The 57671-nt window shown below is 55.9% G+C and carries 41 protein-coding genes, 3 pseudogenes, 1 riboswitch and 1 other annotated feature (1 of these 46 running past the window's edge); of the genes and pseudogenes, 34 read left to right on the forward strand and 10 right to left on the reverse strand.

Annotated features, from left to right (window positions below; genetic code table 11):
• Nucleotides 1-212: pseudogene (locus BN1189_RS06860) on the forward strand (M20/M25/M40 family metallo-hydrolase); the annotation flags it as partial.
• A gap of 636 nt (nt 213-848) precedes the next feature.
• Nucleotides 849-1835 (forward strand): nuclease-related domain-containing protein, encoded by a 987-nt coding sequence (locus BN1189_RS06865; protein ID WP_040226802.1) that lies wholly within the window; start codon nt 849-851, stop codon nt 1833-1835.
• Nucleotides 1836-2189: 354 nt separating this feature from the next.
• Here BN1189_RS06865 and BN1189_RS06870 read toward each other — a convergent pair whose 3' ends face one another.
• A complete protein-coding gene (locus BN1189_RS06870) occupies nt 2190-3074 on the reverse strand; it encodes an S-layer homology domain-containing protein (RefSeq protein ID WP_040226804.1) in 885 nt (294 codons plus the stop codon).
• 165 nt (nt 3075-3239) lie between these two features.
• Nucleotides 3240-3349, forward strand: a riboswitch (SAM riboswitch).
• A 93-nt stretch (nt 3350-3442) separates the two neighbouring features.
• On the opposite strand from BN1189_RS06870, the gene BN1189_RS06875 reads away from it, so the two are divergent.
• The 6 genes and pseudogenes from BN1189_RS06875 to BN1189_RS06900 form a co-directional block, all read left to right on the forward strand.
• Nucleotides 3443-4468, forward strand: coding sequence for a methionine ABC transporter ATP-binding protein (locus BN1189_RS06875; RefSeq protein ID WP_040226806.1), 1026 nt, complete (start codon nt 3443-3445; stop codon nt 4466-4468).
• Nucleotides 4469-4565: 97 nt separating this feature from the next.
• A complete protein-coding gene (locus BN1189_RS16650) occupies nt 4566-5711 on the forward strand; it encodes an NIL domain-containing protein (RefSeq protein ID WP_441296266.1) in 1146 nt (381 codons plus the stop codon).
• Nucleotides 5701-6363 (forward strand): methionine ABC transporter permease, encoded by a 663-nt coding sequence (locus tag BN1189_RS06885; protein WP_040226808.1) that lies wholly within the window; start codon nt 5701-5703, stop codon nt 6361-6363. The genes BN1189_RS16650 and BN1189_RS06885 overlap by 11 nt, the downstream gene beginning before the upstream one ends.
• A gap of 202 nt (nt 6364-6565) precedes the next feature.
• The gene (locus BN1189_RS06890; protein WP_040226809.1) at nt 6566-7426 is read left to right on the forward strand and encodes a MetQ/NlpA family ABC transporter substrate-binding protein; all 861 of its coding nucleotides are present in this window, start codon (nt 6566-6568) and stop codon (nt 7424-7426) included.
• Between the two features lie 21 nt (nt 7427-7447).
• The gene (locus BN1189_RS06895; protein ID WP_040226810.1) at nt 7448-8644 is read left to right on the forward strand and encodes a M20 family metallopeptidase; all 1197 of its coding nucleotides are present in this window, start codon (nt 7448-7450) and stop codon (nt 8642-8644) included.
• A pseudogene (locus BN1189_RS06900) lies at nt 8616-9698 on the forward strand (M20 family metallopeptidase); the annotation flags it as partial. The gene BN1189_RS06895 and the pseudogene BN1189_RS06900, both read left to right, overlap by 29 nt.
• A 206-nt stretch (nt 9699-9904) precedes the next feature.
• On the opposite strand, the gene BN1189_RS06905 reads toward BN1189_RS06900, so the two are convergent.
• Nucleotides 9905-10645 (reverse strand): IclR family transcriptional regulator, encoded by a 741-nt coding sequence (locus tag BN1189_RS06905; RefSeq protein WP_040226812.1) that lies wholly within the window; start codon nt 10643-10645, stop codon nt 9905-9907.
• 223 nt (nt 10646-10868) lie between these two features.
• On the opposite strand from BN1189_RS06905, the gene BN1189_RS06910 reads away from it, so the two are divergent.
• The 5 genes from BN1189_RS06910 (at nt 10869) to BN1189_RS06930 (ending at nt 16881) form a co-directional block, all read left to right on the forward strand.
• The gene (locus BN1189_RS06910; protein WP_052455702.1) at nt 10869-12296 is read left to right on the forward strand and encodes an alanine/glycine:cation symporter family protein; all 1428 of its coding nucleotides are present in this window, start codon (nt 10869-10871) and stop codon (nt 12294-12296) included.
• On the forward strand, nt 12253-13938 hold the full coding sequence (locus BN1189_RS06915) for a M20/M25/M40 family metallo-hydrolase (protein WP_040226814.1): 1686 nt from the start codon (nt 12253-12255) through the stop codon (nt 13936-13938). Before BN1189_RS06910 ends, BN1189_RS06915 begins: the two co-directional genes overlap by 44 nt.
• Before the next feature lie 426 nt (nt 13939-14364).
• On the forward strand, nt 14365-14805 hold the full coding sequence (locus BN1189_RS06920; protein ID WP_040226815.1) for a hypothetical protein: 441 nt from the start codon (nt 14365-14367) through the stop codon (nt 14803-14805).
• Between the two features lie 241 nt (nt 14806-15046).
• On the forward strand, nt 15047-15853 hold the full coding sequence (locus BN1189_RS06925) for a transposase (RefSeq protein WP_179860904.1): 807 nt from the start codon (nt 15047-15049) through the stop codon (nt 15851-15853).
• Nucleotides 15850-16881, forward strand: a complete 1032-nt coding sequence (locus tag BN1189_RS06930; RefSeq protein ID WP_052455704.1) for a transposase — start codon at nt 15850-15852, stop codon at nt 16879-16881. Before BN1189_RS06925 ends, BN1189_RS06930 begins: the two co-directional genes overlap by 4 nt.
• A 237-nt stretch (nt 16882-17118) precedes the next feature.
• On the opposite strand, the gene BN1189_RS06935 is transcribed toward BN1189_RS06930, so the two are convergent.
• Nucleotides 17119-17814: a GDSL-type esterase/lipase family protein gene (locus tag BN1189_RS06935; RefSeq protein ID WP_040226817.1), complete on the reverse strand. Its 696-nt coding sequence runs from the start codon at nt 17812-17814 to the stop codon at nt 17119-17121.
• 1601 nt (nt 17815-19415) lie between these two features.
• On the opposite strand from BN1189_RS06935, the pseudogene BN1189_RS16870 reads away from it, so the two are divergent.
• The 8 genes and pseudogenes from BN1189_RS16870 to BN1189_RS06975 form a co-directional block, all read left to right on the forward strand.
• Nucleotides 19416-19895 (forward strand): annotated as a pseudogene (locus BN1189_RS16870) (Cna B-type domain-containing protein); the annotation flags it as partial.
• 361 nt (nt 19896-20256) lie between these two features.
• On the forward strand, nt 20257-21642 hold the full coding sequence (locus tag BN1189_RS16455; protein WP_441296253.1) for a Cna B-type domain-containing protein: 1386 nt from the start codon (nt 20257-20259) through the stop codon (nt 21640-21642).
• A gap of 14 nt (nt 21643-21656) precedes the next feature.
• Nucleotides 21657-23396 (forward strand): SpaA isopeptide-forming pilin-related protein, encoded by a 1740-nt coding sequence (locus tag BN1189_RS06950; protein WP_052455710.1) that lies wholly within the window; start codon nt 21657-21659, stop codon nt 23394-23396.
• 64 nt (nt 23397-23460) lie between these two features.
• Nucleotides 23461-24297 carry a class C sortase gene (locus BN1189_RS06955; RefSeq protein ID WP_040226823.1) on the forward strand — a complete coding sequence of 279 codons (837 nt, stop codon included), beginning with the start codon at nt 23461-23463 and terminating at the stop codon, nt 24295-24297.
• Nucleotides 24287-24964: a class C sortase gene (locus BN1189_RS06960; protein WP_040227042.1), complete on the forward strand. Its 678-nt coding sequence runs from the start codon at nt 24287-24289 to the stop codon at nt 24962-24964. Before BN1189_RS06955 ends, BN1189_RS06960 begins: the two co-directional genes overlap by 11 nt.
• A gap of 475 nt (nt 24965-25439) precedes the next feature.
• Complete coding sequence (locus BN1189_RS06965; RefSeq protein ID WP_040226824.1) at nt 25440-26999, forward strand: spore germination protein; 1560 nt, start codon at nt 25440-25442, stop codon at nt 26997-26999.
• Entirely contained in the window at nt 26996-28087 is a 1092-nt protein-coding gene (locus BN1189_RS06970) for a GerAB/ArcD/ProY family transporter (RefSeq protein WP_040226825.1), read from the forward strand. Before BN1189_RS06965 ends, BN1189_RS06970 begins: the two co-directional genes overlap by 4 nt.
• On the forward strand, nt 28084-29322 hold the full coding sequence (locus tag BN1189_RS06975) for a Ger(x)C family spore germination protein (protein ID WP_052455711.1): 1239 nt from the start codon (nt 28084-28086) through the stop codon (nt 29320-29322). The genes BN1189_RS06970 and BN1189_RS06975 overlap by 4 nt, the downstream gene beginning before the upstream one ends.
• 685 nt (nt 29323-30007) lie before the next feature.
• Here BN1189_RS06975 and BN1189_RS06980 read toward each other — a convergent pair.
• Together BN1189_RS06980 and BN1189_RS06985 are read right to left on the reverse strand one after the other, a co-directional pair.
• On the reverse strand, nt 30008-30910 hold the full coding sequence (locus tag BN1189_RS06980) for an S-layer homology domain-containing protein (RefSeq protein ID WP_040226826.1): 903 nt from the start codon (nt 30908-30910) through the stop codon (nt 30008-30010).
• A 342-nt stretch (nt 30911-31252) separates the two neighbouring features.
• The gene (locus tag BN1189_RS06985; RefSeq protein ID WP_040226827.1) at nt 31253-32404 is read right to left on the reverse strand and encodes a VanZ family protein; all 1152 of its coding nucleotides are present in this window, start codon (nt 32402-32404) and stop codon (nt 31253-31255) included.
• A gap of 205 nt (nt 32405-32609) precedes the next feature.
• Here BN1189_RS06985 and BN1189_RS06990 point away from each other — a divergent pair, with 205 nt between their 5' ends.
• Nucleotides 32610-33749, forward strand: coding sequence for a glycerate kinase family protein (locus BN1189_RS06990; protein ID WP_040226828.1), 1140 nt, complete (start codon nt 32610-32612; stop codon nt 33747-33749).
• 197 nt (nt 33750-33946) lie between these two features.
• On the opposite strand, the gene nhaC is transcribed toward BN1189_RS06990, so the two are convergent.
• The 5 genes from nhaC to BN1189_RS07015 form a co-directional block, all read right to left on the reverse strand.
• Nucleotides 33947-35320, reverse strand: coding sequence for a Na+/H+ antiporter NhaC (nhaC, locus tag BN1189_RS06995; protein ID WP_052455714.1), 1374 nt, complete (start codon nt 35318-35320; stop codon nt 33947-33949).
• Between the two features lie 464 nt (nt 35321-35784).
• Nucleotides 35785-36687: a fumarylacetoacetate hydrolase family protein gene (locus tag BN1189_RS07000; protein WP_040226829.1), complete on the reverse strand. Its 903-nt coding sequence runs from the start codon at nt 36685-36687 to the stop codon at nt 35785-35787.
• A 20-nt stretch (nt 36688-36707) separates the two neighbouring features.
• The gene (locus tag BN1189_RS07005) at nt 36708-38699 is read right to left on the reverse strand and encodes a sodium:solute symporter family protein (protein ID WP_052455715.1); all 1992 of its coding nucleotides are present in this window, start codon (nt 38697-38699) and stop codon (nt 36708-36710) included.
• Between the two features lie 12 nt (nt 38700-38711).
• On the reverse strand, nt 38712-39482 hold the full coding sequence (locus tag BN1189_RS07010; RefSeq protein ID WP_040226831.1) for a cyclase family protein: 771 nt from the start codon (nt 39480-39482) through the stop codon (nt 38712-38714).
• A gap of 90 nt (nt 39483-39572) precedes the next feature.
• A complete protein-coding gene (locus tag BN1189_RS07015; RefSeq protein WP_040226833.1) occupies nt 39573-40379 on the reverse strand; it encodes a TrmB family transcriptional regulator in 807 nt (268 codons plus the stop codon).
• A gap of 747 nt (nt 40380-41126) precedes the next feature.
• Between BN1189_RS07015 and BN1189_RS07020 the strand changes: the two genes are divergently transcribed.
• From BN1189_RS07020 to BN1189_RS07080, 12 genes are all read left to right on the forward strand, one after another.
• A complete protein-coding gene (locus BN1189_RS07020; RefSeq protein ID WP_257125439.1) occupies nt 41127-42143 on the forward strand; it encodes a nuclease-related domain-containing protein in 1017 nt (338 codons plus the stop codon).
• Between the two features lie 41 nt (nt 42144-42184).
• Nucleotides 42185-42448 (forward strand): hypothetical protein, encoded by a 264-nt coding sequence (locus BN1189_RS07025; RefSeq protein WP_040226836.1) that lies wholly within the window; start codon nt 42185-42187, stop codon nt 42446-42448.
• Nucleotides 42449-43180: 732 nt separating this feature from the next.
• Entirely contained in the window at nt 43181-45148 is a 1968-nt protein-coding gene (locus BN1189_RS07030) for an alpha/beta hydrolase family protein (RefSeq protein WP_257125440.1), read from the forward strand.
• A 413-nt stretch (nt 45149-45561) separates the two neighbouring features.
• A complete protein-coding gene (locus tag BN1189_RS07035) occupies nt 45562-45783 on the forward strand; it encodes a hypothetical protein (RefSeq protein ID WP_040226839.1) in 222 nt (73 codons plus the stop codon).
• A gap of 136 nt (nt 45784-45919) precedes the next feature.
• Nucleotides 45920-46474, forward strand: coding sequence for a GGDEF domain-containing protein (locus BN1189_RS07040; RefSeq protein WP_082194175.1), 555 nt, complete (start codon nt 45920-45922; stop codon nt 46472-46474).
• A gap of 120 nt (nt 46475-46594) precedes the next feature.
• The gene (locus BN1189_RS07045) at nt 46595-47080 is read left to right on the forward strand and encodes a hypothetical protein (RefSeq protein WP_040226842.1); all 486 of its coding nucleotides are present in this window, start codon (nt 46595-46597) and stop codon (nt 47078-47080) included.
• Between the two features lie 359 nt (nt 47081-47439).
• Nucleotides 47440-48603, forward strand: a complete 1164-nt coding sequence (locus tag BN1189_RS07050; protein ID WP_052455717.1) for a PDDEXK-like family protein — start codon at nt 47440-47442, stop codon at nt 48601-48603.
• A gap of 303 nt (nt 48604-48906) precedes the next feature.
• Entirely contained in the window at nt 48907-50835 is a 1929-nt protein-coding gene (locus BN1189_RS07055) for an ATP-dependent nuclease (protein WP_040226843.1), read from the forward strand.
• Between the two features lie 230 nt (nt 50836-51065).
• Nucleotides 51066-51115: a sequence feature (23S ribosomal RNA rRNA prediction is too short), on the forward strand.
• An 818-nt stretch (nt 51116-51933) separates the two neighbouring features.
• Complete coding sequence (xylA, locus tag BN1189_RS07065; protein ID WP_040226846.1) at nt 51934-53259, forward strand: xylose isomerase; 1326 nt, start codon at nt 51934-51936, stop codon at nt 53257-53259.
• Nucleotides 53260-53269: 10 nt separating this feature from the next.
• Entirely contained in the window at nt 53270-54769 is a 1500-nt protein-coding gene (gene xylB / locus BN1189_RS07070; protein ID WP_040226848.1) for a xylulokinase, read from the forward strand.
• 149 nt (nt 54770-54918) lie between these two features.
• Nucleotides 54919-56358 (forward strand): D-xylose transporter XylE, encoded by a 1440-nt coding sequence (gene xylE / locus BN1189_RS07075; protein WP_040226851.1) that lies wholly within the window; start codon nt 54919-54921, stop codon nt 56356-56358.
• Between the two features lie 101 nt (nt 56359-56459).
• Nucleotides 56460-57671 carry the 5' portion of an ROK family transcriptional regulator gene (locus tag BN1189_RS07080; protein ID WP_040226852.1) on the forward strand. It continues 30 nt past the right edge of the window, so only the first 1212 of its 1242 coding nucleotides appear in the window; its start codon is at nt 56460-56462; the stop codon falls past the right edge of the window.

Below are 57671 nucleotides of genomic sequence, written 5' to 3' on the forward strand. Positions count from 1 at the left end.
CCGACTCCAACGTCCCGATCCACCTCGGCATCCCCGCGGTGACTTTGGGCGGAGGCGGCGACTTCGGCGGCTGTCATACTTTGGGGGAATGGTTCGACCCCGAAGGCGCATTCGTCGGCGTACAGAAAGTGCTGCTCACCGTGCTCGCGCTCGTCGGCGTGCCCGGCGTGGCGGAGGCGGTTCTGAAGGTAAGGGAAAAAGCGGTGAAATAAGGGGAAAGAAAGGAGCTCCCGGCCATGGCGGTCGGGAGCTCTTTTTGGATGAAGGGGATGTTCGGCCGTGGCCGAACAGTTCGATTGGAAGGAGTGGTCCCTTCCTGAAAGGTACCGACTCGGCGGACAGGCTTGCGTAAAAAGAGCCGCCGGCCATCCGGAGGCTCCCAGGTTATGTAAGTGCGGCACTACCGGGCACTCAGACCCCGGCCGGAGATGCGCGTCATTCCGTTTTCCACTTCCCGTCGGAGGTGCCCATTCGCGCGGGACAGGGCGGTGCCGCGGCCCTGTGATGAGACCAGTATATCCGGTGGGGAGGGGAGATATACATGATTTTTGAGAAAGGATCAGTGAAGTGGAAGAGTTGGGCTGCGAGATGGAAGAGTTTCGCCTCGAAGTGGAAGAGTTGGGTCCCGAGATGGAAGAGTTTCTCCTTCAGCCGGAGGAGCCGCGGGCAAATCGGGGGGAGGGCTCCGAGAATCACTGTTTTTCCTGTGGATAAGTCGCTGTCAAACACGTCAAAATTGAAATATGAAAAGTTAACCCCGCTTCAATTTGCAATCTTGGATAGTTATGTCTTTTTTCTGTCTATTTGTGCTATCGTATTGCCCAGGGAGGTGGGGCACGGTGGAACGAATGTATCCGCTGGAGTTGTTGAAGCTGGACGCCGCATTGGGGCGGATGGGGTTGAAGCACCCGGAACGTGAAACGGTGGACAAGAAACGGTACCGGACGGAGGCGGGATACAAGGGAGAGGTCCTGGTCGATCAGCACCTGCGCGGCCTCGGATTGCCGGGCCGGTGGTTCATCATGCGGGACATCCGCCTTCAGATCCACCAAAATTATATCGCGCAGTTTGATACACTCATTCTGTCGGAGCGCGGCATCTGGATCCTCGAATCAAAAATGGTGCGCGGCCGGCTTCGATGGCTCGAAAATCCGCGGCGGCTCGAGCGGATCGACGAAGACGGATCGATCCTCGCGATGACCTGTCCGATCACCCAATTGGAGAATCAAAAAAGCGCGCTGGCCGGCTGGCTGAGCGAGCGTGGAATCCATTTCCCGGTCGCCGGCGTGGTCGTGTTCGGACGGCAGAACGTCTGGGACAACCAGCCAAAAAACGCCCCGTTCATCTCAGTGAAGGAACTTCAGAATTACTTGAGACGGGAGGTCGGAGGTGCACTGCCGGATCGGGGAAGTGTTTCGGTGGAGCAGATCTTGCCATTAATCCGGGCGAATCAAGTCAGGCCGGACACCACACCCGCCGTGACCCTGCTCAACCTCCGACCGGAATCGTTGAAAACCGGCGTGCTCTGTGAATGCTGTTTTAGTAAGTTGACTAAGGTCACCCAGCGAACCCATGTCTGCCACTTCTGTAAGTCACCGGTCAGCGGAGACCCCTATGGCCGGGCGTTGCTGGATTTTGTATTGGTGTTCAAAGACTCATTCACGAACCGGGAGTTTTGTGAGTTTGCGGAGATTGCCTCGATTGCAACCGGCCAACGCTATCTGGACAAGTATCTGTTAAACATCACCGGAAACACCAATCAGCGCAGATATAATTTTATTCCTGAACAGCATCTGGATGAATCAGGAAAACGTCTTAAGCGGAAAAATGAGTGAGGAGAGATCTGGCTCAAGTGAGGAGAGTTTCGCCGCGAGTGAGGAGAGATCTGGCTCGAGTGAGGAGAGTTTTACCTCGAGTGAGGAGAGTTTCCGGAACCCCTGCCGCCCCTCCATACAAAAAGCTTCCCGCCCCCGGGAAGCTCTCCGCAATACCACTTGGATGAATCAGGGAAACAACTTAGGCGGAAAGGCGAGTGAGGAGAGTTTGAGCCCGAGTGAGGAGAGTTTCGCCGCGAGTGAGGAGAGTTTGAGCCCGAGTGAGGAGAGTTTCACCTCGAGTGAGGAGAGTTTCCGGAACACCCGCCCCCCAATCAAAAAAAGCTTCCCGCCCGCGGGAAGCTTTCCGCTCACTCATTCCGCAACGCCCATCGGATCTTCCACGATCACCTGGATGTCCGCGGTGCGTCCGGTGTCTCCGAGGGTGCCGGTGACCACGTAGTCGCCGGGCTGCATCATGTCCATCGTTCCGAGGTTCCAGAAGACGGGAGTGTCCACGACCACTCCGTTCGCCAGGGTGATGGCTAGTCTGTCGGGGAATTCTGGCATGGCGCCGACCGCCGTGGTGACCGGTTCGGGCTGCTCGATGTCCGCGATCGCGTATTTCACGGTCCGCGTGTCGTGGGCCCTTACGAGGAAGCTGGCGAATTGGCCGCGGCTGACGGGTTCTTTCGGGCGGTATTCTTCCACACGCGTTACATTATTTTTCCGCAGCACGTAGATTGGTTCGCGGAAGTAGGGCGCCGCTTCGCCGATGTCCCGCACCGTTGCGATTTGATTTGGCAAGTCTTTCAGTCCGAATGCGTTCACCAGCACTTTCGCCATCTGCTCGCGGGACATGAGCTGGGCGGGGTTGGCGTTGTTGTTCGGGTCGCCGTCGAAGATCCCCGCGTTGCGCACGATCAGTGAAAACTGATACAGCTCGTGATCCGGGTGCGAGGCCGGGATGTCGGCGAACGCCGGCACGCCCGCGTAGTCATATGTTTCCAGTGTCTCGCCGGTCTTGCTGAGCTCCATTTTCCCGAGCGCCTTGATCGCCGTCGCGCGGGGGACCGCCTTGGCCGGCTTGAATGTGCCGTCGCCGTAGCCGGTCATGATGCCGAGTTCCCGGGCGAGCAGAATATTGGTCGTGTGCTCGCCCGTGTCCGGCACATCCGAGTAGACCGCCGCCGAGGCAGCGGGCAGGAAGGCCGAAACGGCGAGCGCGGCCGCAAGGAACGGACCGAATAATCGTTTCATGTAATTGACCCCTCTCTGTATTGGACTCTCTTACTCTTCCCATACCCTTCCAGTCCCCGCGGAAATCAGCCGGATTAAAAACCTTTCAGAATACCCTTGACTTTCCCCGCGCCCCTCTGTAAAGTTAGGGTCAATTGATTCAGCCAATCAAATACATACATCATTTTCTTATCAAGAGAGATCGAGGGACAGGCCCTATGACATCTCGGCAGCGGACTCCACAGAGAGCACCGTGCCAATTCCTGCAGACGCGCACCAAGTCTGGAAGATGAGAAAAAGGATGGCCGAACAGGCCCTCTTTTTCTTGTCGTCACCAAGAAAAAGAGGGCTTTTTCGTTGCCCACGCATACAAGGAGGTTCACACAAACATGATCGAATTCAAGGAAGTGTCCAAGACATTCAAGCTCGGCCCGCGCGAAGTCCACGCGGTGAAAGACGTGACCCTCACGGTCGAACAAGGCGACATATTCGGGATCATCGGGTTCAGCGGCGCCGGGAAAAGCACGCTGCTGCGGCTCGTCAACCTGCTCGAGCGACCGACGTCCGGCCGGATCGAGATCGGCGGCGTCGACGTCACGTCGCTCAAGCCGAAGGAACTCCGAAAGCAGCGGCAGAACATCGGGATGATCTTCCAGAACTTCAACTTGTTCAACTCGCGCACCGTCGCCGGCAACGTCGCTTATCCGCTCAAGCTCGCCGGCACGCCGAAATCCGAAATCAGCCGCCGGGTCACCGAACTTCTGCAATTCGTCGGGCTCGCCGACAAGGCCGCGAACTATCCGGATCAGCTGTCGGGCGGGCAGAAGCAGCGCGTCGGCATCGCCCGGGCGCTTGCGAGCAATCCGGACATCCTCATCTGCGACGAAGCGACGTCCGCGCTCGACCCCGACACGACCGCCGACATCCTCCGGCTCTTAAAAAAGGTCAACCGGGAATTCGGCATCACGATCCTGCTGATCACCCACGAAATGGAAGTCATCCAGTCGATCTGCTCGAAAGTCGCGGTCATGGAAGACGGGGAAGTGATCGAATCGGGCGGCGTGTTCGATGTCTTCACCGACCCGCAGCACGGAACGACGGAGCGGTTCATCCGCTCCGTCCAGCAGGACCTCCCGTCGCCCGGCATCCTCAAAGAGTGGCGCGACGCGGGCGGAGGCAAGCTGTACCGGCTTTTATTCAAAGGGGCGATCGCGAACGAGCCGGTGCTGTCGCGGGTGACCGCCAGTCACGGCGTCACGTTCAACATCGTGTACGGCTCGGTCCGGGAACTGCAGGAGCGGCTGTTCGGCAACCTGATCGTCTCGTTTTCGGGCGACCCGGACGCCGTCAGCCGTGCCATCTCGGAAATCGCGACGCTCACGGACATCGAGGAGGTGATTGAAATTGAACGTTGACTGGACCACATTCTGGCCGCGGATCGTCGAGGCGACCGGCGAAACGCTCATCATGGTCATCGCGACCCTCATCTTCGGCTCGATCCTCGGCGTCATCATGGGCCTCCTGCTGTTCGTCACCCGGCAAAACAACATCCTGGAAAATAAAGTCGTCTTCAACCTGCTGAATCTGATCATCAACATCGTCCGGCCGGTGCCGTTCATCATCTTCCTCGTCGCGATTTCGCAGCTCACCCGGCTCGTCGTCGGCACGACAATCGGCACGGCGGCCGCGATCTTCCCGATGACGATCGTCGCGAGCTTCACGATCGCGCGGGTCGTCGAGAACAACCTCGTCTCGATCGATCCGGGCGTCATCGAAGCGGCACAGGCGATGGGGGCGAGCCCGATGCGCATCATCTTCACGGTGCTCATCCCCGAAGCGCTCGGCCCGCTCGTCCTCGGCCTCACATTCGTCTCCGTCACGCTCATCGACTTCTCGGCGGTCGCCGGGACGGTCGGCGGCGGCGGCCTCGGCCACGTCGCGATGACGTACGGCTACCAGCGGNGCACGCCGAAATCCGAAATCAGCCGCCGGGTCACCGAACTTCTGCAATTCGTCGGGCTCGCCGACAAGGCCGCGAACTATCCGGATCAGCTGTCGGGCGGGCAGAAGCAGCGCGTCGGCATCGCCCGGGCGCTTGCGAGCAATCCGGACATCCTCATCTGCGACGAAGCGACGTCCGCGCTCGACCCCGACACGACCGCCGACATCCTCCGGCTCTTAAAAAAGGTCAACCGGGAATTCGGCATCACGATCCTGCTGATCACCCACGAAATGGAAGTCATCCAGTCGATCTGCTCGAAAGTCGCGGTCATGGAAGACGGGGAAGTGATCGAATCGGGCGGCGTGTTCGATGTCTTCACCGACCCGCAGCACGGAACGACGGAGCGGTTCATCCGCTCCGTCCAGCAGGACCTCCCGTCGCCCGGCATCCTCAAAGAGTGGCGCGACGCGGGCGGAGGCAAGCTGTACCGGCTTTTATTCAAAGGGGCGATCGCGAACGAGCCGGTGCTGTCGCGGGTGACCGCCAGTCACGGCGTCACGTTCAACATCGTGTACGGCTCGGTCCGGGAACTGCAGGAGCGGCTGTTCGGCAACCTGATCGTCTCGTTTTCGGGCGACCCGGACGCCGTCAGCCGTGCCATCTCGGAAATCGCGACGCTCACGGACATCGAGGAGGTGATTGAAATTGAACGTTGACTGGACCACATTCTGGCCGCGGATCGTCGAGGCGACCGGCGAAACGCTCATCATGGTCATCGCGACCCTCATCTTCGGCTCGATCCTCGGCGTCATCATGGGCCTCCTGCTGTTCGTCACCCGGCAAAACAACATCCTGGAAAATAAAGTCGTCTTCAACCTGCTGAATCTGATCATCAACATCGTCCGGCCGGTGCCGTTCATCATCTTCCTCGTCGCGATTTCGCAGCTCACCCGGCTCGTCGTCGGCACGACAATCGGCACGGCGGCCGCGATCTTCCCGATGACGATCGTCGCGAGCTTCACGATCGCGCGGGTCGTCGAGAACAACCTCGTCTCGATCGATCCGGGCGTCATCGAAGCGGCACAGGCGATGGGGGCGAGCCCGATGCGCATCATCTTCACGGTGCTCATCCCCGAAGCGCTCGGCCCGCTCGTCCTCGGCCTCACATTCGTCTCCGTCACGCTCATCGACTTCTCGGCGGTCGCCGGGACGGTCGGCGGCGGCGGCCTCGGCCACGTCGCGATGACGTACGGCTACCAGCGGTTCGACGGCAGCGTCATGATCGTCACCGTGCTGATCCTCATCGTGCTCGTGCAGATCGCGCAGTGGATCGGCAACACGCTCTCGCGGAAGATCATGCGGCGATGAAACTCGACAGTCAGTCGAAGAAATTCGCTCGCTTACCGCGGGCGTTGCTTTAGTCTCCTCGACGCTGTCGCGTCTGCGGGGTCTGCAGCTAACGCTTTTCCCGCAGGTGTCTCGCGAATTTCTTCTCCTTCTGAGTGAAGGACGCACATCGAATCACTTGAACCAGAAAATATAAATTCAAACCAAAAGGAGAGATGATTTTATGAAGAAGTTCTGGCTACTTGCACTCGCACTGGTCACCGCGCTGGCGTTGGCGGCCTGCGGGAATGCGAACGCAGTCGGTGAAAAGACGGTCAAGGTGAAAATCGGGGTCAACGGGGCGGACGGCGCCCAGTGGCCGATCCTCAAAGAAAAGGCGAAAAAGGAAGGCATCGACATCGAGCTCGTGGAATTCGCCGACTACACACTGCCGAACAACGCGCTCGCCCAAGGGGACATCGACCTGAACGCGTTCCAGACGATTGCGTTTTTCGCCCAATATGTAGAGGAAAGCGGCAATGACCTCATCCCGATCGGTTCCACCGTGTTCGCGCCGATGGGCATTTATTCCGAGAAGATCAAAGACATCTCCGAGCTGAAGAAGGGCGATAAAGTCGCCATCCCGGACGACCCGGCGAACCAGGCACGTGCGCTCGTGCTGCTTGAAAGTGCCGGGCTCATCAAACTCGCAGACGATTTCGGACTGTTTGACGATCCGTCCAAAATCTCGGAAAACCCGATCGGTCTCGACATCCTCCCGATGACCGCCCAGCAGACGCCGCGCGTGCTGCCGGACGTCGCTGTCTCCGTCATCAATAACGGCATCGCCGGCCAGGCGGGCTTCTCCCCGGCGGAAGACTCGATCTTCAAGGAAGACGAAGCCGATGAACGCATCCAGCCGTACATCAACATCATCGCGGCGAGCGCCGAGGAAAAAGACAATGAAACGTACAAGCGCATCGTCGAGCTGTACCAGGAAGACGATATCGCCGAAGCGATCAAGGAAGACACGAACGGCGGCTCGATTCTCATCAAGCTCAGCCAGGACCAGCTCGACAAGACGTTCAACGAACTCAAAAAATAAACCAAACCGGAGGGATTCCCCATGACCGTAGCCCAAGATGCAAAAACGAAGATTTTGGAATCAATCGAAGCGAACCGCCACCGGTATATCAACGTGAGCCACTACATCCACTCCCATCCTGAAATCGGGAACGAGGAACGCATTGCGAGCGCCCGGCTCGCGGCACTTCTTGAAGAAGCGGGGTTTGACGTCGAGACGGGCGTGGCCGGGCACGAGACGTCGTTCTATGCGGTGAAGGATTCGGGGCAAGAGGGGCCGACTGTGGCGTATCTGGCGGAGTACGACGCGCTGCCGGGGATCGGCCACGCGTGCGGGCATAATATCATTGGCACGACGAGCGTCGCGGCGGCGATTGCGCTCGCCGATGGCCTCGGTGAAACCGGCGGACGCGTCGTCGTGCTCGGGACGCCGGCTGAAGAAGGCGGCCCGAATGGCAGCGCGAAGGGGAGCTTCGTGCGACACGGGTTCCTCGAGGGGGTGGACGTTGCGCTCATGATCCATCCGGGCGCAAAAACCGGTCCGACGGGCGAAACGCTCGCCGTCGACCCGCTCGACTTCCACTTTTACGGCCGTCCGGCTCATGCGTCGGGCGCGCCGGAGCAGGGGATCAACGCGCTGGACGCGGTGATCGGGCTGTTCAACGGCATCAACGCCCTCCGCCAGCAGCTGCCGACGGACGTCCGGATCCACGGCATCATCACGCACGGCGGCCACGCCCCGAACATCATCCCCGAGTACGCCTCCGCCCGCTTCTTCATCCGCGCCGAGACGTGGTCGCGGACGGAAGAGACGGCGAAGAAGGTCCGTGCAATCGCGGACGGCGCGGCCCTCGCGACCGGTGCGACCGTCAAAGTCGAGCGCTTCCAGAATGAAGTCCGCGATTTCGTCCTGAACAAGGTGCTCGACGACGTGATTGGCGAAGAGCTTGAAGCGGTCGGCGAAACGATCGTCCGGGAAAAGCGCAAAGGGAAGGGCTCGACCGACGCCGGCAACATCAGCTACGCCGTCCCGACCGCCCATCCGCACATCAAGATCGGGCCGGATGACCTCATCGGCCACACTGTGGAATTCCGCGAAGCCGCCAAATCACCGGCCGGCGATGAAGCCCTCATTCGCGGCGCCAAAGCCCTCGCCGCGACCGGCCACCGCCTGCTGACGGATGCCCCGCTATTGCACCGGGNAACGCATTGCGAGCGCCCGGCTCGCGGCACTTCTTGAAGAAGCGGGGTTTGACGTCGAGACGGGCGTGGCCGGGCACGAGACGTCGTTCTATGCGGTGAAGGATTCGGGGCAAGAGGGGCCGACTGTGGCGTATCTGGCGGAGTACGACGCGCTGCCGGGGATCGGCCACGCGTGCGGGCATAATATCATTGGCACGACGAGCGTCGCGGCGGCGATTGCGCTCGCCGATGGCCTCGGTGAAACCGGCGGACGCGTCGTCGTGCTCGGGACGCCGGCTGAAGAAGGCGGCCCGAATGGCAGCGCGAAGGGGAGCTTCGTGCGACACGGGTTCCTCGAGGGGGTGGACGTTGCGCTCATGATCCATCCGGGCGCAAAAACCGGTCCGACGGGCGAAACGCTCGCCGTCGACCCGCTCGACTTCCACTTTTACGGCCGTCCGGCTCATGCGTCGGGCGCGCCGGAGCAGGGGATCAACGCGCTGGACGCGGTGATCGGGCTGTTCAACGGCATCAACGCCCTCCGCCAGCAGCTGCCGACGGACGTCCGGATCCACGGCATCATCACGCACGGCGGCCACGCCCCGAACATCATCCCCGAGTACGCCTCCGCCCGCTTCTTCATCCGCGCCGAGACGTGGTCGCGGACGGAAGAGACGGCGAAGAAGGTCCGTGCAATCGCGGACGGCGCGGCCCTCGCGACCGGTGCGACCGTCAAAGTCGAGCGCTTCCAGAATGAAGTCCGCGATTTCGTCCTGAACAAGGTGCTCGACGACGTGATTGGCGAAGAGCTTGAAGCGGTCGGCGAAACGATCGTCCGGGAAAAGCGCAAAGGGAAGGGCTCGACCGACGCCGGCAACATCAGCTACGCCGTCCCGACCGCCCATCCGCACATCAAGATCGGGCCGGATGACCTCATCGGCCACACTGTGGAATTCCGCGAAGCCGCCAAATCACCGGCCGGCGATGAAGCCCTCATTCGCGGCGCCAAAGCCCTCGCCGCGACCGGCCACCGCCTGCTGACGGATGCCCCGCTATTGCACCGGGTGCGGACGGAATTTGAAGAAGCATTGAAGAGGAAGGAAGAGGAATAAGAGAGAAGCCTCCGGCGGGTGCCGGAGGCTTCTATTTAATAGAAGGAAGTTCTTCTGGCCGAAGCTGGAAGTGGGTGAGAACGTTCCGGTCGCGCCGGAAGTTGACACTCAGTCTGCCAAAGATAACATTCGAGGGGATGAAGTTAACATTCGGAGTGCTAAAGTTAACACTCAGCGTATCAAAGTTGACACTCGCCATCCTCCAATCACCCACGCTGTCCCATCTCACCGGAAATCCGCTCCGCGGCTTCCATCACCCGCTCGATAAACCGGTCGATCTGCTCGTCGGTCACTTGGCTTTCGATCGCTTCGACGCTCAGGGCGGCGAGGACTCGGCCTTCGTAGTCGAAGACGGGCGCGGCGACGGCGAGGGTTCCCGGTGTTTTTTCTCCGCGGCTGATGGCAAAGTCTTTTCGCCGGATCGTCCGCAGCTGTTTCTCCAGCCGCGTCCGCTCCTCTTCACCGGGCACGAGCCGGTCCAGCAACCCTTCAGCTTTCCCGCGCTCCATATTCGCGAGCATCACTTTGTTCGCCGCGCCGATGTGCATCGGAATCCGTTCGCCGATTGCGTCGATGATGCGCACACTCCGAGGGGAGTCGATCCGGTCGATGATGATCGACATGTCATCGTCGGGCGCATTCAGATAAACGGTTTCCCGCACGTCCGCGGCGAGTTCTTCCATCACCGGACGGGCGACCACCCGGACGTCGAGCTTCTCATATTTTCTTAACCCGAGTTCGACCCATTTGTAGCCGAGTTCGTATTGTTTCGTCCCGGCGTCCTGGGAGACGAGGTCGTGCGATTCGAGTGACTGGAGCAGCCGGTACACGGTGCTGATCGGCAGGCCGGTCGCGTCGGCGAGCTCGGCGGGGAGCCATTTCGCCCGTTCCGCGTCCGCCGACATCGCCCCGATGATCGCCATCGCCCGGTCGATTGATTGGATCATGCCCCATCGCCTCCTGTCTTTCCTTCCATTGTATCAAACCCGGCCCCTATATTCAGAACTCTCCAAAGAAAATAAAACCGATTGACAACCCCGCACCCCAGGAATAGAATAAAAGAAAGATTTCGCATTACAGAATTTATTCCACGATGCGGAATTATTTATTCACTATCCATGTAAACGCTTTCCATTAGCAGGCAATTTGCATAGAAGGGTTTGAGGGGAAATGGACGGTTTCACGAAGGCAATTGCTTCACTCACTGATTTCATCTGGGGGATCCCGCTGATTGCGCTGCTCATCGGCGGAGGGATTTTCTTGACGGTCCGGCTCGGGTTCTTCCAGTTCCGGTACTTCCCGCACATCATCAAGCAGACGTTCGGCAAGATCTTTGCGAAGGCGGAAGGGGACGGGACGCTCACGCCGTTCCAGGCGACGACGAGCGCGCTCGCATCCACGATGGGTGCGGCGAACATCGTCGGCGTTCCGGTCGCCATCGCGCTCGGCGGGCCGGGTGCCATCTTCTGGATGTGGCTCGTCGCGCTGATCGGGATCGGCACGAAATACTCGGAAGTCGTCCTCGGCATCCATTACCGCGAGAAAAATAAAGAAGGCGAATTCGTCGGCGGTCCGATGTACTACATCAAGAAAGGCCTCGGCTGGAAAAAAGTCGCCACGTTCTTCGCTTTCGCTCTCATGATCGAAATCATCGCGAGCACGATGGTCCAGTCCAACTCGATCGCCGCCACGATGAGCGGATCGTTCGGCCTGTCGCCGGTCATCACCGGCCTCATCGTCGCCGCGCTCGTCATCGCCGTCACATACGGCGGCATCAAAACGATCGGGAAAGTGACCGAAAAGCTCATCCCGTTCATGGTCATCATCTACCTGATTGCGGCGCTCATCGTCGTCTTTGCGAACATCAAAGAACTGCCGCACGCATTCGGCCTTATCTTCGGGTATGCGTTCCGCCCGATGTCCGCAGCCGGCGGATTTGCCGGCGCCGGCGTGGCGATGGCCATCCGGTGGGGGCTCGCCCGCGGACTTTATTCCAACGAAGCGGGTATGGGGACCGCGCCGATCGCGCACTCCGCCGCAGTCAATTCGCACCCGGCGAAGCAGGGCTTCTGGGGCGTCTTTGAAGTCATCGTCGACACGCTCATCGTCTGCACGATCACCGCGATGGTCGTCCTCACGTCCGGCGTCTGGGAAACGATGGCACCGGACGACGCCTCGCTCATGGTGACCGAAGCATTCGCCCTCGTGCTCGGCGACTCGGTCGCGGGCGCCATCGTCTCGGCAACCTTGTTCCTGTTCGTCATCACGACCGTCGTCGTCATCATCTTCTACGGGGAAAAGCAGGCGGAATTCCTGTTCGGCACCGGCTTCTCGAAAGTGATGCGATTCGTCTATATCATCGCCATCGTCGTCGGCGCGCTCGGCGGTCTCCGCTTCATCTGGCAATTCCTTGACTTGCTGCTCGCAGCCATCGTCATCCCGAACGTCATCGCCGTCCTGTTCCTGAGCGGCAAAGTGAAAGACATCACGAACGACTACTTCACGAACTTGTATCCGGTTGAAAAGAAAAAAAGGGCCAAAGGAGGCAACCATCATGTACGAACAACTGAAAGAGATGGAAATGCAGGCGCAGATTGAATTCATCACCCGTCACCTCGTCGGACTGAACAGCATCAACGGAACGCTCGGGGAAGTCCGGATCGTCCAGGAAATCCACGACATCCTCGCATCTTTCCCGTATTTCCGGGAACACCCGGAAAACCTGTGGCTCCAGAAGATCGAAGGCGACCCGATCGGCCGCCAAAACGTCTTCGCATTCGTCGAAGGCGCCCATAAATCGCCGCAGACGGTGCTTTACCACTCGCACATCGACACGGTTGCCGTCGAAGACTTCGGCCCGCTGAAAGAACACGCATTCAACCCGGACGCAATGGAAGCCTTCTTCCGCGACTACGGCAACGATGCCGAGCTGCAGGCGGAAGCCCGCTCCGGCGACTGGATGTTCGGCCGCGGCTCCGTCGACATGAAAAGCGGCGCCGCCGTCCACATTGCGAACGTTCTTTACTTCTCCGAACATCCGGAAGAACTGAGCGGCAACGTGCTCCTGCTGTGCAACGGCGACGAGGAAAGCGAACACCGCGGCATGGTCGGCGCGCTTGGCGAACTGAACCGGCTGCAGCACGAAATCGGCCTCCACTTCGTCACCGCGATCAACACCGACTTCATCACACCGCTTTATGACGGAGACCCGAACCGCTACATCTACACCGGCGCCGCCGGCAAGATCCTCCCGAGCTTCCACATCTACGGCCGGGAAGTCCACGTCGGCGACACGCTGTCCGGCATCGACCCGAATTTCATCGCGGCAAAACTCACCGAGCGGCTCCACAACCGCTACGAACTCGCCGAACAGATCGAAGGAGAAATGGTCCTGCCGCCGACCGTGCTCAAACAGCGCGACACGAAAGAACTGTACACCGTCCAGACCGCCATCTCGAGCCACCTGTACTTCAACTGCTTCGTCTACGAAGAAACGCCCGAACAGATCCTGGCGAAGTTTATGCACGAAGCCCGCGAAGCGGCCCTCGAAACGGAAGCTTATATGAAGGAACAGTTCGACCAGTTCATCCACGTCACCGGCCTTCCGAGCCGCAACCTGAGCTGGGCGATCGAGGTCACGACGTACGAAGACTACGTGAACTACCTGGCAGCGCGCGGCGTCGACGTCCGCAGCGTCATCGACGGCGTGCTTGCGGGTGAACGAACAGGCGACCTGCGTGACCTCAGCTTTGAAATTGTTGCGGCCCTCCAGGCAGCCGATCCGGAGAAAAAAGCCCGCATTATCCTGTTCTTCGCACCGCCGTTCCTCCCGCACAACTACCTGAAAGCGGAAGACGGCCGCGACGCCCACATCCAGGCGACTGTCGCACGCGTGCTCGAGGAAGTCGGCGCCGAAACCGGTGAAAGCTTCCAGCTGAAAAAATTCTTCCCATACCTCGCCGACGGCAGCTTCCTGTCGCTCCACGAAACGGAAGACGAGCTCGCTCCGCTCACCCGAAACCTGCCCGAATGGAACAACATCTACGGCATCCCGTTCGGCACGATCAAAAAACTCAACATCCCGAGCGTCAACATGGGCGTCTACGGCAAAGACGGCCACAAATGGACCGAACGCGTATACAAACCGTACTCGTTCGGCGTGCTCCCGGGCCTGATCCGCAAGGCGACGGTGAGCTTGCTGGAGCAGGAATCCACGCAACCGGTGCTTGAAATGGCATAAGACAGTTAGGATAAGAAAAGAAGCGGCCGGCATGTCCTTAAAGGGACGCGCCGGCTTTTTTGCGTTGCGGGAGAGCGGGTGAGGGGAGGGAGAAGGGGCGAGTGAGACGCAAAACACGGCGAGTGAGACGCTTTTGGGTCCGAGTGAGTCGCTTTCTCTCTTGAGTGAGACGCAATCCAGCCCGAGTGAGTCGCTTTTGTCCGCGAGTGAGACGCTTTCTGCGACGGCTGCAAGATTCTCCGCTTGCGGAGAATCAATCAAACCTAAAAGGAAACCTTCCGGCTCGCCGGAAGGCTCATTCAATAGGCTTGGATCATTTAGGGAAACTGTTCGTTATCGGAGAAAAGAAAGAAGCGGACGGCAAGTCGGGTAAAACTCCTGTCTTGGCACAAACTAACCGTAGCCGGGTAGGGAGGAAACGCAACGATGAAAAAGATGGTTCTCGCTTTGTCATGGACCGTGCTGCTTGCCGCCTTTCACGTACAGGCAGAGGCAGACAAGCTCATTGAAATAGAAGAAATTCCGCAAAACCGGCCGCCGACCGTCATGGAGCGGGCATTCCTGCGCGAACTCGGTCCCGTGATTTTCAATGTGATGAATCAACACGGCGACCGGCAATTGTTCATCTCGGAACGGATTGAAACGATTGTACGGGATAAACAGGATGATCACTATGATGTCTCACTGCGGGTCGTCGGATACGAAGGCCCGCTCAACCCGCCCTTCAAGCTGATCCGGATGACCCTCCGCTTTCCGGGAATCAACGGTGCCGACTACCGCGTGATTCACTATGAACACCGGCGAATCACACCTGACGAAGCTGTTGAGTTTAGCAAGTTCACGAGGTCTTCTCAGAGCGGCGAGTGAGACGCAATCAGGTCCGAGTGAGTCGCTATTGGACCCGAGTGAGACGCTTTCCGCGGCTGCTGCTTTCTAGGGACAACTCTTCTCTCCTAAAAACATAGGGGCTGTCCAGAAAGTCGATAAAAACGACTTTCTGTAACAGCCCCTTTCTTGTTTTTTATCTCTCTCAAAAAAATAGAAAAAGACCGCTGCCTTTTGTAGAATGGAGTCACCACAACAACACACACAAAGGAGCGATCTTTTTATGTGCAATCCGAAGACTGCTACAACAGAGTATATCACAGAAATGGAGATCTTGGCAGAGGTGAACAAGCCTGAGGAAAAACGTCCAAAACGCCGGTTGGCGCCTGTCTTCAAGCCCTATGATAACCGCCAGTCCTTCGCCATCTTCGATGTCGAATCGCTGGTTCCCGATGACCATGTGGCACGTGTCATTGATGAAATGATCGAGACGATTCCGGATGATCAGCTCATTGCGCATTATTCCGGAGGCGGCCGCAGTTCTTACCACCCGAAGATGATGCTTAAGATCATTCTTTACGCCTACTCCCAAAAGGAATATTCCTGCCGGCGCATTGAAAAGCTGACAAGGGAAAGCATTCCTGCTATGTGGCTGGCCGCCGGCCAGCTTCCCGACTACCGGACCATCAATGAGTTCCGCGGGGTCCGAATGCCCAAGATGATCGATGATTTATTCGAAGCGATGGTGATGGAATTGCATCATCGCGGCTTCATTGACTTTGAAAATTACTTCCTCGATGGGACGAAAATCGAGGCGGATGCCAATAAATATTCCTTTGTATTCAAGAAAGCGGTGTTGGGATACGAGGAAAAGCTGAAAAAGAAAATCAGCGAGACCCTGCAGGAGATCCATGAGATTGCAGAGGCAGAGGGATTCGAAATGGGAAGTCTGCCTGAAGGTGATCCTTCGGTGGAGGAACTGATGGAGACCGTCTCCCGTTTGGAAGGACAGGAAGAGATCCTGACGGACAAAATTGAGAAAGAGACAGATACAGCGGTCCGCAAGGGAATCCGTAGAAAAGCTCGGTGATCCGCAGGAAGCTCAAGTCGGTCCGGGATGACTTCATTCCGAGGAAAGAGAAATATGCTGCCCAGCTTGAGGTTTGCGGAGAAGACCGGAATAGTTACTCGAAGACAGACCCGGATGCCACATTCATGCGAATGAAAGAAGATCATATGAAAAACGGCCAGCTCAAGCCCGGCTACAATATCCAGATGGCCACCGAGAACCAATTTGTTCTTTTCTATTCTGTTCACCAGCGGCCCACAGACACCCGGTGTCTGATCCCACACATGGAAGCCTACCGGGAAACTGCGCTGCCGATGCCAAAGCGCATTGTCGCGGATGCGGGATACGGAAGTGAGGAGAATTACCTGTATCTTCTCGGAGAGGAAGACGGAGAAGCGGTTGCCGATTTTCTAATCCCGTATAACACCTACCTGAAGGAACAATCGCGCAGTTATAAGAAAAACGCATACAACGCCAAGAACTGGGCGTATCACGAAGAGGATGATCTGTTCGTCTGTCCGAACGGACGGAAAGTCCGCTTCAAGAAATACATGAAAAAGAAAAATGCGTCTGGCTTCGTCCAGGATTTCAAAATCTATGAGTGCGAGGATTGCAGTGACTGCCCGTTGAAAGCACTGTGCACCAAGGCAAAAGGGAACCGGCAGGTTCACTGGAATCCGATTTATGAGGAATTGAAGGCCAAGGCAAGAAAAGCCCTTGATGATGAAACCCTAAAACAGATCTACGCCCTTCGGAAAATCGAAGTGGAGACAGTTTTTGGGAATCTCAAGGGCAATTTGGCGTTCCGTCGATTCCATCTTCGAGGGCTGGATAAGGTTCACTTGGAGTTTGGAATCCTGGCACTCGCCCACAATTTCCTGAAAGTGGCGGGCATCCTGCGGATGCCTTCTGCCAAACATATTCAAAATAAAAGGAAGGAGGCGAAAAACGATTTGTTTTTCGCCTACTTCATCATTTTAGGGACTTATCGGACAGCCCCCTCCAAACCCAAAAGGAAAACCTTCCGGCGCGCCGGAAGGTTCATTTAAATGGGCTTGGATCGCTTGGGGAAACGATTCACTTATCGAGAAAAGGGGGGAGGGGAGGATGGCCATTTGGGCGAGTGAGTCGCTTTTCCTTTTGAGTGAGACGCAAACAGGCCCGAGTGAGTCGCTTTCTCTCCCGAGTGGGACGCAATCTCCCTCAAGTGAGTCGCTTTTGCCCGCGAGTGAGACGCTTTTCACCTTTTCTCCCTTATCCTTCCCCAAATCAGCACCTTCTCTCCCTCAATCCTTTTCCTTCACTTTCTCCACCCACTCGTCGTAGCCGTTGCCTTTCAGGTGGATTCCGTCGACGGTGTATTTCGGGTCCATCCGGCCTTCTCCGTGGGTGATCAGCAGGTCCAGGTTCAGGTACTCCGCGCCGCTTTCCTTGGCAATTTTCTTCACAATCCGGTTGTACTTCACGACTTCCTTATTATCAATCTTCCGGTGGGAAATCTCGGTGTTCACCGGAAGGATCGACTGGAGCGTCACTTGCGTCCCGGCCGGGTCGAACGCATCGACGATTTTCCTCAGATTTTCCTCGTACTCTTTCCGGTCCGCGCCCTGCAGGATGTCGTTCGTGCCGATCATGATGTATGCCTTTTTCGGTGCGCGGTCGGCCACTTCGCCGATTCGCTTTAGCAGTCCCGCCGATGTGTCGTCGCGGATGCCGCGGTTGATTACGGTCTCCCCCGGAAAATACTCCGCAAACTCCCCGTGGTCCGTCAGGCTGTCCCCGATGAACGCCCGGTCCACCGGCTTATCCGGCAACGCCTTGAAAATGGAAACTTTATTGATGTAATACGGATTTTTATAATTTGGGGAACCCTCCCCCTCGGCTTTGACACTTCCGCTTTGGCTCCAGTAAAACCCGCCAAACCCGAGCAGCACCACATTCGCCAACAGGGACACCGCCAACACTGACTTCAGCTTCTTCATCAACTCTCATCTCCGTCTCTATCTCTGTCTCTTCCACTATCTCACTTTACCCGCTGTGCAAAACGGACAATCAGGAAGATTCCGGATGGGCAAGCGCACCAAGACCAAAAGACCCATAAGAACCTCCTAATCTTTAAAAATAAAATCTCTCATATAGGTCATTTATCCTCTATCGCTCGCATATAAATAGATATGCACCAACTTGGCCGGTATGTGCGCTTTGGCCGGTGCATAGATTGTGTGGTTGGAGAGGAGGAGGGGTTATGCCGAAGCTGAGGGGGCTTTCGGCTTTGTTTTGTGCGCTGCTGATCCTGCAGCTGGCCGTGCCGATTTTCGCCGGGGCCTCCCCCGGGGGCGGGACGGCGGACAACAGCGGACGAACGATCATCACCAAACTGAGCCAGACCCCCGAAACTATTACATGGCGAGTGACGATCAACGCGGCCGGCGCCGGGCATGAAGGCTTGAGCGTCGCAATCACGTTCGGTCCGGGACTCGCACACGGCTCTGTCAGCGGAGGGGAAGGCGTTGAAATCGCGAAAACCCCCGCCGGATGGGACGTGCAGATCCCGCCGGGCGACACCCCCGTCAAGCTGGACGCGACCGCGGCCGTCACGGACCCGGACCAAAACCGGCTCACCCTGCAGGCCACCGCGACTTTCCCGGACGGCGTGTACAAAGCGGCCCATGAAACCGCCGCTCTGAAACCGGTTCTGGAAGAAGAGCCGCCTGCCGCCGAACCGGAGGAAGACGCGCCGGCGGTGGGATCTCCGGAAGCACCTTCCATAGAGCCCGAGGCACCCGAAGAGCCCCCGGCCACCGGCAAACCGGCACCGCCTGCTTCTCCGGAAAAGGAAGAGGCGGCACCGCCGATTGATCAAGGAGACCGGCCGGAGACATCCGCGCCGCCCGCCGGGGGAGAATCGCCACAATCTGGTCCTCCGGTGACGCCGAAGCCGGAACAGCCGGGTGCGGATCCGGTCCCGCCGTCGGCAGAACCTTCGCCGCCGGCACCAAAACCGGAGCGGCCGCCGCTGGCTGAACCGATCCCGCCGGAGAGCGAGCCGCCGACCGGGAATCCGATCCCGCCGGAAAGCCGTCCGCCGCTTGCGGACCCGATTCCGCCGGCAGAACCGGCCGCACCGGAAAGCCAGGTTGCAGAACCGGCCCCACTGCCACCGGAAGCCGCCGGGGAACTCAACAATCTCCCGGCCGCTGCACCTTCCCGGGAATACTGGCCGGACACCGACGGGGTTGTCGTGCCGACCGCTCTGCAGGGGTCGTCGACGAACGATCATACGAGGCCGTTCCTCTTGTGGGCGAACGGCAACGCGATCCATGCGGCCATGAAGTCGACGCACGCCCTGGAATTCATGAATCTGAACGGCGTACGGAATTCCGGTGCGGATGTGCATGCGACCGGTGTGCTCATCAAAGTGGGCGGGACGGAGCACAGGCCGGCGGACGGACTGAAGGGGAACACGAAAGACGCCCGGTGGACGGTGTTCAAGTTCGACGCTTCCACGATTCACCTGGAGGACAATGCGCCGATTCCTTTCTTCGTGAAAGGAATCGGCGGCGGCCATGATGTCGGCGGCGATATGATCGCAAACGTGCCGAAGTTCACTGTCACCGGGCATAAAGCCTGGGTCGGCGGAACGGAGCGGCCGGCGGTCGAACTGCAACTGAAGGCGCAGGCTGCGGGTGAAGGGGTGCGCACGCTCGGCACCGCCACCGTCAATGCCCCGTCCTGGTCGCACACGTGGGCCAACGTTCCGAAGTACAACCCGGCCGGCAAGCTGTATGTGTTCACGGCAGATGAAAAAACGATTCCGCCGAATTACAAAAAGTCGATTTCCGGGATGACCGTCACGAACGAGTATGCACCGGATCAGCGCACAATCGAGGTTGAAAAAAGGTGGATCGGGCCGGCTGCGGACTCCGTCACAATCCGGCTCCTGGCGGCCGGGCAAGACACCGGCAAGACACTTGTCCTGAACGAGGCCAATCAATGGGCCGGCACGTTTGAAGTGAATCAGTTCGACGACAAAACCGGAGATCTGATCACCTACACAATCGATGAAGCGGCGGNGGAATCCGATCCCGCCGGAAAGCCGTCCGCCGCTTGCGGACCCGATTCCGCCGGCAGAACCGGCCGCACCGGAAAGCCAGGTTGCAGAACCGGCCCCACTGCCACCGGAAGCCGCCGGGGAACTCAACAATCTCCCGGCCGCTGCACCTTCCCGGGAATACTGGCCGGACACCGACGGGGTTGTCGTGCCGACCGCTCTGCAGGGGTCGTCGACGAACGATCATACGAGGCCGTTCCTCTTGTGGGCGAACGGCAACGCGATCCATGCGGCCATGAAGTCGACGCACGCCCTGGAATTCATGAATCTGAACGGCGTACGGAATTCCGGTGCGGATGTGCATGCGACCGGTGTGCTCATCAAAGTGGGCGGGACGGAGCACAGGCCGGCGGACGGACTGAAGGGGAACACGAAAGACGCCCGGTGGACGGTGTTCAAGTTCGACGCTTCCACGATTCACCTGGAGGACAATGCGCCGATTCCTTTCTTCGTGAAAGGAATCGGCGGCGGCCATGATGTCGGCGGCGATATGATCGCAAACGTGCCGAAGTTCACTGTCACCGGGCATAAAGCCTGGGTCGGCGGAACGGAGCGGCCGGCGGTCGAACTGCAACTGAAGGCGCAGGCTGCGGGTGAAGGGGTGCGCACGCTCGGCACCGCCACCGTCAATGCCCCGTCCTGGTCGCACACGTGGGCCAACGTTCCGAAGTACAACCCGGCCGGCAAGCTGTATGTGTTCACGGCAGATGAAAAAACGATTCCGCCGAATTACAAAAAGTCGATTTCCGGGATGACCGTCACGAACGAGTATGCACCGGATCAGCGCACAATCGAGGTTGAAAAAAGGTGGATCGGGCCGGCTGCGGACTCCGTCACAATCCGGCTCCTGGCGGCCGGGCAAGACACCGGCAAGACACTTGTCCTGAACGAGGCCAATCAATGGGCCGGCACGTTTGAAGTGAATCAGTTCGACGACAAAACCGGAGATCTGATCACCTACACAATCGATGAAGCGGCGGTTCCGGGTTATTCAACCACGATCACCGGAACGATGGACAGCGGATTCACAGTCACCAACTCAAGCACTTCGACAATCGATGTCCAGGTCGCCAAGCAGTGGGTCGGCCCAAAAGCCGGCCCGGTGACGATCCGGCTGCTCGCGGACGGACGTCCGGCGGGCAAGACCGTCACGCTCGATGAAAACAACGAATGGAAAGGCGCGTTCACCGGTCTGCCCGCGCACGATCCGGCCACCGGCAAGCCGGTCACCTACTCTATAGAAGAAACTCAGATTCCCGCCGGCTACGAAGCGACTTACTCGACCGGCGAAAACGGGGAACTCATCGTCACGAACACGGCGCAGACCGCGTCAATCACCGTGCTGAAAGTGGATGAAACCGACAAGCCGCTCGCCGGCGCCGTGTTTGAACTGCGGGGCCCGGACGGACAAGTCCGCACACTCACGTCCGGCGAAGACGGAACCGCCGTCTTCACGGATCTTCCGCTCGGAGACTACACACTCACGGAAACGAAGGCGCCGGCCGGATACCGGCTGTCCGCCGAGCCGGTCGGGCTCACGTTAAAAGCCGGCTCGCAGAACGTCTTCCAGAAAGTCGTGAATTCAACACTCGGCTGGGCGCTGCCTGACACCGGCGGGCTCGGCACGGGGCTGTTTTACGGAGGGGGCGCGCTCCTCATGGCAGCGGGGCTCCTGTTGTTCAGAAAAAGGGAAAATTGAGAGGAGAATGGGATATGGCGTTGGCCAAAAATAAGTGGGGCAGTTTACTGCTCGCATTCGCGCTGATCGCGGCGATGTTCGTGCCGCAGATGGCGTTTGCGGAAGAGGCGGAAGAGGCGGAGACGGCGGGCTTTGGCCCGGTTTACAGCCTGACAATCCAAAAGCATGAAGTCGAGCCCGGTGAATCAGGCGGCGAGGAAGGGACCGGCGGCCCGGGACAGAATGCGCCCGGCAAGCCGGTCGCGGGCGTGAAGTACACGCTGAAGCAGACGCATTCGTACAATCCCGCAGACGATAAGTGGGAAGAGCTCAAGCGCCCAGTGAAAGACCTCACAGCCGTCACCGGCAAAGACGGGAAAGTCACCCTCACAAGCTGGAACGGTCTCAAACTCGGGCGTTATGAAGTGACGGAAACGGACGGCCCGAACCATATTCTCCTGAACCCGGAACCGTTCTACGTCGATATTCCAATGACGAACAAGGAAGGAACGGCACTGAACTACAAAGTTCACGTGTATCCGAAGAACGAAACAATCCGCGGAAGTGCGGAGCTGCTGAAGGTCGGAGAAGACGGCCAGCCGCTTGCGGGCGTCACGTTCTCGCTTTTCAAGTCAGACGGCACGGAACTCCAGACCGGCCTCGTGACCGGTACGGAAGGGAAAGTCAGTCTGACAGGCCTCAATGCGGGCAAATACTATTTCAAGGAAACTGCCGTGCCTGCGGGTATCGCGCTGAACGAAACGAAAATCGAGTTTGAGGTGAAAAGGTCAGGAACCGGCAAAACCGTCGCGGTGGATTGGACGCCGGTCGACGGGTTCGTGAGCGACGGCACCGTGACCAACTACAATAGCCCAGAAATCACCAAGGACGTGGAAGGCGAGTCAAACCTGATCATCGACCGCGACAAGCTGTTCAACTACAACTTGACGATCAAGGCGCCGAAGGATCTCGACAAATATGCTTCCATTTCCGTGACTGATGAGCTGGACGGACGGCTTGAGTACGGCGGAACATGGGACGCGCAGGGCACCGGCAAGTCGAACATTGAGTTTTCAAAAACCGGGCAAGAGCTCAAGTGGACCGTCAAAGATCCGTCCAAGCTGACGCCGGGACAGAACATCAAAATCACCTTCTCGGCGAAGATCAAGCCGGATGCCGTGCTGATCGGGGAGGAAACGGGCATCCCGAACACCGCGGATCTGACGTTTGACAACAAGCGAGGCTGGAAAGGAACCGTGAAGCCGGCCGACCCGCCGACCGTCACCCCGGCCGATGGCGGACTGCAGGTCATCAAAGTCGATGCGGCCGATCAGAAACGCCTGGCGGGCGCGGTGTTCAAGCTGACCGACACGAAAGGCAAAGTCATCAACTCGGCTGCGATGGGCGGCGGCGTGAAGGTGAACGATCAGCCGTTCACCGGTCCGCTTGAAAACCTCACGACCAATGAGGACGGCGAGATCATCATCACCGGCCTCAAACCGGGCGAATACCGCCTCCATGAAACAAAGGCACCGACGTATACCGACCAGGACGGCAACCTGAAACCATACCGCCTCCTGACAAAGCCGGAAAAGGTCATCATCAAACACGGCGAGACGGCGGAAATCACCGTCGAAAACTCCAAATCCGGCTGGCTGCTGCCGACAACCGGCGGCATCGGCACAATCCTCTTCACTTCGGGAGGCCTCGCGCTGATGGGGCTGGCGACGGGCATGTACGTCCGCCGGCGCAAGACGGATTCCGGCACTGCCTGATTGATTTGAACGGGGGAGCAGCGGCTCTCCCGTTTTACATAAGACCCGAAAGGACGATCGCGCCGTGAAAAAATATGTGTTCCTCCTCATCTTCATCATCGGCCTGGCCGTCTTTTCCTACCCGATGATCAGCAACTTCTTCGCGACGAAAGCCCACCAGTCGGTCATCCACGACTACGACGAAGCCGTCCGGCAAATGGATTCCGTCAAAATCCGCGAAGAACGCAAAAAGGCCGAACGCTACAACGACAGTCTTGCCGGCCTGCCCGTCGGCTTCACCGATCCGTTCGCAGAAGGCGGCAGCACACAGGAAAACCGCAGCTACTATGACGCGCTCAACATCGGCCCCGCGATCGGCAGCCTCGACATCCCGAAAATCGGCGTCGAGCTCCCGATTTATCACGGCACGAGCGAAGAAGTCCTGTCGCAGGGCGCCGGCCATCTCGAGCAATCGTCGCTCCCGACCGGACGGCCCGGCACCCACGCCGTCCTCACCGCCCACCGGGGCCTCCCGTCCGCAAAAATGTTCCGCAACCTGAACGAACTTACGACCGGAGACCAATTTCTCGTCAAGGTCCTTGGCGAAACGATGGCCTACGAAGTCGACCGCATCGACGTCGTGCTCCCCGATCAGACCGAATGGCTCCAGATGCCCGAAGGCGAAGACCTCGTCACGCTGCTCACCTGCGACCCGTACATGATCAACACCCACCGGCTGCTCGTCACCGGCAAACGCGTCCCGTACGAACCGGAAATCCTGGAGGCGAGCGCCGAACCGAAGGAAGAAAAGCCGGCAACCGGGAACCGCAGTTGGATCGCACTCGCCGCCGCGCTTGCAGCAGCGGCCGGGGGGCTGTACGTATGGAGGAGGAAAAGGACGGCGGAACGCGATGAAGCATAAATGGAGCATTTTATTGTTCGCCGCCGGTCTCATTATCCTTGCTTATCCTCACATCGCCCAACTGGTGAATAACCGGATCCAGCACAACCAGGTCGATGAATTCCGCACCGCGCTTGACGACTTGCCGGATGAAGAAGTCGTCCGGCTCATCGACCGCGCACGCGAGTACAATGAAGACATCGCCGAAGAAAGCACCGGTTTCCGCGACCCATGGGGCGACCAGGAAGAATGGATCACCGCCTACCGGGATCTCGGATTCGACGATAACGAAATGTTTGGCGCCCTGGAAATCCCGAAACTGAACGTGCGCACCCCGATTTATCTCGGGTCATCGGAAGCGGTGCTGAGCAAAGGAGTCGGCCAGGTAGAGGGAAGTTCCCTTCCGCTGGGAGGACCGGGCACCCATACCGTACTGGCCGGCCACCGCGGCATGCCGACGATCCCGATGTTCCGCGACCTGGACCGGCTGCAGGCGGGGGATGTGTTCTTCATCCATACCGTGGAAGAAACCTTGGAATACCGCGTCATCGAACAAGAAGTGATTTACCCGGACGACACCGACTCCCTGGAAATCCAGGATGGAAGGGATCTGGCGACATTATTGACCTGCCATCCGTACCGGCATAATTATCAGAGGCTGCTGGTGCACGGAGAGCGGGTGGAGTGAGGGGAAACGCATAGTGAATGGGCGAGTGAGACGCTAAGTGCCGCGAGTGAGACGCAATTGAGTCCGAGTGAGACGCTAATGTCCACGAGTGAGACGCAATCGGGCCCGAGTGAGTCGCTTTTCAAGACCGCTGCTCCCCCAGGCAGCCCTCCTCACCTTGGAATAACCGCTCACCCCAAAAACCGCGGAGAATCTACCAATCAACCCCTTAAGGAAAACCTTCCGGCCCGCCGGAAGGTTTATTTAATTGGCTTGGATCATTTGGAGAGGCTATTTCGACCGGGGAGAAAGGGGAGAGAGGGTCTGATCGGACATGCGGGTGAGACGCAAAGGGACGGGAGTGAATCGCTTCTCACGACATCCGCACCCCAGGGCACTGCCACTCACTGTTCTCTCCGATGCCACTGATTAACCCCCCGGTTTTTGGACCATCCTGTCACTATATAAGTCAATCGGCTTAAGGGAGGTGCGGGGAATGGGCGGGTTTCTGAACAGATTGTTCGGCGGAGATGAAGGCGGGGAGGACAACACGGGGACAGAAGGCTTGCCGACTTCGTTTTCCGATAGCCTTGATTGCAATGCGGATCAGTTTAAAGCGGAGTTTCGCTATCCCCAGAACAGTGCCCTGAAATTTCGGGAGCTGCTGATTCCGTCGGTGAATCGCCGGGCGATGGTGCTGTTTGTCGACGGGGCGGCGGACACCGTCCAGATCAACGACTATGTGATCAGGCCTCTTTTGGAGACGGACCGGAAGATGGAAGGCCTGCAGAGCCTCCCGGATGGGATCAAGAACAATATTCTCACCGGGTCGGGCAGTGAACTCCTGGAGGGATTTCCGCAAGCCATCGAAAAACTGATGAACGGAAGCACGATCATCCTGCTCGACGGCGAAGAGCAGGCCATTGCCGTAGCGACTGAAGGCTTTGAGAATCGCTCCGTTGCCGAACCGACACGGGAAGTCGTGATCAAAGGACCGAGAAGCGCCTTCATTGAATCGGCGGCGATCAACCGCTCGCTCCTCCGCAGGCAAGTGAAGGATCACCGGCTCGTGTCGGAGACGATGACAGTCGGCAAGGAATCTCCGCAAGAAGTGTCCATCTTATATATGGCTCACATTGCCGACCCGGCACTCGTTCAAAATGTGAAAGAGTCGCTGTCCAAGGTGGAGAAAGACGCCATCCTGACGCTTTCCGCAATGGAAGAACTGATTGAATCCCGCCCGTATTCTCTATTTCCGTCCACGATGACGACGGAGCGGCCGGACAGGGCGGGGTCGTTCCTGCTGGAAGGGCATGTCGTGATGCTCATGGATAACTCCCCGGATGCGCTCATCGCACCGATCACTTTCTGGTCGATGTTCCATACGGCGGAGGATCAGTTCCTTCGTTGGGCGTTCGGCAACTTCGCGCGGATCGTCCGCCTGATCGCCCTTTTTCTCTCCCTGCTGATGCCGGCCCTGTACCTGGCCGTGGTGACATTCCATCCGGAAATGATTCCGACCGACCTGATGCTGGCGATTGCGGCATCGAGGGAGCGGGTGCCGTTTCCGACGTTGCTCGAACTGCTGCTCATGGAAATCACATTTGAAATTCTAAGAGAAGCCGGCATCCGGGTTCCGACGCCGCTCGGTACGACAATCGGAATCGTCGGAGCGCTCATCCTCGGGCAGGCGGCCGTCCAGGCGAACCTGGTCAGCCCCCTGCTCGTCGTCGTCATCGCGATCACCGGCCTTTCGTCGTTTGCCATTCCGGATGTCGGACTCAGTGTCATGACGCGGATCCTCCGTTTTATATTCGTGATTGCAGCCCATCTTCTCGGATTTGTCGGGCTGGCTCTTGTGCTCGCAGCCATGCTGGCCTACGCCACTTCGATCAAATCATTCGGTGTGCCGTTCTTCTCGCCGCTTGCACCTCACTTTCCCTCGTCCCGCGATCTGTTTTTGAGGCCGATTCTCAAAAAACAGTGGCTGCGTCCTTTATCCATGAGCCCGAAGGATCAGATCAGAGACGAGCCCGAGGGAGGGGACGGCCCATGATCCGGGTTTCAGACGGTAAGATCGGGCCGAGGGAATTCTTCGCCATTCTTTACGGGATGATGGCCATCCGCGTGACCGACTCGACGCCCAGCCTCATGCTGGAAGACGGCCTCACTGCAGCCTGGATGCTGCCGCTGATCTCGGCGATCGTCTTGTTCGGATCGCTGATGTTTTTGCTGGCAATCCTTAAAAAGTACAACATGGGCCTGATCGATATCGTGTTCGAACTGGCAGGAAACGGTTTTGGACGATTGATCATCCTATTTATGTTCGTCACGGTCTTTTCATCGATGTCACTCAACGGCCGGAGCTATTCGGACATCGTCATCACGATGTATTATCCGAAAAGCCCGCTGCTTCTCATTATGGTGGCGCTTATTCTGGGCGCGGCGCTTTTCATCGCGCACAGGGGCCTGGAGGCGATCGGACGCACAGCGTTGCTGGTTGTGCCGATTTTCATGCTGACGTCCGTTCTTTTGATCATCGGCGTTGCCAATCAGCTAGATCCTCTGTTCATCTTTCCGATCGCCGGGCCGGGCGAACTGGAAGTCATCAAAGGAGGACTCGAATTCAGTGCGTTCTTCGCCGACATCATCATCGTCGGCGTGCTGGCTGACCAACTGCGGACGTTTAACGCATACCGGACGGCTTCCATCTGGGGGCTTTGGGTCCCGGCAGCCAAGATGGCTTTGTTTTTGGCGGTCTACGTCATGATGTTCGACTATCCCGCAGTGCGGAACATCGCCTATCCGTATCATCATCTGACCCGGATGGCGATGGTTGGATCGCTTGCAAACCATATGGAGGCCCTGTTTCTGGCCCTCTGGTTCGTCGGCGCCGCGATCCACTTTGCCACTTACCTGTACATTTCCGCTCTGCTGCTCGGCAAGCTAATCAATTATCAGCCGTTCCCGCAACTCCTTTTTCCTCTGGCGGGGCTGTCTGTCCTCATCGGGATGCTTCCCGAAAACCCGCTGATGGGAGACCAATTAAGAAAACTTCTGCTGCAATCCAGTTCGGGCCTGTTCCTGTTGCTGCCCGTCTTCTTATGGGGAATCGACCGGTTCAGAAAGAGGGGGAAGGAATGAAAAAGTACGGATGGCCGATCGGGATGCTGGTCCTTGTTTTATTCCTGACGGGGTGCTCGGAGAGACAGGAGTTGGAGAAACAGGCGTTTGTAGCTGTGATCGGACTGGATAAAGGCGAAAAGGAACATCAGATCGAAGTCACTTTCCAGATTTCCAACCCCCAGGTGAATACGACACAGTCTGCGGAAGCGCAAAATGAAGAACCCTCGAACATCGTCACCATCACGGCAGTGGATCTGCTGTCGGCCAAGGAATTGGTGCAAACCTCTCTGTCCAGGGAAATCACCTTCTCCCATCTCCGGACCATCATTGTGGGAGAAAAGCTCGCAAAAGAAGACCTGTTCCGGCATGTGATCGGCTCCGCCATCATCGATCCGGAAATGCGGCGCGAAGCCATCATGATCGTTTCAAAAGAACCGGCACAGGACTTCATCCATGCGAACAAACCGACGATGGAAACGCGCCCCCATAAGTACTATGAATTCATGGAGGATAACTGGAAAAACACCGGCTTCGTCCCCATCTCCAATTTGAATGTCTTTTTTCAACGGACTGAAGGAGAACTGTTTTTGGCCGGCTATGCAACCGCCCAAAAAGATCCCGAATATGAGAAGAATGATGACACCTACCTGGCAGGCGAAGTCCCGCAGAGCGGAGGGGATCCTGTGGAAATGATCGGCTCGGCGGTCATGCAGAAAGGGCGGATGGTCGGGACATTAAACGGCGAGGAAACAAGACTTTCGCTGCTGCTTAGAAGAAAGAACCTGCTCAAGACGATGATCACCACTTTCCCTGATCCTTTGAACGAGGATTACCGGATTTCCGTCGTCGTGGGCCAGGGCCCAAAAACCAAAGTGAAGGTGAATACGGACCGGTCGCCGCCCGAAGTCGATGTGGTCGTGCCGATCGTGTTGAAGATCAACTCCAACATCGCGCTTGAGGATTACACCGTCAGCAAGCAAAGACAGGAAGCATTGAAGAAAATGGTCAAAACCAAAATGGAACAGGCATCCGACAAACTGATCGAAAAAATACAGGAAGAATACAAAGGAGAGCCATTCGTCTGGTACGCCACCGCCCGCAAGAACTTCCGGACGACGGGAGATTTTGAACGGTACGACTGGGGAGAGCAATTCAAAAAAGCCGACGTCCACGTCAGCTTTGAAGTCACGATCGAAAGCTTCGGCCAACAACTCCGGCCGCCGACGCTGAATAAGAGGGAGAAGGATGAGTGAGGAGAAGGGCGGGGGAAGGCGAGTGGAGTGTATAGGAGGGCGAGTGAGGTGCGAGTGAGACGGTAAGGGGCGCGAGTGAGACGCTTTTGGCCGCGAGTGAGGCGCAAAGGGACCCGAGTGAGACGCTTTCTGCCGCGAGTGAGGCGCAATTGGATCCAAGTGAGACGCAATCAAGCCCGAGTGAGTCGCTTTTCACGACACACGTTCCCCTGGCATCACCCTTCACCTTGGAATAACCTCTCACCTCAGATTCTCCGCCCGCGGAGAATCAACCAATAATCCAGCCCTAAAGAAAAACCTTCCGGCCCGCCGGAAGGTTCATTTAATGGGCTTGGATCATTTGGAGCGACTGCATCACACGGAGGATGGCGGATTGCTTTATCCGCCAACTGTTGATTAACTATCCGTTGGAAGTCTTAAGAGAATGCTGACCAGACTGTCGCATTTCCGATATACGGATCAATCTGGATTTATCGCAGTATGCTCCAACTGTTGATTAACTCCTAAAAAAAGATGAGTGACGCAAAAAGTCGCAAGTGAGACTTAATCGTCCGCGAGTGAGACGCTATCATCCCCAAGTGAGACGCTATCCAACCCCTGACCCTCACCATGCCAGCTCCACCCACCCCGCACGCACATCAAAACCCCCTGCCACCAGGCAGGGGGTTCATCATTTCACTCACGATCACTTCGGCACAACCGGATCGGTGTCTCTCACATCGTCCACGGTCACCTGTACCTCGATCACTTCATCTTCCACGCCGTCAATCGTGCCGACCGCCGTGTACACTCCCGGGTGATTCAGATCCACGCCGCTCAGATCCCAATCCACGTACACTTCGATCGAGACCCCGTTCGTCAGAAGAAGGAACACGGTCTCCGGCAGTTCCGGCGCGACGCCTTTCATCGTCTCAACCGGATCCGGCTGCTCGATCTCGGCAATCGGGTAGTTGATCATCGCTTCGAATGCACGCACGAGGAACGAAGCGAGCTGGCCGCGCTTCACCGTTTCCTGCGGGCGGAACAACGTCTCGGTCGTCACGCCATTTTCTTTCAGGATGAGGATCTTCTCCTGCATATCTTTCGCGGCTTTGTTCAGGTCATTGATCTTCGGCGTCGGCACGTCCTCGAGGTCCTCCAGCGCAAACGCGTTCACGATCACCTTCGCCATCGCATCCCGCTTGATCAGCCGGGAAGGGAACACATTGCCGTTCGGGTCGCCGTTGAAGATCCCCGCATCGCGGACGATCAGCGAAAACTTGTACAGCTCCTGGTCCGGGTGGCTCTTCGGAATATCCTTGAACGCCGGGATCCCGCGGTAGTCATACGTTTCCAGCGTCTCGCCGGTCAAATTCAGCTCGAGCTTCCCGAGCGCCTTGATCACGGTCGCCGTCTGCACGTCCTTCGACGACTTGAACGTTCCGTCCGCATAGCCGGTCAAGAGGCCGTAATCCTGTGCCGCCATGATGTTGCTGTAGTGCGCGTCGTTTTCGTTGATATCCGTGTAACCTGCCGCGGACACCGCCGACGGAAGAAGCGTGCCGGCAGCCAAAACGCCTGCGAGCACCCATTTCGTGAGTGATTTCATCCTTTGCATTCCTCTATTCTATTAGGGTTGAGATGATTATAGAGTGCGGCGGGGAGGTTGTCCATACACTTTGAAAATATATTTTATGGAAATAAAATCCTTGTGGCTTTCGGGAAGAAAAGCCGTCCATTCCCGCCCCGAGACGCCGTACCCGGACCCCGATGCACCCCCGCCCGGACAGCGAAAAAACCGTAAGAGTCCGATTCGGCCTGCTAAGAGACCGATTCTCTCTTTTAAGAGTCCGATTCCTGTTGCTAAGAGACCGATTCTCTCCTCTAAGAGACCGATTCGCCCACTTAGGAAGGAGAGCGGCGAGCTCGGAGCCAAGCGAGACTCTCACCCTCACTCCACATCCCGCTGTTCCTCCACACCGGCCGCACGGTCAAAGTAAAACGCTCTCTTCCCGCGTCCGATCAAAACGACCAGCATATGCACCACGATCACCAGCCAGATCACGGCCTGCAGGACGAGCGCGCCGACGGTCAGCCACGCCGCGAACATGTACTCCGGCGTCCCGAATGCCGGTTCGTATCCTTCCAGCGCTCGGGCTGCAATCGTTGCCAGCCACGGCAGATAAATTGCCGCCGTCCGCTTCAGCAAAGCAATCCAAGACGGGACGCCGCCATCCGCACCGGCAAGCCGGATCCGCAGCACCCGCATGCCGATCGTCCGCCCGCGACCGAGCATTGGCACCACAAACAGCACGATCAGCAAGCCGGCACTCATGAACACAAACTCCGACACCACACCCGCCGGCAGCACGAGCCCGTACACGATCCACGCAATCCGCACGATCGCATAGTCCACCACGATCGCCAGCAACTGCGACAGCGGCGGCACGAACCGGAGCTCCTCGATCCGCTCCGACTTCGCCAGCACATCCGCCCGGCTCGGGAACAGCGCCAGCAGCACCGGCGCCATGAGGAACCCGAACAGCGCCCCCGTGCTGTTCAAAATCAGGTCATCGACGTCGAACACCCGGTAAGGACAATTGTAAATCCCGTAAATCCCCGTCAGCTGCGTCACCTCAAAAAACAGTGACAGCCCGAATCCGATGGCAAACGCCCGCTTCCAGAACTTCCGCTCCCGCAGGAAATACCGCAAATACACCCCGAGCGGCAGCAACAGGAAGAAATTGAACAACGCCTGCCAAAACGCACTTTCCCGTAACACCGCCGCGTACGTCCCCGGCCGGCTCAGCACCACACCGCTGCTCCGGATGACATCCCCGACAAAGAAAAACGGAACAAGCGACACATGCTGCGTCCCCGGCTTCTGGAACTGACACGTATCCCGAACCGACGGCAGGGGCAACAGCACCAAAAACAACGCCGCGATCAAATAAAACACAAACGAATACACGACAACCGTCGTCCAGATGCTGAGGAACCCATACTTCCGGTATGTGTAAACCATCCAAGGCACCGTCAACACGAGCGCCCCCAAAAAGAACACCGCTACCGCCGCCAAAAGCGGCGTCTCATATGCAGCCACAGCTCCACCCCCAATCCCTTCTTATCCATCTTCCCGTCCATCCCGGAAGGAAAACCGCCACTAGAGTGGGCCAAAAGAGAAAAGCGTCTCACTCGGATCCAAAAGCGACACACTCGCGTCCGATTGCGTCTCACTCGCTCACACACACATTAAAGGACTCCGCCCACTCCATGTGGAAGACACATACCGAAAGGAGGCCGTTTTCATGAACATCCTCATCGCCATGGACTCATTCAAAGGCAGCGTCACCTCGCTTGAAGCGGGCGAGGCGGTCGCCGATGGGATCCGCCAGGCAGATCCATCTGCTGTCACTCAAATCATCCCGCTCGCCGACGGAGGAGAAGGCACCGTCGAAGCGCTTGTCCGGTCAACCGGCGGCAAGCTCATCCGTACCCATGTAACCGGCCCGCTCGGCCAGCCGGTCACCGCCAAGTACGGCCTCCTCGGCGACGCCCGCACTGCCGTCATCGAAATCGCCGAAGCGTGCGGCCTCACCCTCGTGCCGGAAGAAAAACAAAATCCGCTGCGCACGACCACCACCGGCGTCGGCGAACTCATCCTCGACGCGATTAAAAATGGCGCCCGCTCGCTCATCATCGGCCTCGGCGGCAGCGCCACGAACGACGCCGGCATCGGCATGCTCCAGGCGCTCGGCTATCGCTTCCTGGATGTTTCCGGTCAAGAAGTGCCGCGGGGCGGGGCGGCGCTTGGCGCCATCCGGTCGATCGACGCGACCGCTGTCCACCCGTCACTAAAGGGAATCAACATCCAAGTCGCCTGCGACGTGAACAATCCTCTTCACGGAGAGCAAGGCGCCGCCCACATATTCGGTCCTCAAAAAGGCGCTGATCCGGAGATGGTCGAGCAGCTGGACAAAGGACTGAAAAACTTCGCCGAAGTCTTTAAAGAACACTTCGATCTGGACGTCCAGTCCATCCCGGGCGCAGGAGCAGCAGGCGGGCTCGGCGCCGCTCTCGCCGGCCTTCTCGGTGCCGAACTCCGGAGCGGCATCGACCTCATGCTGGAAGCCGTCAATCTGAGAGAACACCTCCAAACCGCCGACCTTGTCATCACCGGCGAAGGACGGCTCGACGCCCAGTCCTCCATGGGCAAAACCGCGATGGGCGTCGCCGGCCTTGCCAAAGAGCGGGGAGTGTCGTGCATCGCACTGGCGGGAAGCGTGACAGCGGACGCCGCCGCACTGAATGACCTCGGGGTCACCGCGTACTTCTCAATCTTGAATGAACCGACGACACTTGAAGAAGCGATGAACCCGGAGCGCACAAAAGCCAACCTGCAACAAATCAGCCGCCAATTGATCCGGCTTTACCAGGCGAGAAGATGAAAAAGCAGCTCCCGCAGATGCGGAGAGCTGCTTTATAAGTTAACGCCCAATGGAAAGCGACGCACTCGTACTTGATTGCGTCTCACTCGAGGCCAAAAGCGTCTCACTCGCGCCGGCTTGCGTCTCACTCGAGACCGAATGCGACACACTCGCCCTATATACAAAGAAGGCGCCCCGCGCGGACGCCTTCTTTTCCATCACTTTTTGGACAACCCAATCTGCGTCACGCCGCTCAGGATGGTCAGGAACGGGGAGAGGAGGCAGAAGAGGGCGAACGGCACGTATTCCACCGTGGGCACGCCGAGCACACCGGCGATGAACACACCGGCTACGCCCCACGGAACGAGCGGGTTGATGACGGTGCCTGTGTCTTCCAGGGCCCTCGATAGCGTCTTTTTATTGTACCCCAGTTTCGTGTACTGTCCTTCAAACGCCTTCCCCGTGATCAGGATGGACAAGTACTGCTCGCCGACGAAGAAGTTCAGGCCGATCGCCGTGCAGGCGGTGGCGGAGATCAGGCGGAAGGCAGTCGTCAATCCATTTTCGATCGCCAGCAGAATCGTCGGGATGATCCCCAGCAAGAACAGCAGTCCGCCCATGCCGAGCGCCAGCAACACGAGCGAGATGGAGAACATCATGCTCTCGATCCCGCCGCCGGACAGCACCGAGTTCAGCTGCTCGACGTTGCTGTCCATGACGAACCCGGAAAACAGGATGTCGGCCATCCCTTTGAACGTGAGGGACGGGTCATGGACAAAGGCGATCACCACGCTGCTCACAATCCCGGCGGATAATGTCGGAATCGCGGAGACTTTCATCATCGCCAGAACCGCCACAATGACAAACGGGATAAACGCGACCGGGCTGATGTAGCTGTACTCCTCCAAAGCCTTCAAAAATGTCGCAATTTCCTCCGTGTTTTGCCCTTTTTCCGGGGATAACAACACAAACACAACAGCCGTGATCACAAACGCCGGAACCGTCGTCCACATCATATTTTTAATATGTTCAAAGAGGGGAACACCGACGGTTTCGGAGGCAAGGTTTGTCGTTTCCGAAAGGGGGGACATCTTATCTCCCAGAAAGGCTCCGGACACGATGGCGCCGGCGGTCACGGCCAACGAGGCGTCCAGCGCCGTGGCCATCCCGATGAACGCCACCCCGATCGTCGCAGCGGTCGTGAACGCACTGCCGATCCCGATCCCGACGATGGAGGTCACGACAAACACGGAGAAATAAAGCGGCAACCCGGAGAACAAATGAAACCCGTAAAACATGAGGCTCGGGATCGTCCCGCTCGCCATCCAACTGCTGATCAGCATGCCGATGAAGAAAAAGATATAGACCGCACCGAGCCCCGAAGCTGCCCCGTTGATCAGCCCTTTTTCAATTTCATGATGGGGAAGGCCCTTGAACCGGCCGTACAGCATCAAGAAAATGATTGAAAAAATGATGGGCAGATGCGGATTCATCCCGAGCCCGATAATACAAATGCTGATGGAGGCAAAGACCACCAGCAACACCAACACCGCTTCCCAAACCGGCAATTTCAATTTCGTCGACTGCAGCATTCGAATTCCCCCTTAAAAAAGCGCACAAAAAAAGCCCTTCTCCACATAGGGACGAAGAGGCTTCGCGGTACCACCCTAATTGGCAAGACAAGCTTGCCCTCTCAAAAGATCATCTGCATTATTCAAGCAGGTGTAATTCACTTTGGTTCCGCTCGGATTCGCACCAACCATCCGATCTCTTTCTTCTGCAGGAATTCAAAGCTACTGCGTCTGCCAACAGATTCTTGTGCTCATATTTGTGCTAAAGTGTACGGCGGGAGCAGGGATTTGTCAACAAGGGATCCGGTTCTCCCACTAAAACAGGGCATCTGCCGGAACGGCGGATGCCCTGTTTCAGGAGTTGCTTACCCTGGAATAAAAGCGGCTTACTCGAGGGCGAAAGCGGCTCACTCGCGCCGGATTGCGGCTCACTCGAGAGCGAAAGCGGCTCACTCGCACCGGATTGCGGCTTACTCGCTTTCCCCTTACTTCACCCGATTCCTCAGCACCCCAAGCCCTTCAATCTCCAGCTCCACTTCATCCCCAGCTTTCAGCCATGGCTGGACGTCCGGGCCGGCTTCGAGGATGCAGCCGGTTCCGACGGTGCCGGAGCCGATGATGTCTCCGGGGTAGAGGGTGGTGCCGGATGAGGCACGTTCGATCATTTGGCCGAAGGAGTAGTAGATGTCTTTGAAGTTGCCTTCGGATAATTGTTTGCCGTTGATGTGGGCGGTCATTTTCAGGTCGTACCGGTCGCCTGTCCGATGGGCCTCCAGTTCATCTTTCGTGACAATGTACGGTCCGATGGAGGTGGCGGCGTCTTTTCCTTTGGCGGGTCCGAGGCCGACTTGCATTTCCTGCATCTGCAAGTCGCGGGCCGACCAGTCGTTCAGGATGGTGTAGCCGAAAATGTACTCATCGACATCCGCTGCCTTGATGTTGCGTCCTTCTTTACCGATCACGGCGGCGATCTCTAGTTCGATATCAAACATCTCGCAGCCGGGCGGAATTTCCACTTCCTGATCCGGGCCGTGGATCGACTGGTGATTGGAGAAGTAAAACACCGGGATTTCGTACCATTTCGGATGGACTGTCAGCCCGCTTTGCTTGGAGGCGTTGAGCAGGTGCTGCTCGAAGGCCATGAAGTCCCGGACGCTGGCCGGGTTCGGAAGGGGAGCGAGGAGCCGGACATCTTCCAGGTCGTACCCTTCCTCCGTACTGCTCTGTTCCTTCAATGCAGGCAATGCCTCGCCGCTATGGCGAATGAACTCAAGCATCGTTCGGATCTCCGTCCCGTTCACTTCATGTGAGACCGGATAAACCTTTCCGCCGTCCGTCCATCCGGCCTGCGGTTGGTTGTCTTGGTATACAAACGTCACGAATTTCAAATGCGTCTCCTCCTATGGCGTCATGGTACTTGCTGCAGGGCAGGGGAGGCTCCCGAAACCCCGCTGTATTTCTGAAGGATCCCGTTGCCTTTTGGACTCAAGATGACTTGGCGTCTCCATAGTCCCTTTTCGACCAGGAACCCTTGCTTGATCAGCTTTGAAAGAATCGCGGATGCATGCAGGGAGTCAAACTCGGTCTCCCGGACGTACTGATTCAGGGCGCCCATGCCATGGCGGAGCTTTTCGAGGAACAGGAAGTCTACCTCTGTCAGCCGGTCATCGGCAAAGCGTTGGCTGCTTTCGGTTAAATACAGATCAGGCGTGAGACCTTCTTGGATGTGGAACGTGTAGAAGCCCGGCCCCGAGTATTTTTCCCTTCGGATCAGGTGGCGTTTATCCAGGCCTTCGATGATTTTATTGCTGACAGACGAGTCCACGCCGAGCATGTCGCTGATTTCTGCCATCGTGTCGTATCCGTAATGGATCAGCATCATGACCTTTTTCTCTTCCTCGGTCATCGTGTTCGCCAGGCCGATCGTTTCATTGAAGCCTTCCAGCGCGTAATAGTCCGGTTTCGTCAGGAGACTCACGATCACAGTAGTCAGGACGGTGGCGACGAGTCCGACCACACCCACGTGAGTATACGCTCCGAGGGGGAAGATCTTGGTGAGGTCCAGCACAGTGAAAATCGCCGTTGCCGAAATTCCGACGACCGCTCCGTAGAACGCGCCTTTCTTCGTCGTGCGCTTCCACCACATTCCGAGGAATACGAGGATGGACGGGGCACCAAGCCAGGCGGTGGAGAAGGCGAACAAGTAGAGCGGTCCGCCCGGATAGAAACAGAGCAGCCAGACGATCAACCCGAGCGCGAGTGTGATCACTTTCGATGGAATCGTCAGCTCCTTTGAAGTTGCGTTCGGCCGGACGTAGCGCTGATACAAGTCACGGACCGCAGTGCTGGAGGCCCCGATCAATGCCGTTGTGGAAGTGGAGATCGAGGCGGCCAGCGCACCGAGAAGGGCAAATGCCGCCACGACGATTGGCAACGCTTTCAAAACGACGCCGAATGCAGCGGTCGGATCGATGGTTCCGTAAGGGAGGAATTGATCGCCCATCGCAGAGCCGGCGTACAAGCCGGTGAAGGCCAAGATCAGGATCGGGACGAAAACGAGCAGCAGGGCACCGTAAACGAATGAAAGCTTGGCGGTCCGCTCGCTCCGGGTCGAGGACACACGCAGCCAGTAGTAGTTGTTCCCCCAAACGAGGAAACAGGCAAACAGGATGACGAAAGTCAGGACACTCGGATACTGCATCGACAGGACCGGCAACTGGCCGCCGCCGATGCCGCTCGTCCAGTAGCTTCCCGGGCCTGCCCAGTTGGACGAGATGAACGACATGCCGCCGAACTTTGAGATGATGGTGATGAGCATGACCGGCAAGGCAATCAGCCCGATGCACATCTGGATAAAATCAGTGAGGGTGACCGCCCAAAATCCGCCGACGTAAGTGAACAAGAGGAACATGGCGAAGATCGCCGAAAGCGTCCCGAGCAACGACCAGCCCGTGAAGCTCGTGGTCACGATGGCCATGGACATGACGTTGTTCGCCATGATTCCCAAGAGACCGAGAATGGTGGCCACCGTGACGAGCGTCCTCGTCCTTTTGTCAAAGCGCATCTCCAGCCACTCAGACAGCGTATGGGCACCGGAGCGGCGGATATAAGGGGCAAACAACAAACCGTACAAAGCGAGCCCGCCGATCCCGTAAATCAATCCGAAACCGAACGATCCCCAAAACCCGGTCATAATGGCAAGCCCCGGACCGAGCGTGATGATGGTACCGGCGAACCCGATGGCGGCGACGCCGAAGATATTCACGAGCAGACCGACTTCGCGTCCTGCAATGAAATAATCATTCGAACCGGTCACCCACTTGCGGGTGATCCATCCGCCCCCGATGAGGATGGCGACAAAGGCGACGAAAAAGAGCAGGAACACACTGTTGAAGCTCATTCAGATCCCCCTTTAGTCAAAGATGGCGACAGGCCTGGCCCAGCCGGCGCTGGCCCCCTTGATGTTGATCGGGAAAGCAGCGACTTTAAAGCCGTGTTTCTTCGGCAGCTTGTCCAAATTCGCGAGCTTCTCGATCTGGCAGTATTCCGCTTCCTTCCCGACGTAGTGGGCGGCCCATAGGATATCGTCCTGCGGATTTTCGCGGTACTGCTGTGCCTGGAGCGGCAGCGGGATATCCCAGCCCCATGCGTCAATCCCCATTACCTTGATCCCCTTATTGATCAGCCAACGGGTAGCATCCGCCGAGACACCGGCATGACAGAATGCGTAGTCTTCCTCGTAAAATCTCTTGTCGGCATCTGTGCGGACCAAGACGATATCATACGGCTTCAGTTCATACTCCATCTGCGCAAGCTGTTCCTCGAAATCTTTCACTTGCAGTTCATAGCCGGTTTCCTTGTCGCTGAAGTCGAACAGCACCCCGTCGCCGTAAAACCACTCGACAGGAAGTTCATCGATCGTGCGGGAACGCTCTCCAGCCGTTTGGTCGGCATAATGCCAAGGCGCATCCACGTGGGTGCCCGTGTGGGTGGTCAGCGTGAGCGTTTCCACCGCCCATGCCTTGCCGTCCGGGAAGTTGTCTTTCTCCAGACCGAGAATGGAAGCAGCCTGCTCCGCCCCCTGTTCATGCGTCTCATATTCGATCTTCGGCGGGAACGGCTCCTTTGCCAATGCATCCATCGGTACGCTCAAGTCGATGACAGTTCGTTTGTTTTCCCCCATGTTCATTCCCCTTTGCAGTTTGATAAGTTGATGCCCGAGATCCTGCCCTCCTTTGCATGCTGATTCTATGAAATCCTTCATTGTTGCCGATCAAAAGCGGTCGAGAAGCTTCTCATATTGCTCCCCGTAAATCTTGCTGAGTTCTTCAGGGAAATCCTGAACGACCTGGTTGATGTATATGTCATGCCGGATATAGTTAACCGTCGTCCGGACCAGTGCCGTATGGCTTGAAATGACGGCATGCGTGTCATCACCCGCCGAATGGAGAATGAACACCCGCTGATCATCCACCACGCAGGAGAGCTCCCCGAGATGCCGTTGATCCGAGAAGGGACCTTCATGATGCTTGTAGTGCTGCCAGGGGAGATGTACATCTGCTTTGTCGAAAGTGATCGACACGATTTTCACCCCTCGTTCATGAGCTTCACTCAATTCCGTCTTCAAATGGCCCATCTCCTCGGCCCAGCAGCTGATATAAATATTCGTGGAAGACCCGCTGATCATCTCGCGCAACGCCTCAAGAGAAGCCGCATAGCCGGAAATATGATAAAGCTCCGACCAGCCCACATTGTTGTTTGTGGAAAGGCTTTTGAAATAGCTGTTCAGCAATTTGTGGTCCTCTTCAAATTCTGTTTCCATCGCCACCAGCAATTCATCGTAAGGAAGCGGCGTATACAACTTCTTATTTGAGGACGAGCCGTCCGCCACGTTGAAGATGACATGCCGATCAATCAGGCGCTTCAGCGTCTCATACACCTTGGCATTTGGAACCCCCGACTGATTGGCAATCTCATTCCCGTTCAACGGATGACGCTGCAAAAGAGCGATATAAATCTTCGCCTCGTACTCCGTAAAGCCATATTTCTTTAATGTGGTCAACACCGAATTGGTTTTCATTTATCTCACCCTGCCTCCAACATACTACTAAGGTAGTAGTTAGTCAATGAAGTATTTAAAATTTCAGTCAACAAAAACCGTTCATTTTGTAAATGAAAAGAGACGCATGGGCATATTCGCCAATGCGTCTCTTCTTGCTGAGTCACCTTTAGAAAACTTGAAGAAAATCAATCTTGCTTCTTTCCGTCCCAATTGGCGGATGATTAGGTTGGTCACAGTCATCCGGACTGGGGTCTTCAGAGGATAGTTAATCAACAGCTTGTTCCTACTCCCAAATCACACATTGCCAAAATGCCAGTGGACATAGGCTTTCAGTGAAACACCAACTTCAAAGTTTCCGCCAACTGTTGATTAACTCATTCACCAACAGAGGCCTTGGAGCAAGTATAAGACTCACCTGCGCAGACTGGTAACCTCTGCACCGACCTCCAAAGGTCGTCTCAACAATCTTTCTGCCCAACTGCCAAGTTTCAATTTTGCCTCCTCCCCAAAAACTTAAATTAAATCCATCCGCCCACTCACTGCCAGAAGACAGCCAAACTATGATGCCTTGCGGTTTTGCTGCATTACATAAAGCCATTCCACCCTCATATAACTATCCCCCCGGACGCAAGTCCGGGCCTTTTCCCCCACCCCTCAAAATCCAATTTTGCCCCCGAAAACGCAGTCAAAATCCAAAAATCGCGATTCGCCAAATGCCCGCCTGTCCTGCTATGGTGTGCCTAAAAGGGGATGGCCCGATTGAAAGTGTTCCGAAAGTACCCGCTCTACCTTCACGCGCTTAAACGCCTGGAAGCCTACCTGCCCGATGGCCACTGGAAGCTCGAGGAAATCCAAGAGGAGATCTACCGGCAGGAGGCCGGCTACAGCGGGGAGAAGGCGGTGGACAAGGAGATCCGCCGCACCCGGCTCGAGGGGCCGGCGCAAGTGCTGACGGATCTGCAGTTCCAGGACGGACCGGACCGGGAGCACCTCATTCAGATCGACACGCTGATCCTCACCGCGAAAGGCATCTGGATCCTCGAGGCCAAGCGATACCGGGGCAAGCTCCGCTATCAGACGGCGCCAAGAAGGCTGGAGCGCCACGACGAAGACGGCTCTGTCCTCACATTCGACTGCCCGATCCTGCAGCTCGAGAATCAGATCCGCGCAGTGAAAAATTGGCTGAAAGAGCGCGACATCCATCTTCCGGTCTCCGGCAAGGTCGCATTCGTTTCCCGGAACACATGGGAAGGCCTGCCGTCCGACGCCCCGATCATCCCGGCGAAGGAAATCCCGGCCTATCTCGAAGGGGAGTACCAAAAGTGGGGAGAGGTGATCAGTCCCGGAACATTCGGCCGGATCGCAGTGGAAATGGCGCTGGAACGAAGCCGATTCAACCCGTTCCCGCTCTGCACCTGGTTCAAGATCGATCCGAACGACCTGAAGCGAGGAATCCTATGCCCGGCATGCAAGGTGAGCACAAACCGGAAATCACAGCGTCGATTCCACTGCCCCGGCTGCCAAGTCATCCTGCAACCCGACTACGGCGCCAAAATCCTCGACTGGTTCCTGCTCGTGTACCCGACCATCACGAACTACCAATTCCGCATCTTCGCGGGGATCCAGCGGCAGCAGACTGCCAGCCGGCTCCTCTCCGAATTCGAACTCGTCAAAATCGGGAACTCCGTCAACACATGCTTCACCGTCAACCTGTTCGAAGACCTCGACAGCAAACAACGGCTGAAAAAGCGAAGGAAGGCGCAAGAAGACCTGCAAGCCTGATCCCCAGATGTGACCGCCTGGACCGGAAAGGAGGTGATCCGATGACAACACCTGAACAAACCGCAATCGAACTCACCATGAAGGCGATGGACAACGACTACATCATGAAGAAATACCCGGGCGACTACGAAGACCGGGAAATGGCCGCCGTCTACTACACCGACCTGAACGCCAGACTTGCCATGGAGTTCCACCGGGTGGTCCTGGCATACCTGAAAGGGGAGAAGGTGCCGGACCGGCCGCCCTATCCCCACAGCCTGTCACACAAAATAAGGCATTTTGACGAGTGGGAAGACGGGTATTGATCATCAAAAATGAGCAGAGGCATCATTGCCTTTGCTCATTTTCTTGCAGCTCCAGAAAAACTGACCCTGGCAATCAAAAAGGTACCCACTCACCCTCGAATGTTACCCACTCGACCGGAAAAGCTACCGACTCGCGCCCGATTGCCACCGACTCGACCGGAAAAGCCACCGGCTCGCATCTGTTTGCTACCGACTCGGCCTCAAAAGCCACCCACTCGCGCCCAACCCCCAATTCCCTTACTCTGCTATGAAGCAACCGGTAAAACCCGGAGGTCCAGGCGTCTACACCCTGTTGGGTCGGCATGCCCTGGTCGTCCAGGTAGTCGCCAAGCTCCGATATACAGGATGCTCTGTGTTTCGGCATATGTTTGGAACGGGTTGATCTGGGTGGTGTATAAGTGGGCGTTCGGGATTGGAGGCGGAGGACCAATACTGTCCGAGGACAAAGAAACACTCTAGACAGCGCTTTCATTGAATGATAGAATCTTATTAAGTTAATAGCCGCAGGGAGAATCAGAGAACAGGCCAAAATCTTTTTTAAGGTTTTTGGTGTGTTCTTTTTTGTCTTTTTTGGGCTAATGGACGCATTCAGAAGGGGGTGAGGCGTTTTTCAGGTGAGTATAAGCATGGGGTAAGCCTGCTTTTCTTAACAATTGCAGTGAAACGGAGCGGAGGGGAATTGTGAAAAAGTTAAGAAGTCCTGTTAGTTGGTTGATTGTCTCTCTATTGTTGATGTTGGTCGGAAGTCTTCTGGCTTCTCATTTTAACCGGTCAGGCGGGGATGTCGATGTCTCGCGCGTTTATTTCGAGACGCCGAGCGGCGAGCTTTCCGGTCTGCTGTATAAGCCGGATGGGGCGGACGGGGAGCCGAGGCCGACCATCATTGCGACGCACGGCTATCTGAATTCGGCGGAGATGCAGGATGCCCAGGCGATCGAGATGTCCAAGAGGGGCTATGTCGTCCTCGCGCTGGATCTGTATGACCATGGGCATTCCACGAACACCGCGGAGAAGGAGGTCGAGTTCTTCTCTTTTTGGCCGCAGACGATGTATGACGCGGTGCAGTATATGTATGATCAGGATTTTGTGCTGAAAGATGAGGCCGGCAACGGGATCATCGCTGTTTCCGGCCACTCGATGGGCGGCTTTTCTTCCACGCATGCCGTCATGCTGGATGAGAAGGATGTTGCGGAAAATGGGTTCCGGAAGATCTATAGTTCCCTGACATTCGGTTCGGACTACTGGTGGCTGACGACGATGGGGTACACCCCCGAGCAGATCAATGCCGCCTATGCCGGGCGCCCGACCGGGAAAATTGCCGGCCGGTACGATGAATTCTTCTTCGACCGGGATGCGGAGTTGGCGTCCCGGACAGTCGTCGAGAAGGATTACGTGAATACGGAGGAAGGCAGCGGGTTCCTCGGGAATCCGGAGAATCCGCAGGCCGGGGTCCTGTACGAGGTGGACGGCGGCAAACGGGTGATCTACCAGCCGAATGAAACTCACCCATGGAACCACTTCTCGAAAACGGCCACCGGAGATGCGATTGACTTTTATGATGCGGCCTTCCAGGACTACAGCGGCCTTGTAACGATAGGGGAAGACGGGCAAACCTGGATGTACAAAGAGTATGCATCTTTTATTGCGCTCATCGGGTTCTTTCTTTTCTTCATGCCGTTCATCTTGCTGCTGTCAAAGCTGCCTTTCTTCAAGGGGATCCGTACCCCGCAGCCGCGCATTACGGCAACACCGAAGTCGGCCGGTGCGAAAGCGGCGAACTATGCGCTCCTCATTTTCGGCGGTCTGTTCCCGGCGCTGTTCTTCACCGCTCTCTATAGCGGGGATCCATCCGGGGTGAGAATCCTGACCCAGGCTAGTCTCGTCCTGGCTTTCACGTTTGCGGTTGTTCTGATCGTTGGCTTTGTGAAGGGGCAGGAGCGGGATATCCGGTCGTGGGCTCTGATCATGCTTGTCCTGAGCGTGATCCAGCTCGTCCTCCTGAAAAATCAAGAGACCCTCATTGCGGTCAATTCGTTTTTCGGAGCCCCGACGGTGAATCCGATCCTCTACTGGGCGGTTAATGTCTCGATCGTTCTTTTGATGTTGCTGATCAGTTCTCATTACCTTATGAAGAAGCCGGACGGAGCGACGATTGCCGGTTATGGCGTGAAGGCGAGCGTGAAAACAGTCGTCGCCGCCCTGGGGACCGCGGTCATCGCGGTTGCTGCCGGATACGGAATCTTGTATGCCGTGGATGCGGTATTCAAGACGGACTTCCGACTCTGGACAGTTGCCGTTAAAACGTTCGAGCCGCAGCATCTGGTCGCTCTGCTGAAGTATGCGCCGCTGTTCCTGATCTACTACTTCATCGTCGGCGTCTCGGTGAACATGAACACCTCCGGCGAGAAGTTCAACGGATTCAAGGGATACGTCGCGGCGATTCTGCACTTCGTCGGTGGACTGATCTTATACTTGATCTACCAATATGGATTGCTCTTTGCAACCGGAACAGCCGGTTACCCGTCGGAATCGCTGTCTTCCATAATTGTCATCGGACTCGTCCCGGTCCTGTCCGTCGCTGCGGTCTTCAACCTGTTCCTCTACAGAAGGACGGGGAATGTCTACACGGGCGCATTCCTGAATGCCGTCTTGATGACGCTGATCACTCTTGCGAACACGGCGCTGTATACGGTGTTGTAAGAAGGAGCGGCATTTGGCTCTGGTTGCAGCTCAGGGTCAGGTGTGATTGCGGTGACTGTAGGCTGCTGATGGCGATCTCTTTTCGGATAAATCGATTGAAAGAAGGCCTTGTTCAGGTTTTGAACAGGGCTTTTATTGTGGGGATTTTTAGAAATAACCCGTTCGGCATTTTTCGACAAAATTAGCGGTTCTATCGCCGCCTATTATCTTGAAGTTCAGGTTGTTTGTTAAGGGGATTAGCGGTAAAATAACTTTAGCGTTAGTGGTAGAATGTTCCTAATTTTGATTTTGGGTTTTGGGTATATCGGCTTATCTCCGAGTGGGAATTCTGTTTAACTGAAAAGGAAGAGAAGGCGAAAAGACATGGAGGATCTTGAGTTTTTGGAGAACGGAGCGGTTGAGGGAGCTCAGTCGTGGAGACGGGCCGGGGAGAGGACGGCTTGTTCATCGTCATCCTCGGTGCTGGGGATGAGGAATCGCTGGAAGGGGCGGAGGCGCAGGAATTCGCCCGGCTGATCGCCGCCCGCAGACGCTACCACCTATGCGTCTCGGCCGACTGGATCGAGCCGATTGGCGGAAGTCTGTCGAATCAGCGCGCTTTCTGTTTCACAAGAGCTGACGGGAAGCGGCGCTGATGCTCAGATCCCGGCGTTCGCCCCGCAAGGATAAGAAAAGCAGAAAGCCTGTCACCGCCACGCCCGTGACAGGCTTTCTTCACAGATCAAGCCGCAGACATCCTGTCGTCAACCGCACATTTAAGGAGAGACAGCCGTGAAGAGGTCATTGAAGATCCTGCTCTATGCCTTCGGGCGGCAGTGGGTCAGGAGAGAGAAGGAATTAAGACGGCTTCGCCGGCTCGCCTACGAAGATGAACTGACGGGAATCGGAAATCTGCGGGCGTTCCGGGAAGGAATGACCCGGTTGATGAATGCGGGGGAGCGGTTTGCGCTGCTGTATCTGGACCTCGACCGCTTCAAAGAAGTGAACGACCGGTTCGGCCACCTCGCCGGAGACCGCGTGCTCAGGGAAGTCGCGGCTGTGCTAGGTGAATTGGCAACAGGCCGCACCCGTGCCTACCGCCTCGGCGGCGACGAATTTGCCCTCGTTGTCCCGGCGGATGGGGATACTGGGGCCGTCATGGAGTCGTTGAGGCGTGAATTCACCTCATCGAACCGCCTCCGGATCGGCGATCTGCATGTCGGTGCATCGGTAGGTGTTGCAAGGTTTCCGGAGGACGGGGGGACCTGTGAACAGCTGATTGGGTGTGCTGACAGGGGGATGTATGTGGAGAAGGGGATGCGGGGGTTGGGGGAGGGTGTGGGGTGAGGTAGAGATTTGGTGGTGAGGTAGGCTAGTGTGGATTACTTAGCGGTTCTGGTAGCTAGTGCTGAATACATAGCCAGTCACAAGGGAGAGCGAGAAGTGTATGGAAGGAGAATCAGCCTTATGCCAAAGATAAACAGTAAGATGAGAGTGCCTGACCCGTTCGTCATGAATGAAGACACAGTGAACATTGTGGTAGCTGACTTTTTGATAGGACGGGGATTTGAATGTGAAACGCCGCTTAGCGGAAGGCAACCAGGTATCGATGTGAAAGCGAGAAAGGACAGCCTGGAAGTATTCGTCGAGTCCAAAGGCTCTCAGAAGAATGGCGCGAGTGCAGACGAAGTGTTTGATGGTGCCCAAATTGTCAATCACCTGGCCAGACAGATCCATACACTGATGAAGTACGCAACCAAACACGGGGACGGCCACTTGTATGTTCTGGCCAATCCCGATATCGAACGGATTCGTAACGAGTATGCGAAAGTCAAAAAGACAGTGGAGAAGCTGAGGTTTGTCTGCATGTGGGTTCAGGAAGACCGGACGGTTCAAGTGGAAGGGCCGGAAGAGATGGAAGGATTGTTGGTGAGTTGTGGTTTGAGAGGATGATGATTTATCCGCAAAGGGAAGAAGGGCATGGCCTTATAGGGCGCAGATAAAAAGTTGTGGAGAATATGATATTGAGAGAAGTATGCAACAGAAGTAATGGTCTTCTTCGATGAGAGGGAACGGCTGGAGCAGTTATTTGAATCATGAGGGTAAGGGTAGAAAGGACATTTGCGGCTTTAAGATTCGATTGGCAAGGCGATGTAAACTAATTGTGAGGGCTTGAGATGAATTGATATATCGGGCAGTTCTAGGGGAGTAGTAGGAAATTAGCAGGGAAGAGAGGGAATTTGGTGGGCTGGGTTTTCATTCGTTCCGGTGAATTTAATAGAAATGTGGAAATCTGAAGGGGAGAGATTACAATGAAGAACCAACAGGCGGTTGAGGCGTTGGTGTTGGATTCAGCGTGGATCAGCAAACTTGAAGGGGAAAATGAAGAGATCAATATTTTTGAGACGCTGGGCGTTGTTCATAAGGAATTGCAACATAGCAATATGATTGGCTGGTTGTTGTCGCCTAAAGAAAATCATGGCTTGGGGGATGTATTCTTAAGAACCTTCTTGTGTAGGGTGGCTGGAGACTTTGTTGCCGACTTAACGGACGAGGAAGAGACAGCATTGAATCTTGGATCCTTTACTTGCCGAAAAGAATACAGGCAGATGGATCTCCTGCTGACGTCTGATACCGAGAGAGCCGTTATCGTGATTGAAAACAAAATCTGGAGCGGGGAGTCAGAGCACCAACTCGGGAAATATCTACGGCAAGTTAAAGAAGAGTTCAAAGATTATCACCAGCTCTGCCTGTTCCTCACTCCAGATGGGCGACCGCCGAGTGATCAGGTCAATTGGATAGGCATCTCTTATGAGGACATCTTAGAAGTACTGGAAGAAACCTTAGAAATCCAAGAGAGACAGATTAGCCCTGATGCAAAGTCCATCCTTAGACAATATATCCAGACAGTGAGGAAGCATATCGTGGGAGACGCAAAGCTAAAAAAGTATTGCCAGGAATTGTACTTTAAACATCGCAAGGCCTTTGATCTCATATTTGAATATAAACCAGACTTAGCCAGGGAGATCTCAGATGCGTTGCAGAAAGAATTGCATGGCAAGGTAGAGTTGGATCAGTCGACAAAATCCTATATTCGCTTTACAACGAAAGATCTAGACTCTCTTACACCTAAAGGAAGCACCTGGACAAACAGCGGTCGGATGCTGTTGTTTGAAATCCAAAATAGATCCGGCCGACTTGACCTAAAATTGATCATCGGGCCAGGGGATCCGGAGGACCGGCGGAAACTCTTTGCGTTAAAAAAGAGTAAGCCAGACGTAATGATCGGTGCGTCGAAAAGCCTTCAAAAGAGTTACACTCAGCTATACAAAACAGAACTCGTCCCGATGGAGTATATTACCGATCATGAGAGCGAACCTGACATGGTGATTGATGAGGCAGTTAAGTCTGTAAATAAGTTTATCAACATAGAAATGAAGAGAATCGAAAAAGTAATTATTGATTTCTTAGGTTGATATTATGTTTTAGAAAGAAATGCAACCGCTCAAAAGAATATTACCTGTTTCAAAAAAAGTTTGTTTGTTATTTTCGAATGTTATGAAAAGTTAGAGAAGGATTATCATAATTGCCACGCGCTATATCTACCCGAACTAATTATCTAATTCTTTCGGTTAAATAGAAAACTGAGTGATATACTGGTCGTTTGATTGAAGATGGATGGAATAGTATCGGATACAAATTTGAAAGGAGGGGTTGTGGTTTCTGTTGGTATAGGTGTAGTGAATTAAAACAGTAATTCCATGAAAGGGGAATCATCGATGAGAATTAAAGAAATAATAATAAGGAACTTTAAAAGTATAGGGTGCATAGAGCCTTGTAAAATCATATTCCCTAATGTTAATGATGAAGGGTCTTCTGATTTTATTACAATAATAGGAGAAAACAATATTGGGAAGTCATCCATATTAGAAGCTCTAAAGCTATTTTTGCCTGAAACGGACTTACCTAGCAATCCAACAATAGATATGTTTCCTAATAAAATTGTACCAGAAAATGAAGAAGACTATATGGAAGTGATGATCACTTTTGATGGGTTTAATACCGAGGATATGAACAATACTCATATTAAACCGTACGTTCATAGAGGCGAAATGCGTATTAGAAGGATTTGGTCAGGTCCTGATCTAAGAGATAGTGATGTGCCTTTTGAGGCCTATATCCCGAAAAGAACCTTAAGTGAGATTAGTCACGAAGCACCATGGAAGGAGGCAGACTTTGCAGTTTGTGATGAAAAACTAATACAATTACATAAAAGTTTTTGCGTAGAGAAAAAGTTGAAGTCAAAAACAATCACTGCTGCAAAACAAGAAGAATTTATAGACTTCGTATTCTTAAATGACTCAAGTTTAACAGTCGATGGAGTAGTGGAATGGCGTAAAAACCCAAACGGTTTATCATCTATATTACGTTCAATCATGCCCAAGGTGATATATGTGCCAGCGGTTAAGCTTACTAATGAGGAGGCGGATGCAAAGAAAACAAAGTCAGCAGCAAGTCAAATTGTCTCTACATTATTTGAACATCATCTTAATGAGACTGACGAAATACAGAACTTTAAGAGTTCGCTCTTAGCTATTCAAAGCATTTTTGATGAAGAAAACCGACATACTGAAGTAAAAGGACTAGAAAAACGAATTGGACGTAAACTAAATCGACTAATGGACGATATTGAAGTTAACTTTAAGTTTGACATTCCTGAGGTTATGGAAAACCTGTATATGAACTCAGCTATCCAACTAAAGCGAGGTTCCTTGATGACTCATCCTAGTCAACAGGGAAATGGGTTGCAAAGGATGCTAATCTTATCGCTATTAGAAATTCTAGCTGAGCAACTTACTAATCATAGTATAGATAGTGAAAGGCAGCCAGGTTCAGAAGGACAATGGAAAAGGAGTTTACTCTTCTTAATTGAAGAACCTGAAATTTATCTGCATCCTCATTTGCAAAGAAAAATGAGAGATTCGTTAATACAAATTTCAAAACACTTTCTTTCTCAAGTGATATGTACTTCGCACTCAGAAAACTTTATAGACTTGGCAGATCGTCACCAAGGTCTTGTGATATTAAGAAAGGGAGAGGACCATTTAACCTCGGTCACTCAGGTCTCTGAAAATATATATAATGGCGAGGCTGCTGGAGAAATGAGAGATCGAATGAGAATGCTACTAAACTTTAATACATCAACATTAGAAGCATTTTTTGCAAGAAGAGTAGTACTCGTTGAAGGTGATTGTGAAGTCGCAAGTGTATATGCAATAAAAGAACGTTTGAAACAGAAGTACCCACAAGCGGCAGATGAATTAGAAGCATTGGTGAAAGAGGTATCTGTAATCCCATGTAATGGTAAACTGACTCAAAAGGCATATTATACTGTTCTTGAAAACTTCGGTATTGACTCTTACTTGGTTCATGATTTAGATGGTATTGAACAAGATCAAGGCTCAAATCTAAATATCCTAAATACTATTGGCAGTGAGGAATTCCGTCTCACTCATAATAGGAACTTTGAGCATTTTATATTTAATGAAGAATGGGAGAATGACAAGCCATGGAGAGCTACAAAAAAAATTAACGATCAGTTCGAATTATACGAGGATAAGCTTTTGCGTTTTTTCAGCTTTATAATTGAAGAGAATAAATTTAATTACTGGATGGAACATGCTAAACAGACATTAGTGGAAGCATAAAATATAAGGAATTAGAAAGATGCCGCTGCTCGATATAGTTGGCTAGATTACTCCCTATAACTTTTCGGCACCAGAATCCGGAAGGCTAAAGGTCATACCGACCATTTCGGTGATTTTCAAACCTACGAGCAACACTTCACTCATCAGTGCGAAAGTTTGGCAGGGTTTAATAAAACAGTAATTGAATTTTATGAAATTCATTTGTATAATAGAATTAAGCTAAGGAAAGTGGATGTAGGCTTAGAAGCGGCCATCATTTAAAGAGTGCGTAATAGCTCACCTTGTTAGCCACACCAAACTAACAGGGAGAGAGTATGAATGTCAATAATGCATAAGAGAATTACAGTCGTGGTCGTAGTCGTTTTGCTAGGTAGCATTACAGGCTTTCTGCAACCAAAGGTCTTGCTAGAGTTGTTTAACATAGCTAACATGAACCAGTTCATGGTTGTAGGATTGCCGATCATTTACCATCATCTCACAGAAAATGAGTTTATGGAAAAATGATTAAAGGATAAATAGAATAGGGTGTCGTAAACTATGATTTATGATGCCTCTATCTATGTCCTCCATCAAGCTTGGACATTGATAGGTTAACTAAATATTAATTATTAGTTAGTTATTAAAAAAGCTTGCGTTTTGACTGTTCTTCTCTTACAAGCAATTGATGTTCACAACTCCTCCTTGAATAGCCGCCATATCTAGTGATATTGGCGGCTTTTGGTGTTTTTAAATAAGAATGTGGTTATGTTCTTAAATGGGCTGTTTTATAGATTCGGAATACAGGTGAGGAAGATAGGCATGGATGACATTTTGCCGATGTCCATGTCCTGAATCTTGTGTTGTCCATTGAGGTGTCTTTAGCACTGTGAAGAAAGCGATAGTTCCCTCCGTAGCCATTGAAGATATACAAGAGATGAAAATACTGCTGCCCACGCTTAGTAACCACTTTATCCTATACAGTCACATGGCGCGAGGGAGAGAGCATGCTCGTTCAAAAAAATCTATCATTTTATTGACAACGCTTTCACCAGAATATACACTTTGTTTATATCTTAAACAAAGTAAAATTCACTTGTCTGTTCAGAAAGGAGCTTTTCGATGTCTTATTTCTCTGATCTTCCGAAGGTGGTTTATGAGGGGCCAACTTCTGATAACCCGTTTGCGTTCAAGTTTTACAATCCCGACGAGGTGGTCGGCGGGAAGACGATGAAGGAGCATTTGCGGTTCGGCGTGGCGTATTGGCATACGTTCACCGAGGATTTGTCGGATCCTTTCGGTGCCGGCACGGCGATCCGGCCGTGGAATCATCTGTCCGGCCTTGACCTGGCGAAGGCCCGTGTGGAAGGCGCATTTGAGTTCTTCGAGAAGCTCGGGGTTCCGTTCTTCTGCTTCCATGACGTGGACATTGCGCCGGAGGGGGAGACGCTCCGGGAGTCGAACGAGAATCTCGATGTGATTGTCGGCATGATCAAGGATTACATGAAACACAGCGACACGAAGCTGCTTTGGAACACGGTGAATAACTTCAGCCACCCGCGGTTTGTTCACGGGGCGGCTTCGTCGAACAGTGCGGACGTATTCGCCTATGCGGCGGCGAAAGTGAAAAAAGGACTTGAAGTCGGCAAGGAGCTGGGCGCGGAGAACTATGTGTTCTGGGGCGGACGTGAAGGATATGAAACGCTGCTCAACACAAACATGAAGCTTGAACTCGACAATCTCGGCCGGTTCTTCCACATGGCGGTCGACTACGCGAAGGAAATCGGCTTTGACGCCCAGTTCCTGATCGAACCGAAGCCGAAGGAGCCGACTTCCCACCAGTACGACTTCGACGTGGCGAGCGGCTATGCATTCCTTCAGCATTATGGACTCCAGGACCGGTTCAAATTCAATATCGAAGCCAACCATGCGACGCTGGCGGGCCATACGTTCGAGCATGAACTGCGCTACGCCCGGATCCACGGGATGCTCGGATCGGTCGATGCGAACCAGGGCCACCCGCTGCTCGGATGGGACACCGATGAGTTCCCGTCCGATCTGTATGCGACGACACTCGCCATGTACGAAATCCTCCAGAACGGCGGGCTCGGCCGAGGCGGTCTCAACTTCGACGCCAAGGTCCGCAGGGGTTCTTTCCAAAAAGACGACCTTCTGATCGCGCATATCCTCGGGATGGACAGCTTCGCGGCCGGGCTGAAAGTCGCCCAGAAGCTGATCGACGACCGGGTGCTTGAGCGGGTCGTGGAAGACCGGTATGCGAGCTTCTCCGAAGGGATCGGCAAGGACATCGTCGAAGGACGCGCGGATTTCCGGACACTTGAAGAACACGCGCTCGGCCTGAAGGAGATCGGCAACGGGTCGGGACGGCTCGAGCAGATCAAGTCGACGATCAACCAGTACCTCCTGCGCACGTTCGCAGAGGAATGAGGGAAAGACGATGGGTTATGTGATCGGGATTGACCTCGGAACGAGCGCGGTGAAGGCGCTGCTCGTCGACCGGACCGGCGAAGTCGTCAGCGAGGCGACGCGCGCCTATCCGCTCATCCAGGAAAAGTCGGGCTACAGTGAACAGGATCCGGAAGACTGGGTGCGGGCGACGATCGTTGCGCTTGCCGAGCTGACGGAGAACTTTGGAGGCAGCCGCGAGGAGATCGAGGGGCTCAGCTTTTCCGGGCAGATGCACGGGCTGGTGCTGCTGGACGGGGACAAGCGGGTGCTCCGCAATGCAATCCTTTGGAACGACACCCGCACGACTGCACAGTGCACGGAGATCGAGGAGCGGGTCGGCCGGGAGCGGCTGCTGGACATCATGAAGAATATCGCCATGGAAGGGTTCACCTTACCGAAGCTGCTTTGGGTGAAAGATCATGAACCGGCTGTTTTCGAGCAGGCGAAGCTGTTCCTCCTGCCGAAGGACTACGTCCGCTACCGGCTCACCGGCAGCGCCGAGATGGACCTGTCCGACGCGGCGGGGACGCTGCTGCTGGATGTCCGGAAAAACGAATGGAGCGGGGAGATGTGCCGGCTGCTCGGCCTGAACGAATCACTTTGCCCGCCGCTCGTGGAGTCGCAAGATGAAACGGGCCGGCTTCTGCCGGAAATGGCGGCGATCTTCGGACTCTCGCCGAACACCCGCGTGTTTGCGGGAGGCGCGGACAATGCGTGCGGCGCGATCGGGGCCGGCATCCTCGAGGCAGGGAAGACACTCTGCAGCATCGGCACGTCGGGCGTCATTCTCTCCTATGAGGAAGATGCCCGCCAGGACTTCGGGGGCAAGGTCCATTACTTCAACCACGGCGCGCCCGGGAGCTACTACACGATGGGCGTGACCTTGTCGGCCGGGCACAGCCTGTCCTGGCTGCGCGACACGTTCGCTGAAGGCGTTTATTTTGAAGAATTGCTGCGGGACGTCGGGTCGGTGCCGGCCGGTTCGGACGGGTTGCTGTACACGCCTTACTTGTCCGGAGAACGGACGCCGCATGTGGATGCGTCGATTCGGGGGAGCTTCATCGGGATTGATGCTTCCCACAGGTTGCGGCATTTCACGCGGGCGGTGCTCGAAGGCATCACATTTTCGCTGAATGAATCGATCCGACTGTTCCGAGATAACGGCAAGACGGTCGACACCGTCGTCTCCGTCGGGGGCGGTGCGAGAAATGCGGCATGGCTCCAGATGCAGGCAGACGTGTTTGGAGCGACCGTCGTGAAGCTGAAAAGCGAGCAGGGGCCCGGCATGGGTGCCGCGATGCTTGCCGCGGTCGGCTGTGGCTGGTTTGATTCGCTGAAGCAATGCGCGGACGTGTTCCTGAAGCCGGATGCGGTTTACCGGCCGGATCCGCAGACGGTCGGGATTTATGAAGAGGTGTTCGACATCTACCGGGATCTGTACCCGGCGACGGCGCCGATCAGCCGGCGTCTCGCCAAGTTCCGGAAGTGAAGAGGATTTGCATTCCCGCGGGAGACGGGTCTTCTGCGGGATGGCTTGCCGGCGAGAAGAAAGCGCTTTAACGGTTTGGGACGCAACAAACGAAGGGAGGAGAGGGGGATGGTCTTTGCCGGGTGCAGGGGCGCCATTCTCCGGTTAGGATGAAAAGCCAAAACAGCAACCGATACATTGTGTTCATTACGCTGATCGCCACGCTTGGCGGCCTGCTGTTCGGATATGATACCGCGGTAATTTCCGGTGCGGAGCAGTCGCTGCAGAAGTATCTGATCGACAGTCTCGGCCTCAGTTCATTCGTCCACGGGTTCACGGTTTCCAGTGCGCTCATCGGGTGCATCATCGGGGGAGCGGTGTCCGGGCTGTTCTCGAACAACCTCGGCCGCCGGAACTCGCTCATCGTCGCGGCGCTGCTGTTCACGGTGTCGGCACTCGGCTCGGCTTATCCGGAGCTCCTGTTCTTCACGAAAGATGAGCCGACGATCGGGCTGCTCGTCATGTTCAACATCTACCGGATCCTCGGCGGGATCGGCGTCGGCCTCGCATCCGCGATTTCCCCGACGTACATCGGTGAAATCGCCCCGGCCGCCATCCGGGGGAAACTCGTGTCGTGGTATCAGTTCGCTGTCATCTTCGGCATGCTCGTCGTCTACTTCGTCAACTGGGGCATTGCGAGCGGGCAGACCCGCGAATGGATCAACGACGTCGGCTGGCGGTTTATGTTCGCCTCCGAGACGATCCCGGCGCTGCTGTTCTTCTTCCTGCTGTTCTGCGTGCCGGAAACCCCGAGATTCCTCGCATCCCGGAACCGGAATGACGAGGCGTTCAATGTGCTGCAAAAGCTGAACGGCACGAAAGAAAAGGCCGAAAGCATCCTGCTGGAAATCAAGGCGTCGCTGAACGCGCCGAACCGGTCCGGCAAGCTGTTCTCATACGGCCGGACAGTCATCATTGTCGGCATCATGCTGTCGATCTTCCAGCAATTTGTCGGGATCAACGTCGCGCTCTACTATGCGCCGCGGATTTTTGAAAGCATGGGCGCTGGGCAAAGCGCCTCGATGGTCCAGACCGTTGTCATGGGACTCGTCAACGTCGTCTTTACGGTGATCGCGATCATGACGGTTGAGAAATGGGGGAGAAAGCCGCTCCTCATCATCGGCTCGATCGGCATGGCGGTCGGCATGTTCGGCGTCGTGGGACTCGCTTCATTCCACGTGATCGGCCCATCGACGCTCGTCTTCATCATCATTTACACTGCGTCGTTCATGATGTCCTGGGGACCGATCTGCTGGGTCATGCTCGCAGAGATCTTCCCGAACAAAATCCGCGGACAGGCGATGGCGATCGCCGTCGCCGCGCAGTGGGCTGCCAACTTCTTCATTTCGTCCACCTACCCGGCCATGATGGACTTCAGCGGCGCCCTCACGTACGGATTCTACGGGCTGATGAGCGTACTGTCCGCCTTGTTCGTCCTGAAGTGGGTGCCTGAAACGAAAGGCAAGACGCTCGAGGAACTCGAAGGTCTCTGGGGAGAAGAGGAAGAGGAAGTGGCTTCCGGCGGCATGAGTGAAGCACGCCATAGCTGAAGGAAAGAGCCGGAGAGCGGGTAGTGCGTTCTCCGGCTTTTTCTGTCGGCGGGGGAAACGTGGTATTCTGGTTGATAACAGGCAGGAGCAGGGGAGGACATATGAGGCAGATTCAGACAGGCAACCAAGCAATGGTGAAAACCATCAACAAGTCCATCGTCCTGGACTTGATCATCCAAAACGGCCCGATCTCCCGGGCGGACATTTCCAAAGAAACCGGACTCAACCGCGCCACCGTCTCGACGATGGTCGCCGAACTGATCGAGGACTCGTTCGTGTTTGAAATCGGAGAAGGGAAATCAAGCGGCGGCCGCAAGCCGGTCATGCTTTATTTCAACGAACGGGCCGGATTTGCGGTCGGGATTGACCTCGGCGTGAACTATCTGCTCGGCGTGTTGACGGATCTGAACGGAGCGGTCGTCGAAGAAATCTCGGTGCCGCTCTCGGACCGGGAAGAAGAACGGGTGATGGAGGAACTGGAAGTGATGGTGCGCAAGCTGATCGGGCGTGCTCCGGAAAGCCCGTACGGCGTCGTCGGCATCGGCGTCGGCGTCCCGGGAATCGTCGACCGCGAAGGCAAAATCCTGTTCGCCCCGAACCTTGGCTGGCGCGACGTCGAACTGAAACCCCGGCTCGAGCGGACATTCGGCGTCCCCGTCCAGATCATCAACGAAGCCAACGCCGGCGCAAACGGCGAATGCCTATACGGCGCCGGAAAACTCGCCGCCGACCAAGTCTACATCTCCATCGGCATCGGCATCGGCGCCGGCATTATCATCGACGGCCAACTCTACTCCGGCAAAACCGGCATCGCCGGAGAAGTCGGCCACATGACCATCCAAGCGACAGGCGAACGGTGCCGGTGCGGCAACTATGGATGCTGGGAGCTGTATGCGTCGGAGAAGGCGTTGCTGGGGGAAGTGGGGGAGGGAGAGAGCGGGGTGAGTGGAGTGAGTGACAGTGCGGGGGACGGAGCGGGCGGTGTTCCGGGTGAGCGTGTTGCGGCAGAGGAAGGCGACCGGCTGGAAGCCATCCTGGCACGTGCCAAAGCCGGCGACCCGCACATCCTCAAGGCGCTCGAAAAGGTTGGCGCCTCCATCGGCATCGGCCTCATCTCCATCATCCACGCCTTCAACCCCGACACCCTCATCATCGGCAACCGTCTCGCCCGGTTCGGCGAATGGCTGAGAGAGCCTATTGATCGGGTGCTGGAAGAACGACTCGCCACCCATCAAGGCGAAACACCAGAGATTCAATTCTCCTTGTTGGGACGGGATTCATGCGCCGTCGGAGCGGCGGCGTTTCGGATTACC

The organism is Bhargavaea cecembensis, assembly GCF_000826125.2.
Lineage (GTDB): Bacteria > Bacillota > Bacilli > Bacillales_A > Planococcaceae > Bhargavaea > Bhargavaea cecembensis_B.

Excerpts from the sequence above, each read along its gene's own strand:
- BN1189_RS06865 (WP_040226802.1), top strand. The coding sequence starts at position 849 with ATGTATCCGCTGGAGTTGTTGAAGCTGGACGCCGCATTGGGGCGGATG.
- BN1189_RS06870 (WP_040226804.1), bottom strand. The coding sequence starts at position 3,074 with ATGAAACGATTATTCGGTCCGTTCCTTGCGGCCGCGCTCGCCGTTTCG.
- BN1189_RS06875 (WP_040226806.1), top strand. The coding sequence starts at position 3,443 with ATGATCGAATTCAAGGAAGTGTCCAAGACATTCAAGCTCGGCCCGCGC.
- BN1189_RS06890 (WP_040226809.1), top strand. The coding sequence starts at position 6,566 with ATGAAGAAGTTCTGGCTACTTGCACTCGCACTGGTCACCGCGCTGGCG.
- BN1189_RS06905 (WP_040226812.1), bottom strand. The coding sequence starts at position 10,645 with ATGATCCAATCAATCGACCGGGCGATGGCGATCATCGGGGCGATGTCG.
- BN1189_RS06910 (WP_052455702.1), top strand. The coding sequence starts at position 10,869 with ATGGACGGTTTCACGAAGGCAATTGCTTCACTCACTGATTTCATCTGG.
- BN1189_RS06915 (WP_040226814.1), top strand. The coding sequence starts at position 12,253 with ATGTACGAACAACTGAAAGAGATGGAAATGCAGGCGCAGATTGAATTC.
- BN1189_RS06920 (WP_040226815.1), top strand. The coding sequence starts at position 14,365 with ATGAAAAAGATGGTTCTCGCTTTGTCATGGACCGTGCTGCTTGCCGCC.
- BN1189_RS06925 (WP_179860904.1), top strand. The coding sequence starts at position 15,047 with ATGTGCAATCCGAAGACTGCTACAACAGAGTATATCACAGAAATGGAG.
- BN1189_RS06935 (WP_040226817.1), bottom strand. The coding sequence starts at position 17,814 with ATGAAGAAGCTGAAGTCAGTGTTGGCGGTGTCCCTGTTGGCGAATGTG.
- BN1189_RS06950 (WP_052455710.1), top strand. The coding sequence starts at position 21,657 with ATGGCGTTGGCCAAAAATAAGTGGGGCAGTTTACTGCTCGCATTCGCG.
- BN1189_RS06960 (WP_040227042.1), top strand. The coding sequence starts at position 24,287 with ATGAAGCATAAATGGAGCATTTTATTGTTCGCCGCCGGTCTCATTATC.
- BN1189_RS06965 (WP_040226824.1), top strand. The coding sequence starts at position 25,440 with ATGGGCGGGTTTCTGAACAGATTGTTCGGCGGAGATGAAGGCGGGGAG.
- BN1189_RS06970 (WP_040226825.1), top strand. The coding sequence starts at position 26,996 with ATGATCCGGGTTTCAGACGGTAAGATCGGGCCGAGGGAATTCTTCGCC.
- BN1189_RS06975 (WP_052455711.1), top strand. The coding sequence starts at position 28,084 with ATGAAAAAGTACGGATGGCCGATCGGGATGCTGGTCCTTGTTTTATTC.
- BN1189_RS06980 (WP_040226826.1), bottom strand. The coding sequence starts at position 30,910 with ATGAAATCACTCACGAAATGGGTGCTCGCAGGCGTTTTGGCTGCCGGC.
- BN1189_RS06990 (WP_040226828.1), top strand. The coding sequence starts at position 32,610 with ATGAACATCCTCATCGCCATGGACTCATTCAAAGGCAGCGTCACCTCG.
- nhaC (WP_052455714.1), bottom strand. The coding sequence starts at position 35,320 with ATGCTGCAGTCGACGAAATTGAAATTGCCGGTTTGGGAAGCGGTGTTG.
- BN1189_RS07005 (WP_052455715.1), bottom strand. The coding sequence starts at position 38,699 with ATGAGCTTCAACAGTGTGTTCCTGCTCTTTTTCGTCGCCTTTGTCGCC.
- BN1189_RS07010 (WP_040226831.1), bottom strand. The coding sequence starts at position 39,482 with ATGGGGGAAAACAAACGAACTGTCATCGACTTGAGCGTACCGATGGAT.
- BN1189_RS07015 (WP_040226833.1), bottom strand. The coding sequence starts at position 40,379 with ATGAAAACCAATTCGGTGTTGACCACATTAAAGAAATATGGCTTTACG.
- BN1189_RS07025 (WP_040226836.1), top strand. The coding sequence starts at position 42,185 with ATGACAACACCTGAACAAACCGCAATCGAACTCACCATGAAGGCGATG.
- BN1189_RS07030 (WP_257125440.1), top strand. The coding sequence starts at position 43,181 with ATGTTGGTCGGAAGTCTTCTGGCTTCTCATTTTAACCGGTCAGGCGGG.
- BN1189_RS07045 (WP_040226842.1), top strand. The coding sequence starts at position 46,595 with ATGCCAAAGATAAACAGTAAGATGAGAGTGCCTGACCCGTTCGTCATG.
- BN1189_RS07050 (WP_052455717.1), top strand. The coding sequence starts at position 47,440 with ATGAAGAACCAACAGGCGGTTGAGGCGTTGGTGTTGGATTCAGCGTGG.
- BN1189_RS07055 (WP_040226843.1), top strand. The coding sequence starts at position 48,907 with ATGAGAATTAAAGAAATAATAATAAGGAACTTTAAAAGTATAGGGTGC.
- xylA (WP_040226846.1), top strand. The coding sequence starts at position 51,934 with ATGTCTTATTTCTCTGATCTTCCGAAGGTGGTTTATGAGGGGCCAACT.
- xylB (WP_040226848.1), top strand. The coding sequence starts at position 53,270 with ATGGGTTATGTGATCGGGATTGACCTCGGAACGAGCGCGGTGAAGGCG.
- xylE (WP_040226851.1), top strand. The coding sequence starts at position 54,919 with ATGAAAAGCCAAAACAGCAACCGATACATTGTGTTCATTACGCTGATC.